The organism is Lentibacillus persicus, from assembly GCF_900112705.1.
Lineage (GTDB): Bacteria > Bacillota > Bacilli > Bacillales > Amphibacillaceae > Lentibacillus > Lentibacillus persicus.
Genome location: NZ_FOMR01000006.1, coordinates 57672 through 115342 on the forward strand (window position 1 = coordinate 57672; position 57671 = coordinate 115342).

A 57671-nucleotide genomic window follows, 5' to 3' on the forward strand; every position below is an offset into this window, starting at 1 on the left:
GAGCAGCTCTGAAATCCTGTATTGCCCCGACGCCTTCCTCTACATGGGAATATGTATCATAAGCGTCAAAAACAACATTATCGCCCACACCAAGTTTCAGGCCATTCATTAACAAGTTACCACGATAGCCCAATCCGTAATTCATGCTGGATTCGTAGCCTAAATCTCTCATATTTTGACTTGTTAACAGATCGCCAACCAGGTTTACCTGCCCCATCATGACATCATTAACGACATACTTGCCAACATCATATTCAAAAGGAAAGGTCGGGAAATCTTCAAGGGAAGCGGGGTCACCTTCCGTTCCATTTCCGTTTGTCCCATTTCCATCAAAACTGGCACCTTCTGTTCCGTTACCATTATAACCCGGCATCAACCAAGGGGTGACTAAACCGCCCGGCCCATAGTCATAACCCGGCTGAATCCATGGGGATCCAGATGTGCCATTTCCTGATGTAACATTACCTGACCATGGATTCCCAGCAACTCCAGGACCATAGTTGAATCCCGGTTGTGTCCATGGCGAACCAGCTGTTCCATTTCCATTAAAACCGTTACCGGACCAAGGACTTCCGTTCGTACCACTTTGAGACCAACCCTCAAGATACCAAGGAACGCCGGTCCAATCTTGATCCGTAGGTGATCCGGAGGAATTTGTTCCATTTCCATTCCATGAATCGCCTGTCCATGAGTCACCTTCCCACGTCTCGCCTTCCCACTTTAAATCCGAACCATCCCACTGGTCGCCTTCCCATGATTCACCTTCCCACGGGTCTCCCGTCCAGGATTGCACTGCATATACTGTCGGGATAAATACCGGCTGAACAGCCATAAATACAATGGCCATCAATACAAATAATTTTTTAATCCACCTATACATGTACACACCCGCTCTCCTAATTAATACCTTCCCGTACTGTGACTTCAAGTGTTTCCAACGCTTCCCGCCATTTAAGAACGAACGAAGTCATGAGCATAATAATAAAAGGATAAATAATTATATTTAGAGTCATCTGGGTGATCATCTGGGCTGCGAAAGAAGACGTAATATTAAATAACTGATATGTCACGAAAATACCCACTAAAAGCTCGGCTAACCCTGCCATTATTACAATTAGCATAATTTTAAAAAAATTCTTTTTGCCAATACGAAAACCTTCTTTAAGTGATTTCCAAACTGATTTTTCATCAAAAATACTGATATACGGAATCGGGAATACTAACGCAAGAAAGATTAAACCCGGCAGTACAAGAAACATAAACCCAATGGTCGTAATCACAGAAACGATGCATGCATAGACGAAAACAGTAAAACCGTTAACTAAAAAATGGTAAAATGAATTTCGTAAATTGTGTTCGACGCCTTTATATTCGTTATAAACAAAACGGATATAAGGAATCTGCGCATAAAGGTATAATAATAGCGTTATAAGTCCGTAATAAATATCTGCAACTGAATATAAAGCTGAATCACTAGGCGTAATCGCATATATGTAATTGGTCACAAATGCATGCACCATCAATAACGGTAAAGTCGTCGTCAGCATAAGAACCAATATTTTTTCAAATTTGCCTGTGTACACTTCCCACGTATATTGAAGCGGTTTTTCCATGGTATTCTCCTTGCCACTTATTAAAATGAGTTATGTATGTCCGCTGTTGATAATAGTCAACTTTACGAACTGCATTGCCATTGGAGGGTGAGTTTACTGCAAAAGAAAGCCTTTAAAGAAAACTTCCTTCCATTACCCACCCGTTGTTAACCAGCAAGCAAGATTCGGGTAACACACGAAATACTAGAATTCAGACCGGCGCCTGGTAGCAAACTTACTTTTAACCCTTTTATTCCTTTCACTTTTACATCAAGAATTAATTTTCAGTTTGTTTGTTGAATTTATCTTCAACGGACTTTTTTGCTTCTTCTATTTTTTGTTTACTTAATTCTTCAAGGTCTTTTTCCAATTGGTCACCCGCCTGTTCAATTCCTTCCATTGTTTGTTCAATCTTTTCTTTTAGAACCTGTTTTTGATCCAAAGTATAAAACCCTAGATTCTCCGCAATATCTGATAATCTGTTCATATTATTTTTCACGGAAAGTGTTGTAGAAGACCAATCATTATGAAGCGCCATAATATCAAAGCTGTTATCAACTTCCATAGCATCGAGATCCCTTATGGCACCATCTTTCCAATCTTTCCATGCCTTCAGCACTTCTTCGGCACGATCAAACTCTTCTTGCAATTCTTCCTCGTTATTAGCGGAAGCAAAAATTCCCCCCGATACTTTGGCCATTTCTTCCAGTTGCTTTTGTGCTTCGGCATCGGTTTGGAAACCAATAATATTAATTATCGGGCTTGCATTCGACTCGGAAAGTGATTTGGCAACTTCAACAGGATCTCCATCACACGTTTCTATACCGTCACTTACGACGTAAATTAGATTGGTGTTTTTTTCCGGATTAAACTCTTTTAAAGCATCTTGTGCTTGTGTTAAAGCATCAGCAAGTGGTGTCCAACCCTTAGGCTGGAATTGGTTCAGCGCCTCCTGGAATTTCCCTTCCTCGTAGGCTTCAAATCCATAAACTTGTTCAATCGAATCACACGACATTTCCTTGTCATTATCGGCACCTGTTCCCTTATGACCATATACCCTCAAGGAAACGTTTGCTTCATTAGGGACTTCTGACAAAAAATTATTAATTGATTTTTTAGCAACATCCATCCTTGTTCCATTGCTGGCCGGGTTTGCCATACTACCGCTTGAATCCAAAACAATCTCAATATTGTAATTATCTTTAAAATGAAATTTCGTATCTGGCAAATCAGGGCTTCCAAAAGATGCGAATTCCCATTTTTTGATCATGTCTTCGGGACTAGGATAGTCTTGGGCTACTAAACTATATATATAGCGCAAATATTTCTTATACTCTTCATCAGTTGGGTTTTCACTCATTTTACCTAGTTTCTGCATTTTCTCTTCAACTTCCTGTTCCATATCCCAAAGATTTTCAGCATTTGCAAAAGGCCCGGGAGTTTGGTTCGCTAAACCATCTACATCTGTCGGTATTTGGGGCAATTCATCCAGTGAAGGGCCTTCTGTTGCTGCTTCCTCTGTATTGCCATTTTTATCGTCTGATTCATTACTATCAGCCTGTTCTTCTTTTACATTCTCATTGGTGCCACTGGAACTTGCTTCTTTTTCCGGATTATTGTCACAAGCAGCTGTTATGAATGTTAGAGTTATTGCTATTATCATCATGTAAAATTTTTTGGACATAAATTAAATCTCCTTTTGAAATTTGAACTAGCCTCCTATTTGACTAATTAGGTCTCTGATTTTGTTCACGACATCCTCACCGATACCTGAGGCACCACTCATAGCCGTGGAGACAACCCCCACAAGAATAACAATCACCGCCGCAATCCCAATCCACTCCAACGTCTGTGAACCACTCTCATCATTTTTAAATTCTTCAACCTTATTCATTATTTTTGTGTAGATTCCATTTACAAATTTCATGTCAATTCCTCCCTAAAATAAATTAAAGATACTATTTTCTCCCATCAGCATATTCATGATCATTAAACCGGCAATCATTAATATGGAAACAGGGGCAATCAAAAACGTCGTGACCAATGTAACCTTTGGCGAGGCTTTTGCCGCTAATTCTTTTACCTGCTCCTGACGGATTTCACGCAACTCTTCAGCTTGGATCTGGAACGTTTTCGCTATCGGTATTCCGAGATCCATCCCTTGTATTAACGCTTTAATCAGTGACTGGAATTCCTCGTTATCATTTCGTTTCAGCAATCCACGATATGCTTTTTCACGCGGAACTCCAAGATCAATTTCCTGATTAAAACGCGAAAACTCTTCCCGGATTGGACCATCGAAATATCGAATCACCTCCCTTAGTGCGTTATCAAGGCTTACACCAGCCTGTAAACTGGTACTGACAGTATCCATGAAATCAGGCAACTCAGCTCTAATTTGCTGCTGTCTTTTTTTGACCTCCATTCTGATTAATACGATTGGCAGGAAATAACCCATCACCGGATTTAAAACAAGCATATATTGAGAAAATGGGAGCCCGATAATTACGAATAGAAATCCACTGAAAAATCCGATAACCAGTAAAAATATCTTTAAACCTTGGAATCTGGCGACCGTTAATTTTAAAGGGTTTCCTGATTTTCTGAGCCATTCTTCAACCATATGATTTTCACTAAAGAAATTGATACGCTGCCCCAAATCCGCAAAATCATCTGCATACTTGGTTGCACGGCTGAAAATTTCAGCGCGCCGGTTTTTCTTTTTTTCTTTTTTTTCGAATGGATCAACATTTGTGACATCCGATACATGTTCAATGACAAACCGTTTTTCACGTAAAAAAGTCCATAGATGTTTTAAGCAAAGCAATACACAGAACCAAAAAGCAATGATAGATAAAATAATTAATGCATCCATAGGCTACACCTTTATATTTGTAATTTTTCGAATCAGAAAAAATGATAGGATAATGGCTGCCAGAAAAATCACCAAAATAACCAATCCAAAGCCGGACCATAGTGGAGTGATGAACCCGTCAATCACATTGTTCATAACAAGAAGTAAGAATATCGGCAAAGCAGGTACAATAAATGAAATGTACTTTTGTTCAGATGTCATCGTTTTGATAATCTGGTTGAGAACCTTTCTGTCTTCAAACGTATTGGCCATCGTATCCAATGTCAGCGCCAGATTCCCGCCGGTTTTTTTCTGAATCAGCAATGTCGCAATAAATAAGTTGAAATCACGGGATTTATTTCGTTGTTGAACGGCCCGGAAAGCTGTTTCCAAATTAACGCCCAGTTTTAATTCGTTAGAAATTCGTTTAAACTCTTTTCCAGCAGGAGCAGAAACCTCACGGGCAACAATATCGATACCCTGGTTAATCGTTAAACCGGACCTTGCCGCATTCCCAAGAATTCTGCACACATCACTCAATTGGTCATTAAAACGTAGTTCATAACTGTTTTTACGAAAATAGAATAATAGATAATTGGATACAACCAACAATAGCAAAGGCAGAGCCACACTTAGCCCAAAAGGCATTCCAAACATGGAATAAAATAAAACGAACAACATCAAAAAGCCAACGATTAATATTCCCAGAAATTCTGAAGGCAACAATTTTAAATTTGCATTATGTAATTTATTCCGTAATTTCTCTGAGGACTCGTTTTCATCGAACCGGTCGCCCCATTTACTGATAAAACTTTTTCGCTCTTCTTCAGGAAACCACTGCTTTACTTTTTGTTTCCATTCTCTTTTCTGAGACCTGTAACCAAGGAAAAAATAGATACATAGGAGAAAAGACAACACACCGAAACTATAAAGAATAGACGCTGCCAGTTCCATAGCTGCTCTCCTCCTTTGGTGTAAACACTTCTTTATCAATATCGATGCCGAACACCTCTAAATGCGGAAGACATTTTGGAATGAGACCTGTGGGCGTATAATACCCTCGCACATTCCCTTCACCGTCAACACCGGTACGCTGGAACCGGAAAATGTCTCTCACTTCTATATGATTGCCATCGATTTTTTCAACTTCTGATATGTTAGTAATTTTACGCGTTCCATCGGTTAGGCGCTGTATTTGCACAATATAGTCCAGTGCCCCGGCAATATAGTCGCGTATGACATGTGTCGGTAAATCCATTCCGGCCATCACGACCATCCCTTCGACACGGTTGATAGCGTCAAACGGTGTATTAGCATGGACAGTGGTTAAGGAACCCTCATGACCGGTATTCATCGCCTGCAGCATATCAAAAGCTTCAGCTCCGCGGACTTCCCCGACTATAATACGATCGGGCCGCATACGCAGTGAGTTTTTTACTAAATTTCTGATCGTTACTTCACCGCTCCCTTCCACGTTAGGAGGGCGCGCTTCCATCCCAACGACATTCGGCCTGTCAAATTTCAGTTCAGCTGAATCCTCAATTGTAATAACCCGCTCCCCATTCGGAATCGACTTGCCCAACGCATTCAATAAGGTCGTTTTACCACTGCCGGTACCGCCGGAAATAAGCAAGCTTAATTTCGTTTGAACCAGGGCCTGCATAAACCTGGACATTTCATTTGTGAATGTGTCGAGGTTCTGTAAATCATCCATTACGTATGGTGTTTTTCGAAACTTACGGATTGACAGGAGTGTTCCTCCAAGACTTATTGGCTCAATAACAGCATTCACACGGCTTCCGTCGGGCAATCTCGCATCCACCATTGGTGAGCTTTCGTCAATTCTCCTCCCCAGCGGAGCAACGACTCTATCAACAATATGCCTGACATGTGCTTCATCTTTAAACGACACATTAACGCGTTCAAGCCGGCCATGTTTTTCTACATAAACCTCTCTTGGATTATTAACAAGTATCTCTGTGATTGATTCATCTTTCAGCAAAGGTTCCAGCGGGCCAAAACCAACACTTTCATCAATCAGCATCGATAACATGCGTTCCTTATCTTGTCTCGGGATAACCACTTTTTCTTCCGACATGAACTGGTTAATGACCCTTTCAATTTTCAAACGTTTATCAGCGTCACCAAGACTGGTTATTTGATCCAAATTAACTTCAGTCAACAATCTGGATTTATAATGTTCCACCAGTTCATCCAAATAGCTAGAATTGGACACAACACCGGCATCTATAGAATCGTTATCAGACGCCGTTTTAGTATTTCTTTGAAAAAGAGACACGATACCACCACCATTATGATTATTTCAGCATTGAATGAACCCATTTATGGATGTCTTTTGATATCGGGGGCAGTTTCTTTTCCTGAGTTCTTTTTCTTAAAGGTTCCCCTTGATTTATGTATGCTTGAACATTCTTGACATCTTTCCTTATTTCTGATGCTACAGGGTACGTTGAAAAACGCTCCAAATCTTTTTTGGTCAGCTCGTTATCTTTTGCTTTAAAGTTAATAACAAATTCAAATCTATCTTGCGTGATAATACCTAAACGCTGAAACAGATTTTCGACATTCTTCAAAACGCGGATTGCAACTGTATCGAGGTTCATTAAATAATAAATGCGGTTCGCTTCCTCCAAAACAGTCAATGTTCGTTCATCCATCCATACCGGTAAATCAACGATAATAAAATCATAATGTCGTTTACTTGCTCTTAAAAGCTTTGCCACGAATTCTTCAGTGACTTTCTCAGATAACTCAGCATCTCTTGGGCTTACAAGCACATTTAGATCGGAGTGCTCTTCTTTTTCTGAGACATTTCGGATATGATGTTCACCGAGTTCATCTATAACTGGCAGCAAATCAATTATGGAACGATTACTGTCAAGCCCCAAAAATGTTTCAGCGCCTCCATAATGTAAGTTCAAATCGATAAACAAAACTTTTGCCGTTGATTCCAGTTTCAACGTCTGAGCAAAGGTTATACTGATGAGCGATTTACCTGTGCCACCACTTCCACTGTAAAAAGCGAAAATCTGACCGCCGCCCCGTTTAAAGCTTGATTCGGGTTTTTCTTCATTTTTCAAACCAATTTCAGCGACCATGAGCTCCAAACGTTCCATAAAAATAAGTTCTTCACCCGGAAGCACATAAAAATCGGTTATGCCAAGCTGATTTAAGTTTCTGAGGAGGCTAAAGTTTTCTTCGTCACTCACACAAATAATGGTGGCATTCGGATGCTCAGTCAAAGCTGTTTGAGCATCCTCGATAGCTGTGTCCTCATTATTCATAATCAAGACCAATTGTGCATCAGCTTTCTTTAATTCATTCACGGTTAGAAAGTGGAGTTGATACGGGTCATTTATTTGTTCCTGCAGCATTGCCGCCAATTCTTCATTTTTCCCTAGTACGTAAATATCGTTTATTTTGCTCATACGGCTCCTCCAACAACGTTCCCCATTTTAATTGTTATTTTCTCCGTTATCTTTCCCATCTTGCCTGCCAGACTGACCTTTTTCCGAACCTTGATCTGCTTGTTCGTCAGTTGAGTCATCACCGGCTTGCGCTTCTTCTGCTACATTTGCTTTTACCAGCCGAAGACTGTCAGCGTAATTCTGCATATGTATTAATTCTGAAACTTTTTCATAAGGGACTTCCAATTGTACACCTGAAAAAGCTTCATCATTGTTTTTGGCTACCCTTGCTACTTTCACATCCTCCATAAACACCTCTGTCACCGGTTCTTTGTCAAAGGAATGTGAGACAATAATGTCGATTCGATCCAAGGCTGTGAGTTTTTGGTCAAAAACCACTTTTTCAGATTTCAGCACAGTCACCAGGCGATTATTTGCTTCTGTAACTGCAGACGCTTGTTTCAACATATTAGCGGTAATAATGTCGCCGCCCGCCAACGGTACTATCGAAACTTTATTCATCAAATCTTCAACATCGGTTATGTGCGCATCACGAAGATACTGTTTCGGAATTTCCTCCGTACTGATATCATCTGGCGTTATAATTTTCCTTGATGGAATTTCTCCGGCGGCTTTATAAACCGTAACCATCGTACCTAAATCGCTGTTCAGCGCCTGAACCTTTTGCAGTATGAGTAGACCTGAAACTGCAGCCAGCAAAACAGCCAGTAAAAAAAATATAATCGCTCTCCGCTTCGATTCCAGCATGAAGGTTAACCCTCTTTCTATAACAATTAATACGAGTGACGACAATCACTTAGAATTATCATCGCAAAAAACATAAATATGTCAATCGTATGACAAAATAACAGCTTTTAATACTGGGTCTTTGGTATTGATTTATAAGGTTTTAATAGTTGATATAACTACCATGATTCAATGAAACCAAGACATTTATTACTACTTAATTGCTAATTTATGGAACAAATTTCGCTAAATTAGTTCTTAAGTTTTATTTTTTGTAAAAATTACCAACCATTTTGAATTCAGAATAACTTTTGGGAGGAATTGACAACATAATGTCAGGAATTTGAGAGAAATTAACGATAAGAAAGGATGATAAGTGGATGGCTAAAAAGCGAAAAAAACAATACAGTGATTTTTCGAACGTACGGAACCAGCAGAACCTGATCCCGGAAGAATTTCCGGAGGGACCTTTCGGATCTGATATAAACGATGGTGAACTGGAGGGCAGTAAGTCAACCCCTTGGAGAGAAGGTCAGAAGCGGGAGAGTGCCTTCGTGTTCCCAAATAAGGATCTGCATGATGATTTACCCAGACAAACACCGGGTGCTCACCCGATACATGATGAGCCAGGCGAAGAGCGCTGGGAAGAAAAAGAGCAGTAGTTCTCGAATGAACTGCTGCTCGCTTACTTATCGATTTTTTTCATGATGAAATAGGCACAGCCAAAGTTGCAATACTCATACAGATAATCATCAAGTGTGCTTATTTTAGTGTCGAAACCGGCCTTTGGGTTTTGATCATCATAAAAGCCTTTCAAGCGCAACTGGTCATATCCCCAATCACCGACGACAAAATCGTATTTAGACAAAATATCAGAATAACGCTCCTTCAAGCGTTCTTCATCAAAGCCATCTTTTTCATTTTCAATGACTTCATATGTTTTCCCTTGTATTTCTATCACAAACATCACCTCATCTGTGTGCTCTCATTTTATCATATTCAAGCTGTTATCAACCAATATTTCAAGTAAAATCGGACGTATGAATTTTGGGGGATATAACAAACTAAGACCGAAAGAATTTTGTCGTTAGGAGGAAACTCATGAGCAAACAATTAATTTTGACATTGCCATTGCTTATAATTATCGGACTTTCAGGCTGTGGCGGTACAGATAACGCAGCAGATGATGAACGCCGGCAGTCTGAAGAACGCAATCAGATAGTAGATGAGCTCAATCCTGAACAGGAAACAACACCATCCAATCCATCAGGTAATAATAAGCTTGGCTACGTGCGTTACACAAAAGAACAAGTTGAGAACGATAATGAAGCCGAGCACAATGTCACGATTGACCGAACGAAACTGGCTAATATGATTACAAGGATTATTTTACGCAATGACGGTTTTAATGAAGCAGCTACACTTGTAACTGATGACAAAGCGCTCATTGCATATGATATGGAAGAGTTAGATGCCGCAAAAGCTGCTGACATGGCTAAAAAAACCGCTGTTTCCATTCTTCCGGGATACTTTGAAATTTATGTTTCAGATAATGAGACGCTAATACATGATATTCAAAGCTTGCATAACTCGAACGTTCAGGATAATGATTATGACAACACAATCAATCAAATTATTCAAGAAATGAAAAAGTCGCCACAGGGAATGGAAGATAAACCATGATAAATCGAGTATTTGTTTTAGCATAGGAGGTGTATGCATTGCTTAAGAAATTAACCTCCCTGTCAGCCTCGGTGCTACTTACATTTCTTTTAATTAATCCTGTTCAGGCAGAAAATGATGAACAAGAGTTACACAAGAAACGTATGGCGTTATACAAAAAAACTGAAACCGTAACACAAATACCCTGGTATTATATAGCAGCGATTGATCAATACGAACGTAACAGCTCTGAGGAGGACAAAGACGATCAACTCGTCTCCATATCAATTCAGGATGAAATTTGGTATGGAATTGGAAATAGCTCAATGATTAAAGACGAGAGCATTATTGAATTTTTTCAGGGAAAAGGAAAAGACGGGAATGGCGATAATAAAGCCGATCCTGAAAATCCTGAAGATGTCCTTTATACAATGGCAAATATATTGTTGGAATATGGTCCCGCCCGTGATCAAATAAAAATCGCGCTCTGGAACTTCTATAAGCGTGACTTATCCGTTCAAACGATTATGAACACAGCAAAGGTATTTAAAAAGTTTGACAAAATAGAGCTCACAGATCGTGCATTCCCCCTGGACACTGCTTACAACTATACCATCAACAGTAATTGGGGGGACCGGCGAGGATTCGGAGGGCTTCGAATACATGAGGGATCGGACATCTTTGCTGATTACGGCACACCCGTTAAGTCAGCAACATATGGTGTTATCGAAATGAAAGGCTGGAATTTATATGGTGGATGGCGTCTGGGGATCCGTGATATTAATAATGTTTATCATTACTACGCCCATATGAGCGGCTATAACGATGACATTAAAGTTGGCCAGGTGGTAAAGCCGGGTGATTCACTTGGAAAGGTTGGTTCCACTGGGTATGGGCCACCCGGGACGTCAGGAAAATTCCCACCACACCTTCACTACGGGTTGTATCAGGATGACGGATACAGTGAATGGTCATTTGATCCATATCCACATCTGAGAAGATGGGAAAAAATGTCAGATTGAATCATGTATAGACACTTGTCAAACAATCAAAAGCCCCTGCCGCTCCAGGCAGAGGCTATTTGACTCAAGGTTTATTTCCGTGCAGCACCTTTTTTCACTGCATTTGTTATACTTGCTGCCAATCCACCCCAAATAATCAGCATGGAGATAATCATAAATGCAATTGCTCCACCAGTCATTTATCTCGCCTCCCCGGTATTTTGTGACTCATTCTCATTTACAGCCCTTGCCGATTTCCATTTGAACAGAGCCATTACAATAGCGACGACTAATGCACCACCGGCTATGAACCACCCGCTGAATAAGATGAAAGAATCAGGATAGCCTGCATAGTTTCCGGTTTCAGTGTCAAATAATTGCATCAGATTTGTTCGGAACAAATCGACCATTGTATAGCCGAGAACAATTGGTGTAATGACACCCAGACTTACTGTCCACCATCCACCGAGTTTGATATCGGATATCTCATTTGCATGGTCTTTGAATGTGCCAAGCTTGCGCAGAACCCAAGCAATCAATACAACCTCAACCAATCCGACGAACGCAACACCGAACTGGTTAATAAAATAGTCTGCTGCATCGAGGAAGTTTAAACCGCCCCGGGTTGCGAAAACCAGTGAGACTAATGCTGCAAATCCGCCCCCGAATATAACTGCCTTTTGACGGGAAATATTGAATTTATCCGACAGACCAGCTACATATGTTTCAATAATTGAAATCAGAGATGACAGCCCGGCCAGAACAAGCGAGGCGAAAAAGAGAAAACCGAACAGTTCACTCAACGCCGGGAACTGATTAATAATCTGCGGGAAGACAACAAATGCAAGTCCAACACCGCCTGCTACAACATCATCTACCGCTACACTCTGGCTTACTGCCATAAAACCTAATACTGAAAATACACCGATACCACAAAGCAGTTCAAAACTGGAGTTTCCAAACCCAACCATGAACGCGTTATTTGTAATATCAGATTTCTTCGGCAAATAACTCGAATAGGTAATCATAATTGCAAAAGCAATTGACATACTAAAGAATATCTGACCATATGCCGCTACCCATACTTGTGCGTCCATTATGGCACCGAAATCAGGTGTAAAAAATGCATTAAGACCCTCAACAGCACCTGGCAATGTAATCGCACGGATAACGATGATCAAAAATACAACAACCAAGGTCGGGATAAAAATGCGGTTTGCCATTTCGATCCCTTTTTTGACCCCACGATACAACACACCCAGAACAATCAGCCAAACAATAATTAATGGAATAAGGACGCTGGGTACAAAGCCGCCGAATTCACCGGGTGCTGCTGTTTCCAAATAACTTCCAAACAAAAACCCTTCCGTATCTTCTCCCCAATTCAAATTGAATGAGAATATTGAATACGAAATTGCCCAGGCAATGATAACTGAATAGTAGGTGGATATAACAAAGGCAACTAACACGCCCCACCAGCCAATCCATTCCGTATTCTTATTCATCTTCTTGTACGTCAGCGGAGCAGAGCCGCGATACCTGTGCCCCATTGTAAATTCCATAACCAAAATTGGTATACCAGCTGTGAGAAGTGCAACCAAATATGGAATCATAAAAGCTCCTCCGCCGTTTTCAAAAGCAGTTGCCGGGAAACGCCATATATTTCCCAGACCGACTGCAGATCCTACTGCAGCCAAAATAAAGCCTGCTCGTGTCCCCCATTGAGAACGATTTTCCATGTGAAAATTCCCCCTTTGGACTTTGCCCTGCTTGTATATATTTCATGAATAAAGCAAGGCAATTTTTATTTTTCAGATAACTATATGTATTATAACGGTACTTTTATACTATGTCAAAGTATATTTTTATTTTTCAGTATTTATTTTATATTTTTATTTATATTAGTAAGCGCTTGGATTATTAATAGCTGTATTACTCTTCATCGTCATCAATGATTGAGTCCTGAGGAACAGCGATCGACGGTCCGCCGTCTCCTTCACCATAAAAGTCAGGCACATCTCCCATAAGGGCTCCGCCGTCAATATAAATCTCGGTGGCAACCGTTGTGACATCCGTCATAAACGGAATAACAATTTGGACATCCGCTTCAACCTGTACATATAACGACACCCACGCTCCATTTAATCCCAGCGGTTCGTCCTCTCTGACGATATTCGTGCGGACATTGCCGACGATTTCAAAGTTAACCGGTATTCTTGGACCCAGATTGGCCAATATTGAATTTCCGGTTGCCTGCCCGATTGGTATTTCAACGACGGTGGGATCTTTTTGCGGCAGGTTTTCCGTCGTATCCTCAAATTCTTCAGGTTCAAATAGCGAATTTTCATAATCAGGCGGTTCTCCGGTGTTCATATATCTAAAATATTCTTCCACACGGTCGGTTGCAACCCTGTTTATTTCACTGACAACAGCCGAATTCCAGTTATACGTTGCCACCTTTCCTTCATTATCGTAGGTGATATTCAACAAATCATCATAATTATAGTTTTCTGCAAAGCGCACCGCGGTATTAATACCCCGTGTCGCAAATTCATCCGTCCGTCTTTCAGCAATATCCATTAAAGTCGGTGTGATACCCCTGTCTATAATTTGAATGCTCGCAAAAACAAACACGACAAATACGATTAATGTTGCGGCAGCCACAGTACTGAAAGGAGGCGGCGCTTTTGAAAATTTTCGTTTTCGGAATGCGTAACGTTTCTTAAGCATAAAAATCCCCCTGAACAAAGCGTATGTTTGTTTCAAGGGGGATAGACTAACTTTATGCAATTTTAAGGAGAGCATCTTTCCCAATCATACCTGCTTGCCATCCATATGCTTTTGAGGCATCGGTAACCTTTTCCAATGGTGCATGGAGGAGCTGATCGATTGTTTTAACGCCTCTCGCCCGTCCGGCAATGATTTTTCTGTCTGCCAAAGCTGCATTCAAGAGATCAACATCCAGTGCGCCGCACATGATATAGCCGACTTCATTGGTAATGACCAACAGGTTCGTTTTAGGCAGCTCGACGGTTACAGCAGTGAAATGCATTCCTTCGACTTCCAGTGGATTTACTGTCAACATTCAAACACTCACTCCTTCGTCATGTACACGATATACTATGCAGATGAAGGAGTGAACGTCACCTAGTCAGCACTTGTTATCTTGTAACGCAGTGTATATGCAAGTAAATCACGCAAAAATTCAGGAACGAAATAGTCTTTCACTTCTGATTTGGCGATTTCCGGCAAAAGACGGCCAAATGTAAATGTATCTGCTGTAGCTACTCTGAACAACTGTTCGGTATCCAATGGGCTACCATTATAATAGATCGCTTTTACATACTCTGTTCCATCGTCATGCCACGACGTCTTAACGTCAATCCCGGCAAAAATCATTTTGCCAATAATTTCACCTCTAAAACCGAATCCTTTCAATTTTAACTCGGTTAAATCCTTTGTCAGGGATGCACGTACGATTTCTGTCAGTTCATCACCATCCAGTTCAACCACACACGGGTTAATCGGATGGGGACAAATTCGATGAATATCCTTTAGGGTAACTTCACCAGCGGGGATTTGATCCAGCAACAAGCCGGAATTCAATAAAGCTGCATCAGCTTCTGTCCATTCCTTAAGTGTTTCAGTCAATTTTGCCATAATTTCTGTATGTTGAAACCATTTAACATGAATTGGCGTTTTTAGCTCTATAATTGGTTCTCCAAGCATGTCATCAGCTTTTTTCATCAGTTCATTCAAAGTTTGTTCCGTATTTAAATCTTTTGCCAGTGTCGCCATTTCATAAACGTCAGCTTTCTTATCAATTACTTGTTTACGGTTATGGTCCCAGGTCACCACGACTTCGCCGGCGTGAGCACAATGCTTTCCGGCAGCTGTTATAATCGTATTGTTAATTGTTTCACCCGAGCGCAGCAAGTGGTGCGTATGGCCGCCAATAATCACATCAATATCTTTAAACCGGCGTGCAATCTCCTGATCTTCGGTAAGACCCAGATGTGACATAAGTATAATGATGTCTGTTGTTTCTTTCAATTCGGCGACGTGCCTTTCCAGTTCCTGCATGGGAGCAGAGATGTGCCAGTCAAGCAGTTCATAAAACGCGTTAAATGGAGCAGTTAACCCAATAATGCCAACTTTGATACCACTCTCTGTCTGAGTTTGTACGGCCGAATGGAGCCAACCCGGCGCATCGTCTGTGAGACTATGCAGGTTCGTGCAGACCACTTGAAAATCAGCATCATCATATAAATGGTGCAGGTCCTCATGTGCCATCGTGATTCCCTCATTATTGCCGATTGTTGCGAAATCATAACCAACATCATTCATCAGCTGAACATTCGCTTTTCCCATAAAAGCTTCAGCAATTGGATGCACCCGATCCACATGATCGCCGATATCCAGCAGCCAGCACGCCTGATTTTCTGCTTCTCTCGCTTCTCTGGCGTTTTTTAGAAAGCCCGTAACTTGTGGCCAGTTATCAAAATTACTATGTAAATCATTTGTGTAATAAATATATACTTTCTCCTGCATTGACATGCTCCTTACATCAATCCTTCAATAATCAATCTGATTCCAACAACAATCAGCATTAACCGAAGTATCCACTCCAAAATATTGCTGTCAATCAGCTGGTTGGCCTTAGCGCCAAGCGTCCCGCCAATCCAAGCACCAATAATAAACACGATAACATATTCCCAGACTACATGACCCAAAGCAATGTGCGTGCCTGCACTCATAATACTGATAAATAAAATGACAAACATCGATGTTGCTGTTGCTGTATGAATTGATAACCCAAAGAGAAATAACATAGCCGGAACAATCATTGCGCCTCCGCCTATCCCAAATAACCCTGAGATAGCACCGATGAGCAGTGAAATTAAAAACACAGAAATAACCGGTGTTTTTTGCGGTGAATCATCTGTTCTTATTTCTCTTTTAATCAAAAAAAGAAAAGATAATACAATCATTAATATACCAAAGTATAACGAAAAATAATCAGCATTTATGAATTGATTTAACCAGGCACCTATTATGCCGCCGGGTATGCTGCCTGTTAAAAATAACAGGCCTATCTTTAAATTTATGCGTTTGTTTCGTACATAAGAAATAGTTGAAGCAAAAGCAGTAAATACCATCGTGATCAGTGAAATACCTACAATAACCTGTGGCACAGCCCAGGCGAATGCGTCTGAATATTGATACAAGAAAAGCAGACTTGGAATTAATATAACACCGCCGCCCATCCCGACAAGGCTTCCTGCAAATGCAGCCGCCACCCCGATGATTAGGCATATAACATAAATCAATAAAATCCCTTCCATCATCTCAGCTATGTCTATGGTAGCACGAATTGCATCAAAATTATATTTATTAATCTTGTGTTTGTTTACTGTTATTTTTATTACAAGATTTGATCATCTATTATGAAAGAAATAGAAAAGAGCCCGCCTGAGCGAGCTCTTTCAGTTAGATTGGGAAATTAACCGATGGAACCTTCCATTTCCATTTTGATTAAACGGTTCATTTCAACGGCGTATTCCATTGGAAGTTCTTTCGTGAACGGTTCAATGAAGCCCATAACAATCATTTCTGTTGCTTCCTCTTCTCCCAGACCTCTGCTCATCAAGTAGAAGAGCTGTTCCTCGGATACTTTGGAAACTTTTGCTTCATGTTCCAATGAAATATTGTCATTATTGATTTCATTATATGGAATGGTATCGGATGTCGATTCATTATCCATAATTAACGTGTCACATTCAATATTTGAACGAGCACCAGTTGCCTTCCGTCCGAAATCAACAATTCCACGATAGGTTACTTTACCGCCCTGTTTTGAAATTGATTTGGAGACGATACTGGATGACGTGTTTGGTGCAAGGTGATGCATCTTCGCACCAGCGTCCTGATGCTGCCCGCGACCTGCAATTGCGATAGACAATGTGTGACCGCGCGCACCTTCGCCTCGCAACCAGATGGATGGATATTTCATTGTCAGCTTGGAGCCAATGTTGCCGTCAATCCATTCCATTGTAGCATTGGCATCTGCTGAAGCACGTTTCGTAACCAAGTTATAAACGTTGTTCGCCCAGTTTTGAATCGTTGTATAACGGCAGTAAGCATCTTTGTGAACATAGATTTCAACAACCGCACTGTGAAGGGAATTCGTTGTATAAACCGGCGCTGTACAGCCTTCCACATAATGCACCGATGAACCTTCATCAGCGATGATTAGTGTCCGTTCGAACTGCCCCATATTTTCCGAGTTTATACGGAAATAGGCTTGAAGTGGTGTTTTAGCTTCAACACCCTTTGGTACATAAATGAATGAGCCGCCGGACCATACAGCTGAATTCAGTGCTGCAAATTTGTTATCGGATGGCGGAATAACCTTACCGAAATATTTTTTGAACAGTTCCTCATTTTCTTTAAGGGCTGTATCAGTATCTTTGAAAATAATACCCAGCTCTTCAAGATCCTCTTTCAAGTTGTGGTAAACCACTTCTGATTCATACTGGGCGGATACACCGGCCAAGTACTTTTGCTCGGCTTCCGGGATACCCAATTTATCAAATGTTTGCTTGATTTCATCCGGTACCTCATCCCAGGTTCTCTCAGTTTTTTCAGATGGTTTAACATAATAGACAATTTCATCAAAGTCCAGTTCTGACAAATCACCGCCCCATTGCGGCATCGGTTTCTGATAAAACTTTTCCAAAGCTTTCAGACGATAGTCAAGCATCCACTGAGGTTCTTCTTTCATTCTTGAAATTTCTTCAACAATTTCACGTGTCAACCCTCTTCCGGAACGAAAAACCGAAACGTCTTTATCATGAAAGCCATATTTATACTCATCTAATTCTGGCATTTCTTTTGCCATGAATATACCTCCTTTAAAGTGTTCCTTCTACCATTGTTTCAAACGACTGCCTGTTATTCCTGAACACCTTTTTCCATTGCCTTCCAAGCCAGGGTTGCACATTTAATTCGCGCCGGGAATTGTGAAACGCCCTGCAGCGCTTCAACATCTCCCATATCCAGGTTTTCCGTGTCCACATCCTCGCCAAGCATCATTTCCGAAAATGCTTTCGACATGTTTAATGCGTCATCAAGCTTTTTCCCTTTGACTGCCTGGGTCATCATGGACGCCGATGACATGCTGATGGAGCACCCTTCGCCGGTAAACTTGGCATCCTGAACCACACCATCTTCTACCTGCAACTGAAGCTGGATTCTATCACCGCATGTCGGATTGTTCATGTCAACCGTCAGCGCGTCTCCTTCAACCGAACCCTTATTTCTCGGATTTTTGTAATGATCCATGATGACCTGTCTGTACAGTGTATCAAGGTTGTTAAAAGACATCGCCAAAATACTCCTTCGTTTTCAAAAGACTATCGACTAATCGATCAATGTCTTCCTCAGTGTTATATAAATAGAAACTTGCACGGGCTGTTGCGGTTACATCCAACCATTTCATTAGAGGTTGTGCACAATGGTGGCCGGCGCGAACGGCAACACCTTCTGCATCGAGAACTGTTGCTGTATCGTGCGGATGCACGTCTTCCAAATTAAATGTCACCAGCGCCGCTCGTTCTTCAGGACCATATATGCTGATGCCATCGATGCCGTTTAGCTTTTTCATGGCATAGTCGGCCAATTTTTGTTCATGGACTGTGATGTTATCCAACCCGACTTCATTTAAGAAGTCAATAGCAGCACCGAGGCCCACTGCGCCGGCTATAATCGGAGTTCCACCTTCAAATTTCCATGGTAAATCTTTCCAAGTAGCGTCATACAGATCAACGAAGTCAATCATTTCACCGCCGAATTCATACGGCTCCATCTTCTCAAGGAGTTCCTGCTTGCCGTAAAGCACACCAATGCCTGTCGGCGCACACATTTTATGGCCGGAAAATGTATAGAAATCACAATTAAGATCTTGAACATCAACCATCATGTGCGGAGCTCCCTGAGCACCGTCCACAACCATAACTGCACCATTCTGATGTGCTATTTCAGTTACTTCTTTAATCGGATTGATTGTACCCAGCACATTTGATACATGCGTCATAGCTACAAGTTTCGTGTTTTGAGTAACTGTTTCACGGACATCGTCCAATGAAATTGTGCCATCATTTTGCAATGGTATATAGTTTAACGTAGCCCCTGTTGCTTTGGCTGCCTGCTGCCAAGGGATCAGATTGCTGTGGTGCTCCATTGGTGTAATGACAATCTCATCGCCTTCTTTCAAGTTGGCACGTGCATAGCTATAAGCAATCGTGTTAATCGATGTCGTTGTGCCACGTGTAAAAATCACTTCTGCAGTACTTTTCGCATTAATGAATTTCCTGACTTTTTCCCGAGCGCCTTCATACTGATCTGTCGCTCTGGAACCCAATGTGTGAACACCGCGATGTACGTTGGAGTTATTCTCCCTGTAATAAGCATCAACGGCTTCAATGACTGAAGCAGGTTTCTGGGAAGTTGCCGATGAATCCAAGTAGACCAAGGGGTGCCCGTTTATTTCCTGATTTAATATCGGAAACTGCTCCCGAATGGCTGCTGCATCCATCAGTATACCTTCCTTTCAATAACCTGCCTCAGCTGATTTTTCACGGATTCAATCGGCAGTTGATTAACAACCGGTGCGAGGAATCCATGGATGACCAGACGCTCTGCCTCATGACGGCTGATGCCTCTGCTCATAAGGTAGTACATTTGCAGCGGATCAACACGTCCGACAGAGGCAGCATGCCCTGCTTCAACATCATCTTCGTCAATAAGCAATATCGGATTCGCATCACCGCGTGCTTTCTCACTTAGCATCAGGACACGTGATTCCTGCACGGCATTTGATTTTGATGCACCATGCTCAATTTTGCCAATGCCATTAAAGATAGCTCTTGCTTTCCCTTTCATGACACCATGCTGCAAAATGTGCCCCTCGGTAAATTTGCCAAAATGGACGATTTTCGATGTGAAGTTCTGGGATTGGCTGCCGCGGCCGACAGAGACCGTTTTAGCATTGGACCAGGAATTTTCTCCCACCAGATGTGTCACGTTTTCCGAAACCGTATTGCCATCGTTCATTTGGCCAAGCGCCCATTCAATGCGGGCATCACGGTACGTCACACCTCGTCGGTTGATATAAGTGGTTGTGCCTTCTGCAAAGTTATCAACACCGCCAAATGAAATTTGAGCATTATTGTTGGCAATCACTTCTGTAACGATATTAGCAACGGTTTCCTGTTCACGGTTTTGTGAGAAATAGTTCTCTACATATGTCAGTGAACTGTTATCATCCGCTACAACCAACACGTGATTGAACATTGAAGCTTCCGGGTCTTCCTGCCAGAAAATCACTTGCAGCGGTTCTTCAATCTGAACGTTTTTTGGAACGTAGACGAACACACCACCGTTCATTAATGCTGCATGCAGTGCAGTAAGACGATGTTCATCGACTGAAACAGCATCTTTCATATAATAGCGTTTAACCAAATCGCTATGCTCGCGCAGAGCTGTATGAATATCTGTGAAAATAACACCTTTATCTTTAAGTTCTTTTGCCAGCGCTTCATACGCAACTGAATGGTTGCGCTGAATCAGCAAATTTTCCTGGTCTTTCTTTTCATCCAGGAAGTCCAGTATTTCTTCAGGTAATTGATCCCGGGATGCAATCTTCTCGCCCTTGGCTGCGTCATGTTTAAAATTACTGAAATTCCATTTTGAAATATTTGTTTTATCAGGCTTAGGCATTTCCAGCGATTCAGCTTGGTCTAAAGCTTGAAGGCGTAATTCCCGCATCCAGTCTGGTTCATTTTTATCCTGTGAAAACTGGGTGATGTAATCTTTATCGTAAGGCAGTTTTGTTTCGACAGTCATGTTACCCCTCCTAGCTTTAAACTTCTTGCTCGACGTTTTCGTCTTCAATGCCTAGTTCTTGCTTAATCCAGTCATAACCTTCAGCTTCAAGACGCTTAGCCAATTCCGGTCCCCCGGACTTCACAACACGGCCTTGCATCATAACGTGGACTTTATCCGGCGTGATGTAATTCAGCAAACGCTGATAGTGTGTAATAATTAAGCAGCCGAATTGTTCATCACGTAATTTATTAATCCCTTTGGACACAACTTTCAATGCATCAATATCAAGTCCTGAGTCGATTTCATCAAGAATTGCTATCTCCGGTTTCAGCAGCATAAGCTGAAGAATTTCATTACGTTTTTTCTCACCGCCTGAAAAACCTTCGTTCAGGTAACGCTGCGCCATGTTTTTGTCAATTTCAAGGAAATCAAGCGCTTTATCCATTTCTTTGATGAATTTCATGAGTGGGATCTCATCGCCCTCTTCACGGCGAGCATTAATGGATGAACGCAGAAAATCGGACGTTGTAACACCGCTTATTTCACTCGGATATTGCATGCCGAGGAAGAGACCCGCTTTAGCACGTTCATCGACTTCCATTTCAAGAACCTCTTCACCATCGAGAAGAACGCTGCCCTCGGTTATTTCAAAGCTTGGATGGCCCATAATAGCTGAGGCAAGTGTTGATTTGCCTGTCCCGTTCGGTCCCATGACTGCATGGAATTCGCCACCGTTTATCGTAAGGTTGACACCATTTAATATTTTGTTACCTTCAATCTCGACGTGAAGGTTTTTAATCTCTAATGTTGAGCCTGCCATCTTGATACCTCCAATTACTGTTATTATGCTATTGTTGGAAATGGAAAATCTAAATCCCATTCTCAATCTATTCTCATTATAATCTTAAATCATTTCGAAAGTATTATCAACTCTCAACGGTTAATCGATAGTGTTTATTAAAGACTATATTATCTATGGGAGATTTATACTCACAGCTTATCGATAACTGTTTTTAAAAAGTTATCCTATTAAAAATATATAGTCACAAGGCTCTTTTCGTAAACGTTATTGCTTTGTAACTTCACAGTTTACATAAACTGCGAACTAGTTAGTGCCTCGTCCGCCGCTTCGGAAATACACTTGAATGCTTAAAGCCGCTCCGGCAATATACTTCGCTTTCCATGGGCACGGCCTCGGGCCAACACGATGTTGGTCACAAAGGCGTTGCCACAGGACGTGGCGTACTTAGCCTTTGAACCACACCGCTTTCTTGCGGGGTCTTCGGACACGTGCTGTTCCCATAGGAGTCTGCGTATATTGCCTGCGCTGGGAAGTGTTTACTGTTTCCATAGTAGTATAGGAGCAAACAAGCCTAGCGTAGGAAATACACGGAGACTCCAGCGGGAGCATAGGCATAGGTGAGACAACGAAGTGCCTTGGCACGAGTTGGCTCACCAGCCGCCCGCGGAAAGCGGAGTGTATTTCCGAAGCGGTGTCATAGAACTAACTGGAATCAGAAGGAAGAATTTTCACTGGTTCGCAGTTTACATCGAGTGCGGATCGGATAGCAACAATCTATGCGAAAAAGTCACTCACAAAAAGAACCCGGGCATTTACCCGGGCACTATACAGTTCATTATATCGATTGGGATTTTGTCATGTGCCATTCTTCATTTGCTTTTATTATTTTTAAGGCTTTCTCCATCTGCTGTTTCACGCTTTGTCTTCCCGTGCCGCCGTATGCTTTGCGCGCATCAACGACCGCTTCCGGGCTGAGGGCTTCAAAAATATCATTTTCGATTAAAGCTGAAAATGACTGAAGTTCATCAAGATTCAAATCCAAAATATATTTGCCTTCATTAATGCAATGCAGCACAATACTGCCTACTGCTTCGTGAGACTCCCTGAATGTCATCCCTTTTTCGGTCAGATAGTCAGCCAGATCAGTAGCGTTGGAATAGTCCTTTCTAACCGCCTGGTACATTGAATCATCCTTGACGTGCATTGTTTCAATCATTGGTGCAAATAACCTTAGTGCACCGCTTAATGTTTCAGCCGTATCAAACATGCCTTCTTTGTCTTCCTGCATATCTTTATTATAAGCGAGCGGCAAGCCTTTTAACATCGTAAGCATGCCGGTCAGATGACCAAACACACGACCTGTTTTTCCTCTGACAAGCTCAGGGACATCCGGATTTTTTTTCTGAGGCATCATGCTGCTGCCTGTCGAAAATGCATCATCCAGTTCAATAAAATTAAATTCTGCACTCGACCATTGTACCATTTCTTCACAGAGCCGCGATAAATGCATTGCAATCATAGAACCATTGGACAGAAACTCCACAACGAAGTCCCGGTCACTGACGGCATCAAGACTATTATCACAAACACCGTCAAAGTGCAGCTCCTCAGCTACAAAATTCCGGTCAATCGGAAAAGTCGTTCCAGCCAGCGCGCCCGCTCCAAGCGGCATTTGGTTAACCCGTTTCCAGCTGTCAGTCAGTCGTTCCACATCACGTTCGAACATAAACACATACGCGAGCATATGGTGGGCGAATAACACCGGCTGGGCCCGCTGAAGATGGGTGTATCCCGGCAGCACCGTGTTTTGATGAGTCTCTGCTTGCTTATAAAGCGCAAGCTGGACATTTTTGAGCAACTGCGTTAATTCCAAAATAACATCACGCAAATACAACCGCATATCCAATGCCACTTGATCATTTCGGCTTCGTCCGGTGTGCAGTTTCCCGCCGACTTGACCGATTTCATCCGTGAGCAACTTTTCAACATTCATATGAATATCTTCATGTTCCTCATGCAGCACAGCTTCCCCGTTCTCGATTTTATCCGCTACGGTATGCAACCCATCTATAATCATATCTGCATCGTTTGCTGGGATAACACTGCATTTTTTCAGCATCTTAACGTGTGCCAGACTGCCCTTGATATCATAGGAAGCCAGTTTCTTGTCAAATGTTATTGATGCGGTATACTCATCGACAAGTTGATTGGTTGATTTTGTAAAGCGACCGCCCCACAATTTCATTGGCTTAAAGCTTCCTTAACAGAAATATCTATTTGTGTATCTGTTTCAGTTTTACTGTTATTCTGATTAATGGACGAATGCATCTTCGTCGGCAGTCCCCACAATTTAATGAAGCCTAATGCCGCATCATGATCAAACGCATCATCGGCATTGTATGTTGCCAGATTGAAATCATACAGTGACTGGGCAGATTCGCGTCCAAGTGTATGAACGTGTCCCTTGTACAGCTTCATTTTGACAGTACCTGAGACGTATTGTTGTGTTTCTTTCACAAATGCTTTCAAAGCATCCGTTAATGGAGAATACCAGAGACCGTCATATACAGCTGTTGCAAACTGCTGCTCAACAGTCGGCTTAAAACGGGACGTTTCACGTGTCAATGTCAGTGATTCGAGTTCTTTATGAGCCGTTATTAATACAGATGCAGCCGGAGCTTCATAGATTTCTCTTGATTTTATGCCTACAAGACGATTTTCCACATGATCGATACGCCCAACACCATGTTTTCCGGCTATCTCATTTAAGGACAGAATCAGTTGATCCAGTTCCATTTCTTCTCCGTTCAGTGAAACCGGCTTGCCGTTTTTAAATGAAACGTCGACAACCTCTGGTTCGTCCAGTGCTTCAGTCGGGTCTTGTGTTAAATCATACGCGTCTTTCGGCGGCTCTGCCCAAGGATCTTCCAAAATGCCGCACTCATTGCTGCGTCCCCATAAATTTTCATCAATGCTGTATGGACTGTCGACACCAACCGGAACAGGGATATTGTGTTCTTTAGCAAACGCGAGTTCCTCTTCCCGGGACATCGACCATTCACGTACCGGTGCGACAACATCAAGTTCTGGATTCAAACCGGCAAACGCCACGTCAAACCGCACCTGGTCATTTCCTTTTCCTGTACAGCCATGAGCTACTGCCGTTGCCCCTTCTTTCTCAGCTACATCAACAAGCAATTTGGCGATAAGTGGTCTGGAAAGTGCTGAAATAAGCGGATATTTTCCTTCATATAATAAGTTAGCCTGTAGAGCGGGCAACACATATTCGTTGGCAAATAACGTTTTAGCATCCACCACATATGATTTTACCGCACCTACATCAAGCGCCTTCTGTTTAACAAAGTCGAGATCTTTACCTTCACCTACATCAATTGCCACTGCAATCACATCATAATTATATTTATCCTGGAGCCACTTAACCGCAACGGACGTGTCCAGACCTCCGGAATATGCCAATACAACTTTCTCTTTACTCATAGTAACCTCTCCTTATGTTGTCATTTTAAAAAGCAATTTCTTAATCAGTTAGCTCATCAGCGCTGCCATTAACGCTTTTTGAGCGTGTAGTCTATTTTCGGCCTGCTGAAAAACGACAGACTGTTCACCGTCAATGACATCTGCACTGACTTCCTCGCCGCGATGTGCGGGCAAACAATGCATGAATATAGCATCGTCTTTTGCTACTCCGAAAAGTGAGGTATTTACTTGAAAGCCAGCAAAATTCTTTTCACGATTGGCCGCCTCACTTTCCTGGCCCATACTTGCCCATACATCAGTATATATCACATCCGCATTGTCGGCAGCAGCTTTAGGATCTGATAATACTTCCAGCTGACTTCCGGTATTATCAGCAATGTCGAGTGCTTTCTGAACAATGGACGATTCCGGCGCATAATCATCTGGTACAGCAATACTCATATCCATCCCTGTAATCGCCGCCCCAATCATAAGCGAATGCGCCATATTATTGCCATCACCGATATATGCCATTTTTATATTATTCAGCTGGCCTTTTAGTTCAAGAATCGTTTGCAGGTCAGCAAGCACCTGACATGGGTGATACAAATCTGTAAGCCCATTTATAACGGGAATAGATGCATTCCCGGCGAACGTTTCAAGCGTATCATGGGAGAACGTTCTGATCATGATTCCATCGACATAGCCAGATAGTATTTTGGCGGTATCAGCCATTGACTCGCCTCTGCCAAGCTGCAACTCATCTGAACTTAAGAAAATGCCGGTGCCGCCCAATTGAAAAATGCCGGTCTCAAAAGATACACGCGTTCTCGTGGACGGTTTTTCAAATATCATCCCGAGCGTTTTTCCTTTTAATGGCTCAACGTGCGCCCCGGCTTTATGTTTTTGTTTTAATTCATCAGCCTTCTGAAGCAAATGCATTAATTCGTGCTGGCTGTAATCAGCAAGCTTTAAAAAATCCCGGCCTGTCAGTTTCTCATTTACAGCAAGGTCAGCTTCGGTTTTCATTTACATCACATGCTCCTTTCGCCCATCTAATGATTTGCTTGCGCTCAAGTAATCACTTATCGAAACAGGTGCCTCTTGGTTTTGCACTGCCCCGTGCAAGTAAGCCTGGAGTGTTTCAGCAGATGTCAAGCACGGTGTGTTAACCGCTAATGCAGTTATTCGCAGGTGCGTATGCACATCTTTTTTAAATGATTTCTGTGTGTCGCAAATTAATGAAAAATTAGTTTCTGCACAAAGAGCCGTTGCATCTTTAATATCTAATATATTGTCAGCAGGCACGCCTCTTTTACTGAGAAAAACGGCCGTATCGCTATCAGCAGCTATTTTCACTGATAGATGCGAAAGTATCGAAACAAGCTGATCTGATATTTCTTCCTCTCCACTTAATGACAAATAAATCTGCTTGTCAGAAGCTTGGTCCAAGCGACTGCCCTCAGCCCAGCCACAAGCTTTTGCCAACGCCTGACCTACTGTTTTCCCTAGACCTATAGCTTCACCGGTCGACTGCATTTCAGGTCCTGCATAAGGGTCGACACCAGATAACTTGGCGGTGGAAAAAACCGGCATCTTGACAGCGAAATAAGAAACATCGTCGTGTAAACCCAGTTTCGTTGATTGCTGCTGAAGCGGGTTACCCAACTGGACTTGAACAGCCAGGTCAATTAACGGAATGCCCGTTACTTTGCTTGCAATTGGGGCTGTCCGTGAAGCTCGCGGGTTAATTTCAAGGACGTACAATTCTTTTTCATCCTGGCTGAGCACGAATTGAATATTAACCATGCCGTGCAAATTTAATTCCTTTGATATGGCTTTTGTATATGACTCGACCAGCGCTTTATGCGACGCTGATAAATCGGGTGCCGGAAAAACAGCAATACTGTCTCCGGAGTGAACACCTGCCCGTTCAACATGCTGAAAAACACCTGGAATTAAAACGTCTTTCCCATCGCAGACTGCGTCTATCTCAAATTCCCGGCCAGGGATAAACGAATCAATTAACAGTGGAAAGACAGCTGTATCATTAGCCGCCTCATCCCGGCCTTTCAGATATGTCATCAACTCTGTTTCGTTATTTAAGATTTCCATCCCGCTTCCGCCAATGACATAAGATGGACGGACGAGCACCGGATAACCTATATCCCTTGCCGCAGCAACTGCTTCTTCAAGATTTGCTGCTGATTTTCCGGGTATATGCGGGATATCCAGTTTTTGCAGCATATGATAGAACATGTCGCGGTCTTCAACAGCATTAATACCAGTCAGTGATGTCCCATAAATTGGAACTCCCGCTTCGTGCAACGCCTCAACAAGGTTAATTGCTGTCTGACCGCCGAATTGCACCATAACCCCATCAGCCTGCTCATTTTGGACAACGGCTAAAACATCTTCCACAGTTAATGGTTCAAAGTATAGATGATCAGCAATATTATAGTCTGTACTGACCGTCTCCGGGTTATTGTTTATGACAACTGCACTGATGCCCTGCTCCTGCAAAGACATGGCCGCATGAACGGAACAATAATCAAATTCGATGCCCTGACCAACTCTGATAGGGCCTGCACCTAAGACAACAACCTTTTTCCCTTCTAGAGGCTTCGCTTCGTTAATACCGTTGTGGGTGCGATAATAGTACCCCAAATCTTTACCGTTCTTTGTTCGACTTGTATCAACCGATTTAAAAGATGGGGCAACATCCCTAGAAAAATCGTGGGTTGAAGTTGATTCTTTTTCAAAACTTGCTGTCAAAAGCCGATCTGATATTCCCATCGATTTGGCTTTATGCCATTCTTCCCGGTTGATGCTTTCCAAGTCTTTATGTTTGAGCGATTCTTCCATCGCTATAATCTTGTATATGCCGTTCAAAAAATAATGGGTAATCCCCGTTAATTCATGAATTTTTTCAATCGTATAACCTCTTCTGATTGCTTCCGCTGTAGCAAAAAGCCGCTCATCAGTCGGGTTGCTCAGCACTTCTACCATTTCGTCGGATGACCAATTTGGAAGTGTTGGAAAGTATTCAACACCCATATCAAGCGACCGGACCGCTTTATTTAAAGCTGCAGGAAAATTCTCCGCCAAAGCCATTACTTCACCGGTTGCCTTCATCTGTGTCCCTAGTTTCCTGTCAGCTGTTTTAAATTTATCAAATGGCCAGCGGGGGATTTTGACCGCAATATAATCCAGCGCCGGTTCAAATCCTTCGTATGAATTTCCGGTCATCGGATTGTTCAACTCATCCAGGTTCCAGCCCATTGCAATCTTCGCCGCCACACTGGCAATTGGATAACCTGTTGCTTTTGAAGCCAAAGCACTTGAGCGGCTCACCCGCGGATTCACTTCAATGATGACGTACTCATCTGTTTCAGGATGTAATGCAAACTGAATGTTGCACCCGCCAATGACACCAAGCTCTCTTATGACTTTAAACGAGGCACTTCGCAACAGCTCGTGCTGCTTTTCGGTTAATGTCTGCGAAGGCGCCACCACGATACTGTCACCAGTATGAACACCTGCAGGGTCGAAGTTCTCCATGTCACAAACGATAACACAATTGTCGCCCGCGTCCCTTATGACTTCAAATTCAATTTCCTTCCAGCCTTTAATGCTTTGTTCAACAAGCACTTGACCAACCGGGCTGACATTAATCCCATGCTGCACCATTGATGATAACGCATTTTTATTTTCAGCAACGCCGCCCCCAGCTCCGCCCAGTGTATACGCCGGTCTAATAATAATTGGAAAACCTGCTGAATTTGCGAATTGGACTGCATCCTCTGCCGAATGAACGGATAAACTTTCAGGAACCGGCTCGCCTATTTCTTTCATTGTTGACTTAAATATATCCCGGTCTTCACCCTTTTGAATTGTCTCTAAAGAGGTCCCAAGCAATTTAACATTAAATTGTTCCAGCACACCTGCTTCATATAGTGTAAGCGCCAGGTTCAGACCTGTCTGGCCGCCCAGCGTAGGTAATATACCATCAGGCCGTTCCTTTTTAATAATCGCGGCCAGTGATTCCGTCGTCAAAGGCTCCAAATATACCTGGTCAGCCATAGTATGATCAGTCATAATCGTTGCAGGGTTATTATTAACGAGGATAACCTCCACGCCTTCTTCTTTGAGCGCCAGGCATGCTTGCGTACCTGAATAATCAAACTCAGCTGCTTGACCAATAATTATAGGGCCTGATCCAACCACAAGAACTTTCTGGATTTGCTGTAATTTAGGCATAGGGCACCTTCCTTTTTTTAAAACGCGAGTATGAATGTCTTTGTATTATTATGCAATATAATTTATATTAATGCAATAGATGATCGTAACTTCTTTAAATTTTTTGTTTGAATTATCGGCTGCATTTCTCATAAAAAAACAATGCAACCCGTTATAACAGGCTGCACACTTTTGTTTATTAATTTATTTCTCTCACTTCATTTTCTAATCGTCCAATATGATCGATTTCAACGGTTACTTTATCACCATTTCCGACAAACTGCGGCGGGTTCATTCCCATACCGACTCCGTTTGGCGTACCGGTCATAATCAAATCTCCCGGTTTTAATGTCATAAGGGATGTGATGAATTCAATAAGAAACGGAATGTCAAAAATGAGCTGGTCAGTTGTGGCTGATTGTCTCTCTTCACCGTTTACAAACGAACGTATGGATAATTTGCCGGCGTCCGCCATTTCATCACGTGTCAAAACCCATGGACCAATTGGTGTTGATCTGTCCAACGTTTTTCCCTGAAGCCATTGCGGCGTTCGCTTTTGCAGATCACGGGCGGACATATCATTACCGATTGTGTATCCCGCAACATAATCCAGTGCCTGCTCTCTTTTAACACGCGATGCTTCACTTCCAATCACCAATGTCAGTTCTGCTTCGTAATCAAATTTCGTTACAAAATCCGGCTTTTCAATAGCGTCATCAGGCCCAACCAACGCATTGGCAAATTTTGCGAACAATACGGGATAGTCCGGTACGTCACTATCCATTTCTGCAGCATGGGCTGCATAGTTTTTCCCCACACAAATAATCTTTCCCGGTTCGGGGACGGGTGCTGACCTATGAACATCTTTTGCGTCAAAACTTATGTCGTCTAAATTGTTGGTTTCTGCATAGGTTTTGACGTTTTTAGCTTGGTCAATAACCTGCTGACCGGCTGCATAAAACTGCCTTGGATCAGCCGGGAATAATCGCTCTGCATTCAGGACTGCATTGTTCTCTGAGTTCATAAACTGCATTTTTTTCCAGGCCGCCTGAAGATCGATAATTTTATCATTGTGCGTAAAACCCATTCGATACGGTCCAGGGGTGCCCTTTTGTTTATAGCTAAGTAATCTCAAAATATGTACCTCCTATTAATGCGATGATTTATACATCTATTCTTATTCTACTAGAACTACAGGAGTCTTTGTACTTTTTTGAAACTTTCTGCCTCCGGGTTGTTAATTTAGCTGTCACAAAGGCTTTATTAAATTGGAGGATTATTCAATCTACAGCGATGTTTGCATAATCTATAGCGATTCTCAACCGAACTACAGCGATTTTCGCTTAATCTACAGCGATAATAATGCCATCTACAGCGATGCGCTATAGTCCACAGCTATTTTTCAAATACATGCCATACAAAAATCCGGCACCCTTCTAAAGAGTGCCGGATTTGTTATCACATTTAAATTTTATTCTCAATTTCTGCTAACATATGCTTACATTCCTCATATTCACGCTGTCGTCTTTTTTCAACTGCTATGCGGTTGTCCAAATTTCTTTCGTACTCCTCAAAGCCCATTTTGTGTGATTGTTGCATGGCTTTTTCCATTTCAGGAGTGTAATTCATTCTTATTCCACTATTAATAGGGAACCATCCTTTCGTTTGATTACGATATTAAGGATATCATACCGTCAATCAATAGAACAAAGCGCATTTGACAGCGTTAAACCGGAAAATATCATATATGAATTGCTGATAACCATTCAATTACTTTTCAGTTAATTATAGAGCTTATTTCTGCCGATTGCTGAGTTTTCCCTAACATTCGACTTAATTGGTTTTGCCATCCACCGGCACGATAGCGCCATCAAATTCTTCTTTAATAAAGGTTTGAATGTCATCCGAGTGAAGGACATCTACCAACGTATTGATCGCTTCGTTATCTTGATTTTCTGTTTTAACTGCAACGACGTTAACGTATGGTGATTCATCCCCTTCTAAAATCAGTGCGTCTTCTGTCGGTGTCAAATCTGCCCCAATGGCAAAGTTTGTATTAATGGCCACCAGTGTATTTTCTTCTGTCTCATAAAGATTAGGCAATGTGGCAGGATCATAATCATATGAGAACGTCAGATTTTTTGGGTTCTCCACAATATCATCTGTTGTGGCATCAACTGTATTGACGTCTTCTGCCAGTTTAATGAGACCTTCACTTTCAAGCAGTCCAAGAACGCGTCCATGGTCCGCAACAGAACGGCTCATTAATACTTCGGAGCCCTCCGGCACTTCCTCAATACTATTAAAATCCTTGGAGTAAATGCCCATCGGCTCAATGTGAATACCGCCAAGATGCGTGAAATCATAGCCAATATCTTCAATTTGTCCTTCAAGATATGGAATGTGCTGGAAGTAATTTGCATCAATTTCGCCATTTGACAAGTCTTCATTCGGCAAGACGTAATCCTGATACTCTTCAATTGTGAGAGTGATGCCTTCATCTTCAAGAATCGGTTTCGCTTCTTCCAGGATCTGGGCATGCGGTGTACTCGAGGCGCCGACTTTTATCTCGCTGCCGTCACCGCTTGTGGATCCCCCGCAAGCTGAAAGTAATACGACTGTTAATACTGATAAGAATGCTAAGATTTTCTTCATGTTTGTTTGCTCCTTTTCTTTATCTTTTATCTATTTTATTGGAGATGTAATCCCCGATAAATTGGAATAAAAATACGATTAGTACAATCAATACTGTACATACGAATACAACATCAAATTCACGGCGCTGAAACCCGAAGAAATAGGCGTAATTACCAAGTCCCCCTGCACCTATAACACCTGCCATCGCCGTATAACCAATCAAGTTGATCGCTGTGACGGTAATCCCTGATACCAGCGCCGGCATCGATTCCGGCAGCAATACCCGGAATATAATGGTTCTGGTTTTAGCACCCATTGATTTAGCCGCTTCAATAACACCTTTATCCACTTCTTTAAGCGCTATTTCAACGAGCCGGCCATAAAATGGTGCAGACCCAATAATTAACGCTGGCAGAGCTGCATTTGGCCCCCGTATCGTACCAATTAAAAAATCAGTAAACGGGAACAGCAGTAGAATTAAAATAATAAACGGGATGGCCCTGAATATGTTGACGATCGATGCAACAATCATATTTAAGAACTTATTCTGCCAGATGCCGCCTTTCATAGTCAGATACAGCAGCAACCCGAGTAAAATTCCGAAAATAAACGTTCCGATTAAAGAGAAAATCGTCATATAAAACGTTTCATAGGTTGCTACCCATAAATTCTGCATTTCAATGTTCGGGAATAGACTATTCCACATTCCGGAGCACCTCCACTTCAACGGAGGTTTCTTCCGTTATATAAGCTATGGCGCTGTCAATTTCAGCCTTTTCACCGTCTATTTGAACGAATAACGTGCCATAAGCGCCTTGCTGCATTTGTGTAATTTTCCCCTGTAAAATATTGATGTCAATGTCGAACAACTTGGCTACCTGGCTGATAAGCGCCTGATTAGCTGATTCACCAATAAAATGCAGCTTGACTATTTTACCACTGTCATATCGATTAACCAGCTCATCAACATCACCATGCTCTTCGCTCGTTCCCATTACCTGTTCAACGAATTTTTGGGTAACCTGTTGTTTCGGATGACGAAACACATTCAGTACATCGCCCTGTTCCACAATTTTTCCTTCCTCCATTACTGCAACCTGATTACAAATTTTACGAATGACGTGCATTTCGTGGGTAATAAGGATAATTGTTAAGTCCAGCTTTGCATTAATGTCAACAAGCAGATCAAGGATGGAATTAGTCGTTTCAGGATCAAGCGCTGATGTTGCTTCATCACACAGCAGAACTTTTGGTCTGTTTGCAAGTGCTCGGGCGATACCAACCCGCTGTTTCTGACCGCCGCTTAACTGGGATGGGTAAGCATCTTCCCTTCCTGTCAATCCAACAAGATTGATCAGTTCCTGCACACGTTTGTCACGTTCCTGCTTTGCAACGCCCGATATTTCCAAAGGAAAAGCAATGTTGTCTTTAACGGTCCGGGACCAAAGCAGGTTAAAATGCTGAAAAATCATGCCAATTTCCTGGCGTGTGAGGCGCAGCTGGTTTGAGTTTAATGCCGTAATATCCTGATTGTCGATAGTGACTTGTCCGGCGGATGGTTCTTCCAGTCTGTTCAAAAGTCTTACAAATGTGCTTTTGCCGGCCCCGCTGTAACCGATAACACCGAATATCTCACCTTCTTTAATATCAAGGGTTAAATCATCGACAGCCGTTATACGGTTGCTTGGTGTTGCGAACGTTTTTGTCAAACCCTTTATGGATATCAAGATTATCCTCCTTCATTGATGTCTGATAGATATCGAAATAAGTACTTTATCGTATTGTTTCCCTCAACTGTTCTTACTTGCATTTAACCTGAAAAAACAGAGCACCAAAACTAAAAAACGTCTTCCTGTAAGAGAACAGAAAGACGCATGCATATATCATCTTCACGTTCCCTTATCTGCCAAAGCATTTGCTTTGCAGGAATTGGCACCTTTCAAATACGAATCATTTGAGGTTGCCGCGGTTTCATAAGGCCAGACCCTCCACCGCTCTGGATAAGAGTTATTAATTTATTCGTTTTTAATCAATAAAAGAATCTTAGCACGCTTTATTTTACATGTCAATATTAACTCTTGGCAAAAAGCTCAGGCTTATATTCCATTAGATAACTATATATATTGCCAATTGACCTAAATGCATATACCTTATCCTTAATTTCACCATTTTCTTTTATCAGCAGACAAGGGACACTTTCTATCTTATAGTCCTGCATAAACGTCGGATTGATTGATGCATTCATTTCATAGAAAATATCCTGCTGATGAACGGATTCAATTTTATCGAGCATTGAACGGGCTAACGAACACGTACCACAGAATGGCGTATAGATATATAGTAAATAACGGTCCTTTTCATATATTTCATTTGATATTTCCTGCAAAGTATCACCCTAAATCAGAAAAATCGGATTAACCTCAATTCGACTTCCTGCAAGCTCAGCAGCAAGGATGTTCTCTGGTGTCGTCGCAACCTCACGATAATCGCTGCTCACAAAAATATGCCTTGCATGCGGAAGTTCCCGCGAAAGCTGGTGGCGCAGTCTGATGCCGGGGCTGTCTTCATCCACCAAAATGTATACATCCCGATTATCTAAATCATAATTGTAGAGCAGCTCATCAAATTTTTCGACACCAAGTGTACCATTTGTACAAATAATCTCTGCATTTTCAGCGATCACTTTTTTTATCTGCCTTTTATCAGTTAATCCTTCAACAATGATAACTTTTTCATTGTACTCTGTCATCCAAATTGCACTCCTTGGGGAAACAGTTATATTCAGCAATTAAAGCGAACGGTCCTTTAAGCTTAATAATCAGCTACTAAAAAAGCTGACTTTACTCATTTGAGTGAGTCAGCTTTCAAAGACGATTAATCTTTCTTCACAGCTTCTTCATACTGTTCGGCAGATAGTAATTGATCGACATCTGATGGATTGGTCGGTTCTACAACAACAAGCCATGCTTTTTCATAAGGTGATTCATTAACATATTCGGGGCTGTCCTCAAGTTCCTCATTAACCTCAACGACCGTTCCATTGATGGGTGCATACAGCTCGGAAACCGTCTTGACAGACTCAACACTGCCAAATGGTTCGTCAGCTTCAAGTTCGTCACCAACTTCAGGTAATTCGACAAACACAATATCCCCAAGTTCGTCCTGGGCAAAATCTGTAATCCCGATTCTTACTTTTCCATCTTCCTTTTTCACCCATTCGTGTTCTTCGGTATAATATAAATCTTTTGGTAAGCTCATCAGTATCCCTCCATAAATTCATTACACTTCTATAGGTTGTTCAAAAACTTCTACCACAACTATACTAGGCAGTTTATCAATTTTCTAGTATTTTATTCCGGGTTCTTTCAACAGGTGCATGTAACCAATGTGTTTTATTTATTAAGCCACGTTTCATTGAATGTTTCTTCTTTGAACCCTAATGTCACATCCTGGCCGTCAGTGACAATTGGCCGCTTAATCAGCATGCCATCTGAAGCCAGCCATTCTGCCATTTCGTCAGTGCTTGCATCTTTAATTTTTTCTTTCATGTTTTGCTCGCGATACTTCTTTCCGCTTGTGTTGAAAAACTTTTTAGGCGGCATACCACTTTTCGAAATAAAATCGAGCAGCTGATGTTTTGTAGGAGGATTTTCCACTATATGTATGCTTTCATAATCAATATCATGAGCATCGAACCATTTTTTTGCTTTTTGACATGTGCCGCATTTCGGGTACCAGTAAAATGTTACAGCCATAGACATCGCTCCCAACTTTAATTGTTGGATTTATTATAGCAGAGATAGCGGTAATATGCGAGATGATGGGGTATTAAAAAAGCTCCCCTTCATACAGGGAGCTCCTTTGCTTCGGGTCAATCAGACAACATATTTTTCTTCAGCAATTATTTTTTCTGCAATTTCTCGTTTTTTGGTAATCACATTGACCGGTGTGTGGCGCGTCAGTTTACGCAGAGATGACAGCATCATGCGCAAATTATCCCCTTCTTCGACAGCGATAAGTGATTCTTTGGCATCGGCTTCCACCCGGTTAAATGCTTCCTGCACATACACTTGGGTATAGAGAAGCTTCTGCTCGTGTTTATCCTCACCGTCTTTATTTATCGCTTTTTCGGTTCTTAAAATTGCCGCTTCCATGTTATAAACCTCATTGACCATATCAGCGAGATTAACAAGAATTTCCTGTTCGTTCTCAAGTTTCTGCTGATATTTCTGTGCAGCAAGACCGGCTCCAAGTAAAATCATTTTCTTAACATTTTTCAGTAAATATTTTTCCTGTTCTAATGTGGCATCGCCAACTTCTTCCGGCATCATCATCATCAATTCTTCCTGCAAGGTTTGCGCTTGCTGCAGAAGCGGTAGTTCACCTTTCATCGCTTTTTTCATCAGTGTTCCCGGCACAATCAGCCGATTAATTTCATTCGTGCCTTCGAAAATACGATTGATTCGTGAATCGCGATACATGCGTGCAACTTCATATTCTTCCATGAAGCCATAGCCGCCGTGCAGCTGCACCGCTTCGTCAATGACGTAATCCATGCACTCTGTAGCTGAGAATTTATTCAGCGAACACTCAATTTGATACTCGGCAATAGCTTTAGCTACTTCCCTGCCATCTTCCAGCTGTTCATCAGTCAACGAACCCATTCGCTGCTCAAACAACCCAACCGTCCGGTAAACAGCACTTTCGTTGGCGTAAGTGTCCGCAGCCATTGTAGCGAGTTTTTCTTTGGTGAGTGAAAAGCTGGAAATAGCTGTATTAAACTGTTTGCGCTCATTGACATATTTTGTTGCAACTTCAAGAGCCCGTTTGGCCCCGCCGACACCGCCCATTGCAAGTTTATAGCGGCCTACATTCAAAATGTTAAAAGCAATCTTGTGCCCTTTTCCTTTTTCACCGAGCAAATTTTCGACCGGTACTTCAGCATCTTCCAAAATTAATGTACGGGTTGATGACGCTTTGATACCCATTTTATTTTCTTCAGGGCCTGTGGAAACACCAGGGAAATCACGTTCTACAATAAACGCAGTGAATTTGTCGCCATCAACCTGTGCATACACGATAAACACGTCAGCAAATGCCGAGTTCGTAATCCATTGTTTTTCCCCGTTTAAAATATAATGTGTCCCTGCATCATTCAATTTTGCATTTGTTTTTCCGCTCATAGCATCAGATCCGGCGCTGGGCTCGGTCAGTGCATATGCCGCAATTTTCTCACCCGTGGCCAGTTCCGGCAGATACTTCTGTTTTTGTTCTTCATTCCCGAAGAAAACAATAGGAAGTGTGCCGATACCGACATGCCCGCCGTGTGTAATTGAAAAACCTCCGCCCCGGGCAAACTTTTCCGTGATGATAGCCGAACTGATTTTATCCAAATCAACGCCGCCATACTCTTCCGGAATATCGGCCCCCAGCAAACCGAGTTCACCGGCCTTTTTCAATAGATTAACAGAATGTTCAAATTCATGGTTTTCCAAGTTGTCAATTCTCGGTATAACTTCACCTTCAATAAAATCATCGGTTGTTTTGCCGATCATTTTATGTTCTTCAGTAAAATCTTCGGGCGTAATAATATCCTCTGCTTGCAAATCCTCGGTTAAAAAACTGCCGCCTTTAAATAACTTTTCTTTTGTTTCACTCATACCAATCGTCCCTTTCCATTTTGGAATGATTAACAAATGACTTTCCTGATGTCCACCAATGCGGAATGCCTGTTACAATAGTTCAAACACACCGGCTGCTCCCATACCGCCACCTATACACATGGTGACGACGCCATATTGTACGTTGCGGCGTTTCATTTCATGAATCAAACTTAAGGTCAGCTTCGTTCCTGTCATGCCCAGTGGGTGACCAAGCGCGATAGCCCCGCCGTTTACATTGACGATATCCGGATCCAGACCGAGCGCCTGAATCACACGAACGGATTGCGATGCGAACGCTTCGTTCAATTCGAACAGACCAACGTCTTCCAGATCCAGACCCGAAATTTTCAATGCTTTGGGTACAGCTTCAACAGGACCGACACCCATAATCTCCGGTTCAACACCTGCTACAGCAAATGAACGGAATTTGGCCAGCGGCTTTAAACCTTCTGAATCTGCTTTTTCACGATCCATGACCAAGACGGAACCAGCACCATCACTCATTTGTGAAGCGTTACCAGCTGTTACAGATCCGGTGGCGGAAAATGCAGGCTTCAAATTACCGAGAATTTCTTTCGTTGTCCCCGCACGGACCCCTTCGTCCATCTCGAACATGAATGTTTTTTCTTCAACTTTATTCTTTTCACCAATGACGCGTTCCGTCACTTCTACAGGGACAATTTCATCCTTGAACTTGCCTTCTTCAAGCGCTTTTGCAGCACGCTGATGGCTTTGGACTGCAAATTCATCCTGGTCATCCCGTGAGATGCCGAATCGATTCGCAACTTCTTCAGCTGTATGCCCCATTTGCATATAATACCCCGGTGCATCCTGTACAAGTTTTGTATTTGGCTTGATCACGTGACCGCCCATTGGAATCAAACTCATTGACTCCGCTCCACCGGCGATGATCGTGTCACTCGCTCCGACCATAATGCGTTCAGCCGCAAAAGCGATACTTTGCAGGCCTGAAGAACAATAACGATTTATTGTTATACCGGGAACATCATTCCTCAGCCCGGCAAGCCCCGCGATGTTACGCGCCATATTCATACCCTGTTCCGCTTCCGGCATCGCACATCCAATAATGACATCGTCTATATTGCCATCATAATTCTCTGCACGTTTCAAGGTTTCTTTAATGGTTAATGCTGCCAGGTCATCCGGTCTCGTGTTCGCCAGTGACCCTTTATTGGCTTTCCCCACAGGGGTCCTTGCACCTGCAACAATGACTGCTTCCTTCACATTTTCTCCCCCTCTTTTGATTAATTACGCAGTGGTTTGCCTTTCATAAGCATATGCTGCATACGCTGCTGTGTAAGTGGTTCGCTGATCAGGCTTAAAAATGCTTCGCGCTCCAAATCAAGCATTACCTGTTCATCGATAAGCGTTCCTTCTTTGATTCGTCCGCCTGATAGAACATATGCCAATTTTTCTGCGATTTTTATATCATGGTCTGAAGCATAACCGCTGAATTGCAGTGATTTAGCTCCAAGCAGCATCGCGGCATATCCCGGATCTCCCACAACAGGGATTTTTTCGTGTTTTGGCGGCTTATATCCCGTTTTAACAAGCGCCAGAACTTTTTCTTTTGCATCGTATAACAGATGATCCGGATTGACACTGATGGCGTCCCCGCTGTTCAAAAAGCCATTTTCACGTGCTTCTTCTGCAGAGGTCGATACTTTAGCCATAGCTATCTTTTCAAATACATCATTGGCAACTTTGGTCAAATCAAAGTCGACACCTTTAGGTAAATGGCGGAGTTCTTTTAAATAAAGTTCTTTTGTACCTCCACCACCCGGTATCAAGCCGACACCGAATTCAACGAGGCCCATATACGTTTCAGCGGATGCCTGAATTGCCGAAGCAGGCAAGGAAAGCTCCGCGCCGCCGCCTACCGTCATATTAAACGGTGCAGCCACTATCGGTTTTTCCGAGTACTTAATATTCATTGCGGTTTTCTGGAACTGACGGACAACCATATCCAGTTCAAAGAAATCATCGTCCTGTGCTGCCATCAGCATCATGCCCAGATGAGCCCCAACACTGAAATTTTTGCCCTGATTGCCAATAACCAGTCCTTCGTAATTTTTGTTCACTTCATCAATCGCGTCATTAATCATTTTAATTATGTCAAGTCCGATGGCGTTTCCCTGCGAATGGAACTCAAGCGCGGCAACGCCATCGCCAAGGTCGATTAAGCTCGCACCGGCATTCGTTTTAATGACACCTTTTTCTTCTTTTAATCGTGAAAGGCTGATTTCTTTTGGGTTAAAATGCTGTTGTTTATATTCGCCGTTATGATAGTAGTAATCATTACCGTTTTCTTTCTGATAGAACGATTCTTTACCGGATTCCAGCATGCTCAGTATCCAATTAGGAACGTTTAGACCTTCTTTTTGCATCCGTTCGACTGAATCACGAAGGCCAATGGCATCCCACGTTTCAAATGGTCCGATCTCCCAGCCGAAGCCCCACTTCATCGCTTGGTCAATGGAAACGACATCGTCTGCAATTTCACCAGCCAGTTCTGCGGAATAAACGAGCACCGGCCTTAAAACCGACCATACGAAATCACCCGCTTTATCACCTTCAGCGTTTACAAGCGCTTTCAAATTACGCCGGGAATCTTTTTCTTGTTTTGCAGCTTCCGTTGCATTTGTTTTTAATTTTTTACGATCTTCGTACTCAAGTGTTTCCGGGTTCAATTCATAAATTGTACTGCCGTCTTTTCCTTTTTGCTTTAAGAAAAAGCCTTGCCCGCTTTTTTGACCTATCCAGCCTTTTTCCTGCATCTTTTGCATGAAACCAGGCACTTTGAATACTTTCTTTTCATCACCTTCAACCTGATCATGCACATTATTGGCAACATGGATAAACGTGTCGAGTCCTACCACATCCAACGTGCGGAATGTAGCACTTTTAGGCCGCCCAATCATAGGACCTGTAACCGAGTCTACTTCACCGATACTGTAACCGCCTTTCAGCATTTCCTGCACGGTCACAAGCAACCCGTAAGTTCCAATTCGATTAGCAATGAAATTAGGCGTGTCTTTTGCCTCAACGACACCTTTGCCAAGTACATCTTCTCCAAATGTTTTCATAAATTCGAGAACTTCCGGATCAGTAGCTTTTGTCGGGATCACTTCAAGCAATTTTAAATAGCGCGGCGGGTTAAAAAAGTGTGTCCCGAGAAAATGCTTTTGAAAATCTTCAGAACGCCCGTCAGCCATGGATTCAACCGATATCCCTGATGTGTTCGAGCTGACAATAGAGCCTTCTTTTCGGTATTTATCAACGCTTGCAAAAACTTTCTGCTTAACTTCCAAATTTTCAACGACTACTTCGATAATCCAATCAACATCCGCTAATTTTGCAATATCATCTTCCATATTGCCGGCTTCAATCAACTCAAGACTTTTCTTAGACGTAATCGGCGATGGTTTTTGTTTTAATAAAGCTTTTTTACTGTCAGCAGCCATACGGTTTCGAACAGCGCGGTCTTCCAATGTTAAACCCTTTTTTTCTTCGTTTTTAGTCAGTTCACGCGGTACAATATCGAGCATAATTGTCGGAATACCCACATTCGCCAAGTGTGCAGCAATGCCGGATCCCATGACCCCCGAACCAAGTACTGCGGCACGCTTGATTGTTCGCTTCATGTTATATCCCCCTTCTAATTTGAATGAATACTCATTCATTTTAAGCAGAAAATAAAAGATAGTCGGCTATCTATCTATTAAATAGTATAAATTATATTCTGACTGTTAGCAATAAAAACAAGGAATGTTTTTTCAATAATTACCTGAACGACCTTTTACGACTGTCCAAACTGCGTTAGAATATAACAGTTGAATGGAAGTATTCCAACAGCGTTAACATGTCTTCTTCTATAGAAAGGACTTACTTTTATGAAAAAACAAGTCATGACAGAATATGCACAAATTATTGTCGGTGCTACAATCGTCGCCTTATCCTACAACTTGTTTCTTTTGCCATCAAGATTGGCAGCCGGAGGTATGTCAGGCGTCAGCACAATTATTTTTGAACTATATGCAATAAGCCCTGCCCTCACACAGTTTTTAATCAATCTGCCAATTTTTATCATCGGCTGGATTGCACTCGGAAAAGATTTCAGCTGGAAAACATTGCTAGGGACGTTTTGGGTTCCTTTCATGATCTACCTTACCGCTGATTTTCCGTACACTGTCTCCGATCCTGTATTGGGAGCAATTTATGGCGGTGTCATACTTGGTGCCGGACTCGGGACCGTTTACAAAGGCAAAGGTTCGACCGGCGGGACAGCTGCTATCGCGCAAGTTGTAAAGAAATTCACAGGGCTTTCAAGCGGGTACTCACAGCTGATTGTTGACGGGTTTGTGGTCGTTTCGTCATTAATCGTTTTTAACTTGGAACTGACTTTATTCGCACTCATGTGTATTTATATTACTAGTAAAACAATTGATGTCGTCCAGCTTCGTACTGCTTCATCAAAATTAATGCTGATTATTACTGAAAACGAAACTCAAATTCATGATATGATCAGTCACCAGATTGACCGCGGTTTGACCAAAGTCCGGACTGTCGGCGGGTATTCAAACCAGGATAAAACGATGATACTGTGTGTGGCGGACCAGCAGGAAGCGGTGAAACTAAAAAACATGCTAGCTGAAGAAGATCCGACAGCATTTGTCGTATTTATTAACGCTTCAGAAGTTCTCGGCCGCGGTTTTACCCTCGACAAATATTACGGACAAAAATTTTAATCTTAAAAGGCCTAGGAAATCGGCAAACCACCGATTTCTTTTTTTGCATTTTGCTTAAAGTAATTAAAAGAAAATTGTTTGTGACACAACATCCATAAACTGCGACGTAATGTTTGTTGATTTCCGTTCCAGGCAGTCGCTTTCCGCGGGCAACGCTTCAGCCTCCTCGGAAGAAAACCACTTCCTGCGGGGTCTTCAGCCGTTGCTTCGACGAACAGGACGTTCTAGTGTCGGCGGTGGTCACAGGACGTGACCGCTTTTAGCCGACGACCGCAGGAGTCGACTGCCTTCCACTCCAATCAACATTCACAAGTGATTTTTATTAGTACCAAGCAATAGATTATAGAGCGTAACGCCAGCGTAGGAAATACTCGCCGACTCCTGCGGGAGCATAGGCATAGGTGAGACAGCGAAGTGCCTTGGCACGAGTTGGCTCACCAACCGCCCGCGGAAAGCGGCGCGTATTTCCGGAGCGGTGGCATAGCACTTACTGAAGAATTTTCATTACGTCGCACTTTACATCTAATACGACAAGGGCATCAAAAATTATGAAGAAGATTTGCTGGTAATTATTATTTTTATCATCAAATCGTAATCGTTCCTATTTACAAATCGTAATCATTACGATAACATTAGTGAATAAGAATCAAAACGTTAACCAGTTACACGCAAGCCAGGTCGAAAGGACAGACAAAATGAAACTATATTATTATACAATAATTTTAATTCTATTTACCGTGATTGTCGCCGGATGCAGTTCAAACACTCAAGACACTGAGACGAGTGCTGAATTGAAAATTTACACCTCGGTTTACCCCATTCAATTCGCGGTTGAACAAATTGGCGGTGAATCGGTCACGGCGGAATCGGTTTACCCGCCCGGTGTTGACGCGCACACCTATGAACCTTCTTCTAAAGACATAACTTCCATTGCAGAAGGTGACGCATTTATTTTCCTTGGAGCAGGTCTGGAAGGATTTGCAGAAACGGCTGCCGATGCTCTGGCATCTCAGGAAGTTTCGTTGATAGAAATCGGGGCTAATGAGTCATTATTTCATGATTCAGGTAACAGCAGTGAACATAGCCATGATCATAAATCCGAAGATGGCCACCACCACGATCACAATCCGCATGTTTGGCTTGACCCAATACGGATGATTGATATGGCTGAAATTATTAAAAAACAACTTAGTGAATTAAACCCTGAGGATACCGAACAATACAACAGTAATTTTAATTCGTTGAAGAATGATTTGCTCGAACTGGATAAAAAATTCCAGGAAACACTTAAAAGCAAAGTGTCTAAAAAGATTGTTGTATCTCATGCTGCATATGGCTATTGGGAACAACGATACAATATCGAACAAATTGCAATCAACGGGCTATCATCAAATGATGAGCCTTCACAAAAAGAATTGACCGCAATTATTGATCAGACTAAAGAACATGACATCGATTATATTCTTTTTGAACAAAACAGTTCGGACCGTATCACAGAGATTATTCAAGAACAAATCGGTGCCAAAAGTCTTAGAATCCATAATTTAGCCACACGTACCGAATCCGATATAACACGCGGTGATGATTATATCTCATTAATGGAAAAAAATCTCGAAGTGCTTGATCAGGCAACAACCAGGAGGGATGAGTAATGACAGAGCCAGTCGTTTCGATGAAAAATATCAGCTTCGCCTACGAAAACAAAAACATTCTTCATGATATTAACTTTGAAATCCCACATGGCGCTTTTATGGGCGTACTCGGCCCCAACGGCGGGGGCAAAACAACATTAATTAAACTGATTCTCGGTCTCATGAAACCTGATAATGGCTCGATTAACCTTTTTGGAAAACCGATCCAAAAATTCAAAGACTGGAGTAAAATTGGATTTGTATCCCAAAAAGCGAATTCGTTCAATAAAGGGTTCCCGGCAACAGTCTATGAGGTGGTCTCAATGGGACTGACGGGTAAAATCGGTTATTTGAAATCATTTAAAGCATCACACAAACAAAAAGTGATGGAAGCAATTAAGCAAGTCGGCATGGAAGCGTACGCGTATCAAAATATAGGCAGCCTGTCAGGCGGTCAGCAGCAGCGTGTGTTTATTGCACGTTCACTGGTAAGCGAGCCCGAGCTTTTGATTTTGGACGAACCTACTGTCGGCGTTGATCAGGAAAATGTGAAAAAATTTTACGATCTTCTGCATCAATTAAATGAAAAGAAAAATATAACACTTTTGCTTATCTCTCACGATACCGGCACAATGACGGAGCATGCGACTGACCTTGTCTGCCTCAACAGGACTTTGCACTTTCATGGAGATCCCAGTGAATATAAGACGCTGACAAACGATGATTTATCACAGTTTTACGGCCACCCCGTCAATATCGTGACACACAGCCATTAACGATGGAGGAAACATTATGCTGGCAGATTTTTTAGAGTACGACTTTTTGCGTCATACATTTTTAACTGGTTTATTAATTGGGATTATCGCACCATTGCTCGGCACTTTTATTGTAGTTCGGCGTCTATCACTGATAGCTGATGCTTTATCCCATGTGACACTCGCAGGAATTGCTTTCGGACTGTTTATTGACAAGAAGTTTGCTTTGGGGATAGCCCCGCTTTATAGCGGAATGGGTTTTTCTGTTATTGGCTCCATCTTTATTGAAAAATTGCGTGGTGTATACAAAGCTTATCAGGAGCTTGCTATTCCGATTATATTATCGGGTGGCGTGGGTCTGAGTGTTATTTTTATCGCGCTTGCCGATGGATTCAATACTGATTTGTTTAATTATTTATTCGGATCGGTTTCCGCAGTCAGTGAAACGGATTTTTATTCGATACTGGGAATCACGGCAGTTATCATTTTAGGTATAGGGCTATTTTATAAAGAACTGGTCACATTATCTTTCGATGAAGAACATGCTGTTGTCTCAGGAATTCATGCCAAAAGGATTCATTTGCTGTTTATTGTACTGACAGCGCTGGTCATTGCTGCCTCCATCCGAGTGGTTGGTGTATTGCTCGTCTCTGCTCTGATGACGTTACCTGTAGCTGCAAGTATGCGCATAGCCCGGGGTTTCAAGCATATGATCATTTTTTCAATTATATTTGGTGAAACAGCTGTTATTATAGGACTGATATCCGGCTATTATTTCAGTATTCCGCCAGGCGGAACCATTGTGATGGTCTCCATCGCCATACTTCTCCTGACAATTGGTATCAAGCACTATTCAACGAAGTCACTTAAAAATGACTCTGAAGGAAGGTGAAGACTTAATGGAACTCAATGAAGCTATCCGACAGATTAAAGATAAAGGTTACAAGACAACCGCCAAACGAAAGGATATACTCATGTTTTTTGCTGAAGCTAATGGCTACCGCACGGCAAAAGACCTTATTGCCTATTTGGAATCTTTATATGAAGGCATTAGTTTTGATACCGTTTATCGTAACCTTCATTTATTTCATGAAGTTGGAGTACTGGAAACAACTGAATTAAACGGTGAAAAGCATTTTCGTTTCAGTTGTACACCTTACCACCATCACCATTTCATCTGTAACGATTGCGGCAAAACAAAAGAATTGGAAATCTGCCCTATGGAGGAAGTACAGCGTTCACTTGGCAATTATGCAATCCAAGACCATAAATTTGAGATATACGGCTTATGTCCAGCATGCCAGTAACAACCTGCTCATTAAAAAAGGCTTCCATTTAAGAAGCCTTTTTTATAAGTCGATTAACCAAATATTTCCTCAAGTACTTTTGATTCTTCGTGGTCAAGCAGGTTTTTTTGAATCAGTTCAGTAACTGGTTTGTTTATTTCTTCTTTCAATTCAGAGGCATCATCAGGTTCACCGACCACATAAATATTCTCCCATTCCTGCTCTTTGGCGCTTTTATCCAATTTCGGTGCAATGCTTTTATACCAGCGCTGCTTATTCGCCTCGTAACGGTTGTTGAACTTGTCCTGCTGGGTACTTTTGCCGCCGGACCCCATTGAAGCATCCGCTTTATGCGGTCCTGTAAACTGGCGCCATTTTTCTGTATCAAGATCAAACTTGTAATGGTCTGTGTCTAACACTTCATTTAGGTGAGACTCAATAATTTTAATCTCATCTTTTTGTACAAGTATGATTCCTGTCTTCGGATATGTTTCTTCAAGCTCCTTCAATTGCTCAAGTCTTGGAACCTCTTCCCAATAAAATTCTGTTTTAATGGGCATTTGAAATCGATCAGCAAACCAAACGTCTTCATCTGCCGTAGCAAACAATATAATTCCTTTTTTAAATTGCTGCTGATTATTATGGACAAATCTCTCTACTTTTTCTTTAACTTCTCGATAGTTTTTAAGCTCTTCTTTATTATTATCTTCCTCTAAATAGCTTTCAAAATTACGCAAGCCATTCTTCAGGTGTATTTTCCATTCGCCACCCTGCTGTTCTGCATCAGAAGGGTCTGTATTTAAATACATTGTCAAAACTTTATTATCTTGTTCTTTTCTTACATTCTCAAGTTGTTTAATTTGTTGTCGTAAACTCATAGATAGGCACTCCCTTAATCAAGATTGCAACTCTATTTATATTTATCCGCAGACGACAACAGCTAAACATATTAGGTGATCAGTTTCAGACCAACTGCTGCAGCAATAATCATACTGATAAAAACAATGCGGCGCCAATCTGCTGATTCACCATAAAATACCATACCTGAAACGGCGCTGCCAGCTGTTCCAATTCCTGTCCAAACGGCGTACGCTGTACCCATTGGAAGATCTTCCATTGCCAATGTTAAAAATAAGAAGCTGAATAAAAAACCGCCAATCAGCCAAGTGAATGAAAGAACACTTTTTTTCTGATTAACTTTATTAATCCCCATAACACCGAAAACTTCACCTACTCCGGCAATGATTAAATAAACCCAACTCATTTGTCCCGTTCACCTGCCTGTTCATCTGTCACAAGTTTTAGCCCAATCACACCGCATAGCAACAATAAGATGAGTAAAATTTTAACCAAACGAAACGGTTCATTAAATACTGCGATTTCCAATATGACAGTTCCTGTTGCTCCCATGCCGGCAAACACAGTATAGGCTGTACCTACCGGGAGCTTTTGGGAAGCGACAACCAATAAGTGCATGCTAAGATAAATAGCAATGGCTGTCAGAATCCAGGCTGGAATGCTGTCCGCATGTTTCAATCCAACAACCCAACCGATTTCAAACAGTCCGGCCAAGAATAAAATATTCCAGCTTTTATTCATTTTCATCACCCTTATCCTTCCAAATCATCTGACAATAACATCCAGCTCCCGCTCCATCTTATCGGCTGAATAAAAAGACAAAAAAGCCCGGGAGAATATCATTATACAGATATCCTCCCGGGCTTTTGTCCCGCCGTGTACACTTGCCGTGCGTTTTCTCTCGGACCAGACCAGTTTTTAACTGCGGAACCCTAGAAAACCTTTTATTACCCGCAGTATACACTTTTGCGGTCCTTTCGTCAATTTAAGCAACACTCTCATTTCACGCCGTTGCTTATTCGCCTTTCTTGGGAATCTGTTCCTTTTTAACCATACGAATAAACGAAACGACAATTACAAGTAATATAATCGTGAATGGCAAAGCGGATGTAAGCGATGCAGTCTGTAATGCATTCAATCCCCCCGCAAACAAGAGAACGACCGCAATAGCGGTAATAAGAACGCCCCAGATAACTTTTACTGTTAATGCTGGGTTAAGACTGCCTCTGGAGGTCATGCTTCCCAATATATAAGTTGCTGAGTCCGCCGATGTGACGAGAAATGTGAAAATAAGGAAAATAGCCAGGATAGACAGAACATTTGTCATTGGCAAATCGCCAAATGTTTCGAACAAGGCGACAGTCATATCAGCATTCACCGCTTCAGCAATTTGTGTGCCATTAAATAAATCACTGTAAATAGCTGTTCCCCCAAACGCCGCTATCCACAAACAGGCGATAACCGGCGGTACGACCAAAACACCAAAAACAAATTCGCGTATTGTCCGGCCTTTTGATACACGAGCGACAAAAGCGCCCACAAACGGGGACCAAGCTGTTGACCATGCCCAATAAAAAATCGTCCATTCAGTGACCCACGTTTCACCGGAATATGGCGTCAATCGGAAGCTATAGCTGATGAAATTCGAAATATAATCCCCCAAGCCTAAAACAAATGTATCCAAAATGAAAACAGTTGGTCCGGCGACAAATACAAATACAAGCAGCAGCAAGCATAAACCAAGGTTCAAATTACTGAGCCATTTAATACCCCGGTTTAACCCTGTACTCGATGAAAGCAAATAGGTCATCAGCATAACGGCTGCAATTATCATTTGGATTGAAATTGAATTCGGGATGCCAAAAACACTTTTTAAACCGCCATTCATCTGGGAGATTCCCAGACCAAGTGACGTTGCAACCCCCATAACGGTTGCAATAACTGCGAGTGTATCAATCGTACCACCCAACATTCGATTGCTTCCTACAACCGGCTCAATGGCTGTTGAAATAAGTCCTTTCTGTTCTTTTTTAAACTGCAGGAAGGCAATAATTAACCCCACCACAGCAAACACGGACCATTGGCTGACGCCCCAATGGAAAAAGGCATAGCCCATAGCTACTCGAGCACCTTCTTCGGTCTGCGCCTCGATGTCGGCGAAGGGCGTCTCGAAAAAGTGACTCATCGGCTCTGCCACTCCCCAGAACACTAAACCGGCACCAAATCCAGCAGAAAACAGCATGCCAATCCATGTAAAAAATGGGTATTCCGGACGGGAACTTTTTGGACCAAGTCGAATTTTCCCGTATTTCGTCAATGAGAGTGCGACTAAAAAGATGACAAAAATGAAAACTGCAAGCAAATAAAACCAGCCAAAATTGATTGTGGTAAAACTAAACAATGTGTCAGCAACCGCTTTAAAGGTATCAGTAAAAAGCGCTCCTGCTAAGACTAATAATCCTACAGTAATTGCTGATATAAAAAATACCGGATTCTTATACGTATGTTTCTCCATAATAATTCCTTTCTTTGCCTGGCAAGGGAATAGGATAAATTTGTTATCCAGATAAGTTTGCAATCACGAAAATGACAGTAGCTGATGAAACTTATTTGGAAAATCTTGATTTTTATTATACATTTTTTGCCGTTTGTTTTCTAACTATACAAAGGCTTCATTTGTAATTCGGTCTTTTTTACCATCTTAAAAGGGGTGCTTCACTCCAGTTACAATCACAAAAAATATACTGCAATCCAGGAAGTCAAATTTTATTCAGACTTCGGAATGCAGTATACATTTGCTTTATTTATATTTAATTAGTTAACGCGGCGTACATGGCCGGCAAACTTATCTTTCCAATAGCCGCTTGTCATATCAGCAACTGCAACACCAGTGCTATTTTGAGCACCAAGGAATTTGCCATTTCCAAGATAGATGCCCACGTGACCATTCGTTTTGTAAGTGTTAAAGAAAACTAAGTCCCCAGGCTGAGCACTGCTGTAAGAAATCTGTGAACCGACCCCCTGCAAAGCTGAAGTGCTGGACGGTAGCGAGACGCCTGCTTGACCGTATGCCCATGACACAAACCCTGAGCAGTCAAAACCGCCTGTACTTTTACCACCAAATACATAAGGGGTTCCAGTCTGAGTATAACCGGCGCTTATAGCAGAACTATGGTTCCCGCCTCCATTACTGCTCGACTTGCTCAACTGTTTAAGTTCACCATCATTAGAAGAAGATGAATTAGAAGATGAGCTGGAGGCTGCGGCAGCAGAATTGGATGAAGCCGATTCAGCATTTGAACTGTTACGACGCTCTTTAAGCTGGCTTTCCACAGCAGCAAGACTGCTGTCTTTATTTTCAAGTTCTGCTTTCATAGCATTCAAATCCTGCTTTTTTTCCTTAAGCTTTTGTTTATCTTTTTCATTTTGTTCTTTCTGTTCCGTGAATTTATCCTTCATGCCTTCAAGTTCCACTTTCATATCCTTGAGGCCTGCAAGCTTCTCTTCTTTAGCTTGCTTTTTCTCTTCGACTTCAGCTTTATCTGCTTGCTGCTGTTTCATCAACTTTTCATCAGACTCAGCAATTTTTGATACAGCCGATAACCGGCTGATCATCTCACCGAAACTTTTAGAACCGAAGATTACTTCTATATAACTGATATCGCCGCCGGTCTTTTGTAATGAAACGATGCGTTCTTTCAAAATTTCCTTACGTTCTTCAATTTTTTCCTGAAGTGTTTTGACTTCTTCTTCAAGAGCAGTTACTTCTTCTTCCGTATTCGATATATTTTCTTTTGTTTCATTCATTTTTTGTTTGTTTTCATCAAGGGCATTATTAACAGATTCGATTTTTTCATTTAATTCTTCTAATTCTACCATTACATCAGCTATTTTAGATTCTGCATCTGACAGATTCCCCTGAACTTCTGCACGTTCATCCTTTACATCCTGTAATGTTTCGGCATGAACCGAATCTGCCAAAAACAGACTTCCAAACAAAATTGTACTTGCAGCAACTGTAGCTCTGACTGTTTTTCTCACTATGTATTCCCCCGAATTCCCAACCGCATTTTGTACGTTTCAATCAGCACTTTATTTCTGCGGTAGTATAATTTATCTATTATGTATTTAATTTCTTTAGGCACTTAGCATTATAACAACATAAAATGACATGCATATAATAGAAAGATTACAATTTTATTTCAAATGTAGATTAATATTTTTCCTGACTGAAACAATGTCAATGCCTCAACACCACCGTTTAATTAAGTTTTCATAATTTTACCAATTCCCTTTAACCCAACATTTTTCTCCTGTTTTCTACATAAAAACCCCGTCCTCATCACATTTTTCTCTCAAATCTAGTTATGTTTATAAATATTTCATAAATGTTACAAGTGTCATAAAGTGAATTTTAATCCGTATAAACCGACATTTTCTCATGTCATACCACAAAAAAACGAGGCTGGGACAAAAGGGTTAAAGCAATTAAAAAGACGAACGATTATTAGGATAGGGAGCGGGATCCACCGCTCCGGAAATATGCTTCGCTTTCCGCGGGCGGCTGGTGAGCCAACTCGTGCCAAGGCACTTCGTTGTCTCACCTATGCCTCTCTTCCCGCAGGAGTCTACGCATATTTCCTCCGCTAACCTTTATTTATCGTTCGTCCTTTATACTGTGAATATAAGTTTTGTCCCAGCCTCGTTTCACAGACTCTATTTTATCGTTGTTTGGCAAATTGTTCTGTTTCGGTTGATCCCGCTAAGGCTCCGGTCGATGATGTGCCCCCTGAGATAACCTGTGCCACTTCATCAAAATAACCAGTTCCGACTTCCCGTTGGTGCCGTGTGGCAGTGTAGCCATATGTTTCACTTGCAAATTCGTTTTGTTGCAATTCCGAATAAGCTTTCATGCCCTCTTTTTTATATTTTCTTGCTAAATCAAACATACTATGATTCAGTGCATGGAAGCCTGCCAATGTTACAAATTGGAACTTGTAGCCCATTTTACCCAATTCGCGCTGAAAGTCAGCTATTTCGTCATCAGAAAGCTTTTGCTTCCAGTTAAACGAAGGTGAACAATTGTAGGCAAGCAATTTATTTGGGTATTTTTCATGAATAGCATCGGCAAACTTCTGCGCTTCTTCCAAGTTTGGTTCAGACGTTTCACACCAAATCATATCAGCATATGGCGCATAAGCAATTCCACGGGCAATCGCCTGATCAATGCCTGCATTGGTGCGGAAAAATCCTTCTGCTGTCCGCTCATCTGTTATAAATGGCGTATCATATGGGTCAAGATCACTTGTGATCATATCAGCCGCATTGGCGTCTGTTCGAGCAATTATAAGTGTCGGTGTTCCCATTACATCTGCTGCTAACCGTGCTGAAATCAGATTCCTGACAGCGGTCTGGGTCGGCAGCAATACTTTCCCCCCCAAATGGCCGCATTTCTTTTCGGATGACAACTGATCTTCAAAATGGACCGCCGAGGCACCAGACTCGATCATTGCCTTCATTAATTCAAAAACATTCAATTGGCCGCCAAACCCGGCTTCGGCATCGGCCACGATCGGTGCAAACCAGTCAATCGAATCATCACCTTCAGCATGATGAATCTGGTCTGCACGCTGCAGTGACTGGTTAATCCGTTTCACAACATTCGGCACGCTGTTCGCCGGGTACAGGCTTTGGTCCGGATACATTTGACCGGCAAGGTTAGCATCCGCAGCTACCTGCCATCCGCTCAAGTAAATCGCCTGCAGACCTGCTTTAACTTGCTGAACCGCTTGGTTGCCCGTTAATGCTCCCAGCGCATTTACGTAATCTTCATTATTAACGAGATGCCATAATTTTTCAGCGCCCTTTTTGGCAAGTGTATGTTCAATATCGATGGAACCTCTTAACCGGTCAACATCCTCCGCAGAATAGGGGCGTTCAACTCCGACCCACCGCAAATCATTTTCCCATTCATTCTTTATTCCTTCAATCCGTGTTTTTCGATCCATGAAACGTCTCCCCTTTTATTATAATAATTAAATTATTCCCCTTTGTTGTTTGGCAATTAATCTCGCTGCCGACACGTTTAACAGTTTTGTTATAATACAATTAAATTAAATAAACATTGTTATATAACAAGGTAGCTAAAAAAAATTACTCTTCCTTCTTTGACAAACAATAATCACATTCCAGCGTGTAACTGTGATGATCCACCCGCTTTCCACATTCCGGACAAGTTGGCATTTTCATATTGAAAACCTCCTTTCTTTTATACAACAGAACCAATAATTTATTTAATTGTTATAATACAGTCTATTGAATAATTTTTAAAAATGCAACCCCTTTTTTAATTTTTTATAAAAAAATTTGCAAATACACCTTTTTATTGGAAAAATGGATACGTGAAGGAAGCAAAGTGGAGATGAAATTAATGAAGCACTTTAAACTGGCCGGAAGCCGTGTTGTAAAGACTGGGGTCGCCATTTTTATCACTGCCTGGATTTGCGAGCTACTTGACTGGCCGCCGGTTTTTGCTGTGATTACAGCTATCGTTACAATTGAGCCCACTGTATCTGATTCAATTAAAAAAGGAATCATACGGTTTCCAGCTTCGGCAATCGGCTCAGCATATGCTGTGCTTTTCATAACGCTATTCGGTCATTCACCGCTGACATACGCATTAGCAGCTGTGTTCACGATTGCCACATGTGTCCGTTTAAAGCTGCATGCCGGTCTGCTTGTTGCCACATTAACCTCTGTTGCAATGGTCGAAGTGATTCACACCAATGTCCTAATGTCTTTTTTTATCCGGCTGGGGACCACAACTATAGGTCTAAGCGTATCAACAGTAATCAATTTATTTATGCTCCCGCCTGAATATACGAAAGAGATTGCAGATAGGCTGGAGACAATAGCCTATCGTTCCGGGATTGCTGTCGAACGAGTTTTTCATGATATCCTCGATGAACAGCACCAAATAGTGGTCGTTGAACAGGAACTTACAGACCAATTGGATAAAATGATTCGCCAGACTGAACAATTGATTCGTTTTCAAAAAGAAGAGTCTAAGTATCATCCGCTTGTTGGAAGTGACCTTACACAATTTGAGCAAAGTCAGAAACACCTTATCCAGCTGCGATTTATCAACTATCATATAGAAAATCTTGTTTATTCATCATTCGACATCACCGATTGGCCAGCGGAAAAACGATCGGATATCGCTAATGCTGTAACCGCTATGGCACAATCACTTAAACATCCGAATGCATTTGAATTACAAGAACACAGAAAACAGTTCAACCGATTGACTGAAATTTTTTGGGATGATACAGAGGCCATTACGACCGCCAAAAAAAGATATCCCGATGAATTACCGCCAGAACTCAAAATCCTTTATGAACTTTTATCTATTTATAACCTTGTCGAAAATTATTACAAAAAGCCACAATAATTACTTGTGGCTTTTTGTATGAACGACTAAACCAGATTATGTTTAAATGCATATATAACAGCTTGTGTGCGGTCCTGGACTTCCAGTTTGCCCAGTATGTTACTAATATGAACTTTAACCGTTTTTAAAGCGATGAATAACTCCTCTGCTATCTCCTGGTTCGTCTTTCCCTGTGCAACGAGCATGAGGACTTCCATTTCACGATTGGTTAACTGATCATGCAGATTGTCGGTACGCTTTTTTCGCATACGATTCATGATTTTACCGGTTACTTCAGGCTCCAGTATCGATTCGCCATCATACGTTTTCCTGATTGCTTTGGCAATCTCGCTTGCTTTTGATGTCTTAAGCATATAACTGATTGCGCCTGCTTCAAGCGCCGGGTAAACCTTTTCATCATCAAGAAAACTGGTGACTACAATAATTTTTGCCTCAGGCCATTGTTCAATGATCTGTTTTGTCGCTTCAATCCCGTCCATTTCCTTCATGACCAGGTCCATCAAAATGATATCCGGCCGCAATTCCAAAGCTAACCGGACAGCTTCTCCGCCATCATCAGCCTCAGCTGTTACATTGATATCGGACTGGGCGGATAAATAGGCCGTTACACCAATCCTGACCATCTCATGATCGTCAGCAAACAAGACATTAATCAACATTTTCACCCTCTTTCCTTAAAGCAGGCACTTTTACTTCCGTTCGTGTGCCTTCCATCGGGAGGCTGACCACTTTAAACGTACCGCCAATTTCAGAGGCCCGCTCATGCATATTTTGCAGCCCATAAGAGCTGGTTCTTGTGTTTTCTGTATCGAAACCAACACCGTCATCAGCGATGCGCAATATAATCATTTCATCACGCCTGATAAGCATCACATTCAGCGACGTTGCCTTGGCATGTCTGAATGTATTGGAAACCGATTCCTGTACGATTCTAAACAATTGATCTTCCACACCCTTATCAATCGGGAATTCTTCAAGCTTGGAATCAATTTTCATCGGTACCTTTTGCGTCAGTTCTGATAGCAGTTCCCTGGTACCATCCTGCAGTGACCTCCCTTTTAAAGCGATAGGTCTTAAATGAAGCAGCAATGCCCGCATCTCAAGCTGGGACTGATGGATCATTTTCTCCACCATTTGAAGCTGTTTATTGATGGATGGATCTTCAGGAGGGTTGGATTCATTGATAGCCGACATCATCATCGACGCTGCAAATAGCTGCTGGCTGACTGAATCATGCAATTCCCTTGCCAGACGGTTTCTTTCCTGGACAACAATTTCCTGCAGACTTTTTTCTCTATCCTCTGCTCTTTCGCTCGCTAATCGCTGGGCATTCTCAGTCTGTAAGCGTATCTTTTCCTGTATTTGTTCCATCTGCCGCCGAACTTTATCCAATTCTTTGTAAGGTTCATCATCGGCAGATAGTTTCTCACCTTTTTCAATTTCATCCAAATGCCTTGAAACACTCTGCAGCCGCTGTCTCCAATACCACCCAGTGGTGATGCCAATAATTGCTCCGGCGACAATCGGAACGCTTGGAACCAATACGAAAAACGGAACATCATATAGGGTGCTTTCCATGATAAGTGCCCAGTCATTAAGCGGAAAGACCGCAAACGTTATACCAAGCATCACCAAAGTTATCAATAAGCTGAATAATATCGCAGCGAAAACATGCCGTAAAATAGGGCTCATATCCGTCTCACCTCGATATCACCGGAAAACAATGATGTAACAATTTTCACCCTTGGGAATGTTGTATCATAATTTTCTGTTTGATATAAAAGCGACTGATTCATCAGTTTCCAATGATGCTTGCCCAAAATATGAGCCCGGCCAAAAATAGAACTGTGATGGACGCTTAATTCCACCTCGTAAGGAACATAAATAATGATGTTTCCAACCATATGACGAATTGAAATAATCGCTGTATCATTCGGTAGAACGGTGTTGCTTAGATCAATTATACGATCCCCGAATATTCCATGAATATTGACATCCCGCCACTGATAGGATGCTTCCGAAGTATGCTGGTCACCAAAAACGTTAGCATCAAACAACGGTTCCAGCTGAATGACCTCATCCACATCAACAAAGTCATGGGGGAGTTCAGGTTGTATATGTTCTGCTTCCTGCTTTGATTTTGAATAATTAATAAGAAATATAACAATTGCTGCTAAAATCAGAAAGCGGACCGCCAGCATATTCAAAATAGCGAACACAAGCCCGACAACACCGAGCCAGAATAAAATCTTAGCCCACAATTGCGTGAATTTTTTCCAACCAATATAGACAAGAAATCCTGAGAATATCGCTGAAACAATCATTCCGCCATGGAAAAACGCAACTTCTATGACAAAAAGGATCACTCCAACGATCAATATCCAGTTAAATGTATCGGTCGACAAACGTCTGCTCATGAAGTGATCCCCTTTCTTTATATGTAGAATAGACGCAGAACACTGCGCCTGTTCAGTATATCATGTTTCAAAGACTTACTGAATGAAACAATTAATTCGCCTGTTCCTTCATCTCTTTTTCGAGCTTGGCAATTTTGCTGTCGAATGTGCTGCGATAATAGGAACTATTTACTTTGTACTCAATCCCTTCAATATACTGTTCCAACTCCTCAAAGCGGGAGAAAAGTTTATCTGATGTATCTTCAATGACTTGACTGATTTGGTGATTGGCGTGTGCCACATTTTCGCGTCCCATTAATTCCATCCGGCGCAGTTGCATATCTTTCAGTTTATGTTTCATTTCTTCATATTTCTGTTCCAATGTTTCCAGCTGGCTGAGTGCTTCTTCTCGGGAAGTCTTCATACGATCTGCACGTGCTTGATATTCTTCATGTTCTTTTACAGCGAATGCACGCATCTCTTCTTCACCGGCTTTTTCAGCGATTCCGGACTGTTCCAGACGCTTATCGGCCATG

Annotated in this window: 56 protein-coding genes and 2 riboswitches (2 of these 58 cut by a window edge); of the genes, 9 read left to right on the forward strand and 47 right to left on the reverse strand. The window is 42.0% G+C overall.

The window, feature by feature from the left end:
* The 9 genes from BMZ22_RS09230 to cpaB form a co-directional block, all read right to left on the reverse strand.
* On the reverse strand, positions 1 to 886 hold the 5' portion of the coding sequence (locus BMZ22_RS09230) for a hypothetical protein (protein WP_218144041.1). It extends 479 nt beyond the left edge of the window; only the first 886 of its 1365 coding nucleotides appear in the window; its start codon is at positions 884 to 886; its stop codon lies off the left edge, out of view.
* A gap of 10 nt (positions 887 to 896) precedes the next feature.
* A complete protein-coding gene (locus BMZ22_RS09235) occupies positions 897 to 1613 on the reverse strand; it encodes a hypothetical protein (protein WP_090084722.1) in 717 nt (238 codons plus the stop codon).
* A gap of 256 nt (positions 1614 to 1869) precedes the next feature.
* The gene (locus tag BMZ22_RS09240; RefSeq protein WP_090084724.1) at positions 1870 to 3276 is read right to left on the reverse strand and encodes a VWA domain-containing protein; all 1407 of its coding nucleotides are present in this window, start codon (positions 3274 to 3276) and stop codon (positions 1870 to 1872) included.
* Positions 3277 to 3303: 27 nt separating this feature from the next.
* Entirely contained in the window at positions 3304 to 3519 is a 216-nt protein-coding gene (locus BMZ22_RS09245; protein WP_090084726.1) for a hypothetical protein, read from the reverse strand.
* 12 nt (positions 3520 to 3531) lie between these two features.
* Positions 3532 to 4467, reverse strand: coding sequence for a type II secretion system F family protein (locus BMZ22_RS09250; protein WP_090084728.1), 936 nt, complete (start codon positions 4465 to 4467; stop codon positions 3532 to 3534).
* Positions 4468 to 4470: 3 nt separating this feature from the next.
* Complete coding sequence (locus BMZ22_RS09255) at positions 4471 to 5400, reverse strand: type II secretion system F family protein (RefSeq protein WP_090084731.1); 930 nt, start codon at positions 5398 to 5400, stop codon at positions 4471 to 4473.
* Positions 5372 to 6745: a TadA family conjugal transfer-associated ATPase gene (locus BMZ22_RS09260; protein WP_090084733.1), complete on the reverse strand. Its 1374-nt coding sequence runs from the start codon at positions 6743 to 6745 to the stop codon at positions 5372 to 5374. The genes BMZ22_RS09255 and BMZ22_RS09260 overlap by 29 nt, the downstream gene beginning before the upstream one ends.
* Positions 6746 to 6764: 19 nt before the next feature.
* Positions 6765 to 7895: a CpaE/TadZ family protein gene (locus BMZ22_RS09265; protein WP_090084735.1), complete on the reverse strand. Its 1131-nt coding sequence runs from the start codon at positions 7893 to 7895 to the stop codon at positions 6765 to 6767.
* 27 nt (positions 7896 to 7922) lie between these two features.
* Complete coding sequence (gene cpaB / locus BMZ22_RS09270) at positions 7923 to 8642, reverse strand: Flp pilus assembly protein CpaB (RefSeq protein ID WP_090084738.1); 720 nt, start codon at positions 8640 to 8642, stop codon at positions 7923 to 7925.
* A gap of 359 nt (positions 8643 to 9001) precedes the next feature.
* Between cpaB and BMZ22_RS09275 the strand changes: the two genes are divergently transcribed.
* Entirely contained in the window at positions 9002 to 9283 is a 282-nt protein-coding gene (locus BMZ22_RS09275) for a hypothetical protein (protein ID WP_090084740.1), read from the forward strand.
* A gap of 23 nt (positions 9284 to 9306) precedes the next feature.
* Here BMZ22_RS09275 and BMZ22_RS09280 read toward each other — a convergent pair whose 3' ends face one another.
* Complete coding sequence (locus BMZ22_RS09280; RefSeq protein WP_090084743.1) at positions 9307 to 9582, reverse strand: YutD family protein; 276 nt, start codon at positions 9580 to 9582, stop codon at positions 9307 to 9309.
* A gap of 140 nt (positions 9583 to 9722) precedes the next feature.
* On the opposite strand from BMZ22_RS09280, the gene BMZ22_RS09285 reads away from it, so the two are divergent.
* A complete protein-coding gene (locus BMZ22_RS09285; protein ID WP_090084746.1) occupies positions 9723 to 10304 on the forward strand; it encodes a YhcN/YlaJ family sporulation lipoprotein in 582 nt (193 codons plus the stop codon).
* A gap of 38 nt (positions 10305 to 10342) precedes the next feature.
* Positions 10343 to 11305 (forward strand): M23 family metallopeptidase, encoded by a 963-nt coding sequence (locus BMZ22_RS09290; protein WP_090084749.1) that lies wholly within the window; start codon positions 10343 to 10345, stop codon positions 11303 to 11305.
* Positions 11306 to 11376: 71 nt separating this feature from the next.
* On the opposite strand, the gene BMZ22_RS16770 is transcribed toward BMZ22_RS09290, so the two are convergent.
* From BMZ22_RS16770 to BMZ22_RS09415, 27 genes are all read right to left on the reverse strand, one after another.
* Positions 11377 to 11484, reverse strand: coding sequence for a MetS family NSS transporter small subunit (locus BMZ22_RS16770; RefSeq protein ID WP_143069975.1), 108 nt, complete (start codon positions 11482 to 11484; stop codon positions 11377 to 11379).
* The gene (locus BMZ22_RS09295) at positions 11485 to 13023 is read right to left on the reverse strand and encodes a sodium-dependent transporter (RefSeq protein ID WP_090084752.1); all 1539 of its coding nucleotides are present in this window, start codon (positions 13021 to 13023) and stop codon (positions 11485 to 11487) included.
* Between the two features lie 193 nt (positions 13024 to 13216).
* Positions 13217 to 14014 carry a sporulation protein YunB gene (gene yunB, locus BMZ22_RS09300; protein ID WP_090084755.1) on the reverse strand — a complete coding sequence of 266 codons (798 nt, stop codon included), beginning with the start codon at positions 14012 to 14014 and terminating at the stop codon, positions 13217 to 13219.
* 52 nt (positions 14015 to 14066) lie between these two features.
* Positions 14067 to 14369: a YunC family protein gene (locus tag BMZ22_RS09305; RefSeq protein ID WP_090084757.1), complete on the reverse strand. Its 303-nt coding sequence runs from the start codon at positions 14367 to 14369 to the stop codon at positions 14067 to 14069.
* 62 nt (positions 14370 to 14431) lie between these two features.
* The gene (locus BMZ22_RS09310) at positions 14432 to 15835 is read right to left on the reverse strand and encodes a bifunctional metallophosphatase/5'-nucleotidase (protein WP_090084759.1); all 1404 of its coding nucleotides are present in this window, start codon (positions 15833 to 15835) and stop codon (positions 14432 to 14434) included.
* A gap of 11 nt (positions 15836 to 15846) precedes the next feature.
* Complete coding sequence (locus BMZ22_RS09315) at positions 15847 to 16614, reverse strand: sulfite exporter TauE/SafE family protein (protein ID WP_245745309.1); 768 nt, start codon at positions 16612 to 16614, stop codon at positions 15847 to 15849.
* 173 nt (positions 16615 to 16787) lie between these two features.
* Positions 16788 to 18185, reverse strand: a complete 1398-nt coding sequence (sufB, locus tag BMZ22_RS09320; protein ID WP_090084766.1) for a Fe-S cluster assembly protein SufB — start codon at positions 18183 to 18185, stop codon at positions 16788 to 16790.
* Positions 18186 to 18238: 53 nt separating this feature from the next.
* Positions 18239 to 18670, reverse strand: a complete 432-nt coding sequence (sufU, locus tag BMZ22_RS09325) for a Fe-S cluster assembly sulfur transfer protein SufU (RefSeq protein ID WP_090084769.1) — start codon at positions 18668 to 18670, stop codon at positions 18239 to 18241.
* Positions 18660 to 19880 carry a cysteine desulfurase gene (locus BMZ22_RS09330; protein ID WP_090084771.1) on the reverse strand — a complete coding sequence of 407 codons (1221 nt, stop codon included), beginning with the start codon at positions 19878 to 19880 and terminating at the stop codon, positions 18660 to 18662. Before BMZ22_RS09330 ends, sufU begins: the two co-directional genes overlap by 11 nt.
* Complete coding sequence (sufD, locus tag BMZ22_RS09335; protein WP_090084773.1) at positions 19880 to 21190, reverse strand: Fe-S cluster assembly protein SufD; 1311 nt, start codon at positions 21188 to 21190, stop codon at positions 19880 to 19882. Before sufD ends, BMZ22_RS09330 begins: the two co-directional genes overlap by 1 nt.
* A gap of 16 nt (positions 21191 to 21206) precedes the next feature.
* On the reverse strand, positions 21207 to 21992 hold the full coding sequence (gene sufC / locus BMZ22_RS09340) for a Fe-S cluster assembly ATPase SufC (RefSeq protein WP_090084775.1): 786 nt from the start codon (positions 21990 to 21992) through the stop codon (positions 21207 to 21209).
* An 817-nt stretch (positions 21993 to 22809) separates the two neighbouring features.
* Entirely contained in the window at positions 22810 to 24219 is a 1410-nt protein-coding gene (gene argH, locus BMZ22_RS09345) for an argininosuccinate lyase (protein ID WP_090084778.1), read from the reverse strand.
* A complete protein-coding gene (locus tag BMZ22_RS09350; RefSeq protein WP_090084780.1) occupies positions 24216 to 25472 on the reverse strand; it encodes an argininosuccinate synthase in 1257 nt (418 codons plus the stop codon). Before BMZ22_RS09350 ends, argH begins: the two co-directional genes overlap by 4 nt.
* A gap of 48 nt (positions 25473 to 25520) precedes the next feature.
* Positions 25521 to 26480, reverse strand: coding sequence for an ornithine carbamoyltransferase (argF, locus tag BMZ22_RS09355; protein ID WP_090084782.1), 960 nt, complete (start codon positions 26478 to 26480; stop codon positions 25521 to 25523).
* Positions 26481 to 29711 (reverse strand): carbamoyl-phosphate synthase (glutamine-hydrolyzing) large subunit, encoded by a 3231-nt coding sequence (gene carB, locus BMZ22_RS09360; RefSeq protein ID WP_090084784.1) that lies wholly within the window; start codon positions 29709 to 29711, stop codon positions 26481 to 26483.
* Between the two features lie 178 nt (positions 29712 to 29889).
* Positions 29890 to 30825 carry a fumarylacetoacetate hydrolase family protein gene (locus BMZ22_RS09365; protein ID WP_090084787.1) on the reverse strand — a complete coding sequence of 312 codons (936 nt, stop codon included), beginning with the start codon at positions 30823 to 30825 and terminating at the stop codon, positions 29890 to 29892.
* 329 nt (positions 30826 to 31154) lie between these two features.
* A complete protein-coding gene (locus tag BMZ22_RS16925; protein ID WP_218144043.1) occupies positions 31155 to 31301 on the reverse strand; it encodes a YuzK family famiily protein in 147 nt (48 codons plus the stop codon).
* Positions 31302 to 31523: 222 nt separating this feature from the next.
* A complete protein-coding gene (locus BMZ22_RS09370; protein WP_090084789.1) occupies positions 31524 to 32345 on the reverse strand; it encodes a MetQ/NlpA family ABC transporter substrate-binding protein in 822 nt (273 codons plus the stop codon).
* Between the two features lie 19 nt (positions 32346 to 32364).
* Entirely contained in the window at positions 32365 to 33033 is a 669-nt protein-coding gene (locus BMZ22_RS09375) for a methionine ABC transporter permease (protein WP_090084791.1), read from the reverse strand.
* Positions 33023 to 34054 (reverse strand): methionine ABC transporter ATP-binding protein, encoded by a 1032-nt coding sequence (locus tag BMZ22_RS09380; protein ID WP_090084793.1) that lies wholly within the window; start codon positions 34052 to 34054, stop codon positions 33023 to 33025. Before BMZ22_RS09380 ends, BMZ22_RS09375 begins: the two co-directional genes overlap by 11 nt.
* A gap of 169 nt (positions 34055 to 34223) precedes the next feature.
* A riboswitch (SAM riboswitch) is annotated at positions 34224 to 34334 on the reverse strand.
* A 64-nt stretch (positions 34335 to 34398) separates the two neighbouring features.
* The gene (locus tag BMZ22_RS09385) at positions 34399 to 34713 is read right to left on the reverse strand and encodes a thioredoxin family protein (protein WP_090084795.1); all 315 of its coding nucleotides are present in this window, start codon (positions 34711 to 34713) and stop codon (positions 34399 to 34401) included.
* A 9-nt stretch (positions 34714 to 34722) separates the two neighbouring features.
* Positions 34723 to 35076: a toprim domain-containing protein gene (locus BMZ22_RS09390; protein WP_090084797.1), complete on the reverse strand. Its 354-nt coding sequence runs from the start codon at positions 35074 to 35076 to the stop codon at positions 34723 to 34725.
* Positions 35077 to 35201: 125 nt separating this feature from the next.
* Positions 35202 to 35585, reverse strand: coding sequence for a glycine cleavage system protein GcvH (gcvH, locus tag BMZ22_RS09395; RefSeq protein WP_090084799.1), 384 nt, complete (start codon positions 35583 to 35585; stop codon positions 35202 to 35204).
* Positions 35586 to 35719: 134 nt separating this feature from the next.
* The gene (locus BMZ22_RS09400) at positions 35720 to 36082 is read right to left on the reverse strand and encodes an arsenate reductase family protein (RefSeq protein WP_090084801.1); all 363 of its coding nucleotides are present in this window, start codon (positions 36080 to 36082) and stop codon (positions 35720 to 35722) included.
* A gap of 120 nt (positions 36083 to 36202) precedes the next feature.
* On the reverse strand, positions 36203 to 37987 hold the full coding sequence (locus tag BMZ22_RS09405; RefSeq protein WP_090085056.1) for an acyl-CoA dehydrogenase family protein: 1785 nt from the start codon (positions 37985 to 37987) through the stop codon (positions 36203 to 36205).
* A gap of 72 nt (positions 37988 to 38059) precedes the next feature.
* Positions 38060 to 39235: an acetyl-CoA C-acetyltransferase gene (locus tag BMZ22_RS09410; protein WP_090084804.1), complete on the reverse strand. Its 1176-nt coding sequence runs from the start codon at positions 39233 to 39235 to the stop codon at positions 38060 to 38062.
* A 20-nt stretch (positions 39236 to 39255) separates the two neighbouring features.
* A complete protein-coding gene (locus BMZ22_RS09415; protein WP_090084806.1) occupies positions 39256 to 41655 on the reverse strand; it encodes a 3-hydroxyacyl-CoA dehydrogenase/enoyl-CoA hydratase family protein in 2400 nt (799 codons plus the stop codon).
* A 249-nt stretch (positions 41656 to 41904) separates the two neighbouring features.
* On the opposite strand from BMZ22_RS09415, the gene BMZ22_RS09420 reads away from it, so the two are divergent.
* The 5 genes from BMZ22_RS09420 to BMZ22_RS09440 all read left to right on the forward strand — a co-directional run bounded on the left by BMZ22_RS09420 (position 41905) and on the right by BMZ22_RS09440 (position 46452).
* The gene (locus BMZ22_RS09420; protein WP_090084809.1) at positions 41905 to 42759 is read left to right on the forward strand and encodes a YitT family protein; all 855 of its coding nucleotides are present in this window, start codon (positions 41905 to 41907) and stop codon (positions 42757 to 42759) included.
* A 695-nt stretch (positions 42760 to 43454) separates the two neighbouring features.
* The gene (locus BMZ22_RS09425) at positions 43455 to 44411 is read left to right on the forward strand and encodes a metal ABC transporter solute-binding protein, Zn/Mn family (RefSeq protein WP_090084812.1); all 957 of its coding nucleotides are present in this window, start codon (positions 43455 to 43457) and stop codon (positions 44409 to 44411) included.
* A complete protein-coding gene (locus BMZ22_RS09430; RefSeq protein WP_090084813.1) occupies positions 44411 to 45166 on the forward strand; it encodes a metal ABC transporter ATP-binding protein in 756 nt (251 codons plus the stop codon). The genes BMZ22_RS09425 and BMZ22_RS09430 overlap by 1 nt, the downstream gene beginning before the upstream one ends.
* A 16-nt stretch (positions 45167 to 45182) precedes the next feature.
* Positions 45183 to 46037, forward strand: coding sequence for a metal ABC transporter permease (locus BMZ22_RS09435; RefSeq protein ID WP_090084816.1), 855 nt, complete (start codon positions 45183 to 45185; stop codon positions 46035 to 46037).
* A gap of 7 nt (positions 46038 to 46044) precedes the next feature.
* Positions 46045 to 46452, forward strand: a complete 408-nt coding sequence (locus tag BMZ22_RS09440) for a Fur family transcriptional regulator (RefSeq protein WP_090084818.1) — start codon at positions 46045 to 46047, stop codon at positions 46450 to 46452.
* A gap of 53 nt (positions 46453 to 46505) precedes the next feature.
* On the opposite strand, the gene BMZ22_RS09445 is transcribed toward BMZ22_RS09440, so the two are convergent.
* The 6 genes from BMZ22_RS09445 to aceA all read right to left on the reverse strand — a co-directional run bounded on the left by BMZ22_RS09445 (position 46506) and on the right by aceA (position 53297).
* Entirely contained in the window at positions 46506 to 47309 is an 804-nt protein-coding gene (locus BMZ22_RS09445; protein WP_090084821.1) for a VLRF1 family aeRF1-type release factor, read from the reverse strand.
* A 71-nt stretch (positions 47310 to 47380) separates the two neighbouring features.
* Positions 47381 to 47695 carry a DMT family transporter gene (locus BMZ22_RS09450; protein ID WP_090084823.1) on the reverse strand — a complete coding sequence of 105 codons (315 nt, stop codon included), beginning with the start codon at positions 47693 to 47695 and terminating at the stop codon, positions 47381 to 47383.
* Positions 47692 to 48030, reverse strand: a complete 339-nt coding sequence (locus BMZ22_RS09455) for a DMT family transporter (protein ID WP_090085058.1) — start codon at positions 48028 to 48030, stop codon at positions 47692 to 47694. Before BMZ22_RS09455 ends, BMZ22_RS09450 begins: the two co-directional genes overlap by 4 nt.
* A 112-nt stretch (positions 48031 to 48142) precedes the next feature.
* A riboswitch (guanidine-I (ykkC/yxkD leader) is annotated at positions 48143 to 48236 on the reverse strand.
* 68 nt (positions 48237 to 48304) lie between these two features.
* A complete protein-coding gene (locus BMZ22_RS09460; RefSeq protein ID WP_090084825.1) occupies positions 48305 to 49804 on the reverse strand; it encodes a BCCT family transporter in 1500 nt (499 codons plus the stop codon).
* A gap of 299 nt (positions 49805 to 50103) precedes the next feature.
* A complete protein-coding gene (locus BMZ22_RS09465; RefSeq protein WP_090084828.1) occupies positions 50104 to 51330 on the reverse strand; it encodes a C40 family peptidase in 1227 nt (408 codons plus the stop codon).
* A 680-nt stretch (positions 51331 to 52010) separates the two neighbouring features.
* Positions 52011 to 53297, reverse strand: coding sequence for an isocitrate lyase (gene aceA, locus BMZ22_RS09470; protein WP_090084830.1), 1287 nt, complete (start codon positions 53295 to 53297; stop codon positions 52011 to 52013).
* 422 nt (positions 53298 to 53719) lie between these two features.
* Between aceA and BMZ22_RS09475 the strand changes: the two genes are divergently transcribed.
* Complete coding sequence (locus tag BMZ22_RS09475; protein ID WP_090085060.1) at positions 53720 to 54739, forward strand: aromatic acid exporter family protein; 1020 nt, start codon at positions 53720 to 53722, stop codon at positions 54737 to 54739.
* A gap of 26 nt (positions 54740 to 54765) precedes the next feature.
* Here the strand turns inward: BMZ22_RS09475 and BMZ22_RS09480 are convergent, their stop codons facing one another.
* The 4 genes from BMZ22_RS09480 to BMZ22_RS09495 form a co-directional block, all read right to left on the reverse strand.
* Positions 54766 to 55395 carry a response regulator transcription factor gene (locus BMZ22_RS09480; protein WP_090085062.1) on the reverse strand — a complete coding sequence of 210 codons (630 nt, stop codon included), beginning with the start codon at positions 55393 to 55395 and terminating at the stop codon, positions 54766 to 54768.
* A complete protein-coding gene (locus tag BMZ22_RS09485; RefSeq protein ID WP_090084832.1) occupies positions 55388 to 56431 on the reverse strand; it encodes a sensor histidine kinase in 1044 nt (347 codons plus the stop codon). Before BMZ22_RS09485 ends, BMZ22_RS09480 begins: the two co-directional genes overlap by 8 nt.
* On the reverse strand, positions 56428 to 57156 hold the full coding sequence (gene liaF / locus BMZ22_RS09490) for a cell wall-active antibiotics response protein LiaF (protein ID WP_090084834.1): 729 nt from the start codon (positions 57154 to 57156) through the stop codon (positions 56428 to 56430). Before liaF ends, BMZ22_RS09485 begins: the two co-directional genes overlap by 4 nt.
* Before the next feature lie 91 nt (positions 57157 to 57247).
* Positions 57248 to 57671, reverse strand: partial view of a PspA/IM30 family protein gene (locus BMZ22_RS09495; protein WP_090084836.1) — the 3' portion only. Its footprint extends 206 nt past the window's final position; 424 of the gene's 630 nt are visible here — the last part of the coding sequence; its start codon lies off the right edge, out of view — the gene reads right to left on this strand; it ends in the stop codon at positions 57248 to 57250.

Excerpts from the sequence above, each read along its gene's own strand:
- sufB (WP_090084766.1), bottom strand. The coding sequence starts at position 18,185 with ATGGCAAAAGAAATGCCAGAATTAGATGAGTATAAATATGGCTTTCAT.
- BMZ22_RS09240 (WP_090084724.1), bottom strand. The coding sequence starts at position 3,276 with ATGTCCAAAAAATTTTACATGATGATAATAGCAATAACTCTAACATTC.
- BMZ22_RS16925 (WP_218144043.1), bottom strand. The coding sequence starts at position 31,301 with ATGGAAAAAGCCATGCAACAATCACACAAAATGGGCTTTGAGGAGTAC.
- BMZ22_RS09275 (WP_090084740.1), top strand. The coding sequence starts at position 9,002 with ATGGCTAAAAAGCGAAAAAAACAATACAGTGATTTTTCGAACGTACGG.
- sufD (WP_090084773.1), bottom strand. The coding sequence starts at position 21,190 with ATGACTGTCGAAACAAAACTGCCTTACGATAAAGATTACATCACCCAG.
- BMZ22_RS09375 (WP_090084791.1), bottom strand. The coding sequence starts at position 33,033 with ATGTGGAATAGTCTATTCCCGAACATTGAAATGCAGAATTTATGGGTA.
- BMZ22_RS09475 (WP_090085060.1), top strand. The coding sequence starts at position 53,720 with ATGAAGCACTTTAAACTGGCCGGAAGCCGTGTTGTAAAGACTGGGGTC.
- BMZ22_RS09415 (WP_090084806.1), bottom strand. The coding sequence starts at position 41,655 with ATGAAGCGAACAATCAAGCGTGCCGCAGTACTTGGTTCGGGGGTCATG.
- sufU (WP_090084769.1), bottom strand. The coding sequence starts at position 18,670 with ATGTCTTTTAACAACCTTGATACACTGTACAGACAGGTCATCATGGAT.
- BMZ22_RS09435 (WP_090084816.1), top strand. The coding sequence starts at position 45,183 with ATGCTGGCAGATTTTTTAGAGTACGACTTTTTGCGTCATACATTTTTA.
- BMZ22_RS09445 (WP_090084821.1), bottom strand. The coding sequence starts at position 47,309 with ATGAGTTTACGACAACAAATTAAACAACTTGAGAATGTAAGAAAAGAA.
- BMZ22_RS09390 (WP_090084797.1), bottom strand. The coding sequence starts at position 35,076 with ATGACAGAGTACAATGAAAAAGTTATCATTGTTGAAGGATTAACTGAT.
- BMZ22_RS09350 (WP_090084780.1), bottom strand. The coding sequence starts at position 25,472 with ATGAGTAAAGAGAAAGTTGTATTGGCATATTCCGGAGGTCTGGACACG.
- BMZ22_RS09255 (WP_090084731.1), bottom strand. The coding sequence starts at position 5,400 with ATGGAACTGGCAGCGTCTATTCTTTATAGTTTCGGTGTGTTGTCTTTT.
- BMZ22_RS09370 (WP_090084789.1), bottom strand. The coding sequence starts at position 32,345 with ATGAAGAAAATCTTAGCATTCTTATCAGTATTAACAGTCGTATTACTT.
- BMZ22_RS09485 (WP_090084832.1), bottom strand. The coding sequence starts at position 56,431 with ATGAGCCCTATTTTACGGCATGTTTTCGCTGCGATATTATTCAGCTTA.
- BMZ22_RS09430 (WP_090084813.1), top strand. The coding sequence starts at position 44,411 with ATGACAGAGCCAGTCGTTTCGATGAAAAATATCAGCTTCGCCTACGAA.
- BMZ22_RS09420 (WP_090084809.1), top strand. The coding sequence starts at position 41,905 with ATGAAAAAACAAGTCATGACAGAATATGCACAAATTATTGTCGGTGCT.
- aceA (WP_090084830.1), bottom strand. The coding sequence starts at position 53,297 with ATGGATCGAAAAACACGGATTGAAGGAATAAAGAATGAATGGGAAAAT.
- BMZ22_RS09450 (WP_090084823.1), bottom strand. The coding sequence starts at position 47,695 with ATGAGTTGGGTTTATTTAATCATTGCCGGAGTAGGTGAAGTTTTCGGT.
- yunB (WP_090084755.1), bottom strand. The coding sequence starts at position 14,014 with ATGCTTAAGAAACGTTACGCATTCCGAAAACGAAAATTTTCAAAAGCG.
- BMZ22_RS09455 (WP_090085058.1), bottom strand. The coding sequence starts at position 48,030 with ATGAATAAAAGCTGGAATATTTTATTCTTGGCCGGACTGTTTGAAATC.
- gcvH (WP_090084799.1), bottom strand. The coding sequence starts at position 35,585 with ATGAGCTTACCAAAAGATTTATATTATACCGAAGAACACGAATGGGTG.
- BMZ22_RS09330 (WP_090084771.1), bottom strand. The coding sequence starts at position 19,880 with ATGGATGCAGCAGCCATTCGGGAGCAGTTTCCGATATTAAATCAGGAA.
- BMZ22_RS09235 (WP_090084722.1), bottom strand. The coding sequence starts at position 1,613 with ATGGAAAAACCGCTTCAATATACGTGGGAAGTGTACACAGGCAAATTT.
- sufC (WP_090084775.1), bottom strand. The coding sequence starts at position 21,992 with ATGGCAGGCTCAACATTAGAGATTAAAAACCTTCACGTCGAGATTGAA.
- argH (WP_090084778.1), bottom strand. The coding sequence starts at position 24,219 with ATGAAATTGTGGGGCGGTCGCTTTACAAAATCAACCAATCAACTTGTC.
- BMZ22_RS09305 (WP_090084757.1), bottom strand. The coding sequence starts at position 14,369 with ATGTTGACAGTAAATCCACTGGAAGTCGAAGGAATGCATTTCACTGCT.
- cpaB (WP_090084738.1), bottom strand. The coding sequence starts at position 8,642 with ATGCTGGAATCGAAGCGGAGAGCGATTATATTTTTTTTACTGGCTGTT.
- BMZ22_RS09425 (WP_090084812.1), top strand. The coding sequence starts at position 43,455 with ATGAAACTATATTATTATACAATAATTTTAATTCTATTTACCGTGATT.
- BMZ22_RS09250 (WP_090084728.1), bottom strand. The coding sequence starts at position 4,467 with ATGGATGCATTAATTATTTTATCTATCATTGCTTTTTGGTTCTGTGTA.
- BMZ22_RS09265 (WP_090084735.1), bottom strand. The coding sequence starts at position 7,895 with ATGAGCAAAATAAACGATATTTACGTACTAGGGAAAAATGAAGAATTG.
- BMZ22_RS09400 (WP_090084801.1), bottom strand. The coding sequence starts at position 36,082 with ATGGCTGTAACATTTTACTGGTACCCGAAATGCGGCACATGTCAAAAA.
- BMZ22_RS09310 (WP_090084759.1), bottom strand. The coding sequence starts at position 15,835 with ATGCAGGAGAAAGTATATATTTATTACACAAATGATTTACATAGTAAT.
- BMZ22_RS16770 (WP_143069975.1), bottom strand. The coding sequence starts at position 11,484 with ATGACTGGTGGAGCAATTGCATTTATGATTATCTCCATGCTGATTATT.
- BMZ22_RS09245 (WP_090084726.1), bottom strand. The coding sequence starts at position 3,519 with ATGAAATTTGTAAATGGAATCTACACAAAAATAATGAATAAGGTTGAA.
- BMZ22_RS09295 (WP_090084752.1), bottom strand. The coding sequence starts at position 13,023 with ATGGAAAATCGTTCTCAATGGGGGACACGAGCAGGCTTTATTTTGGCT.
- BMZ22_RS09460 (WP_090084825.1), bottom strand. The coding sequence starts at position 49,804 with ATGGAGAAACATACGTATAAGAATCCGGTATTTTTTATATCAGCAATT.
- argF (WP_090084782.1), bottom strand. The coding sequence starts at position 26,480 with ATGAAAACCGAAGCTGACCTTGCTGTAAATGAGAAACTGACAGGCCGG.
- BMZ22_RS09440 (WP_090084818.1), top strand. The coding sequence starts at position 46,045 with ATGGAACTCAATGAAGCTATCCGACAGATTAAAGATAAAGGTTACAAG.
- BMZ22_RS09405 (WP_090085056.1), bottom strand. The coding sequence starts at position 37,987 with ATGAGTGAAACAAAAGAAAAGTTATTTAAAGGCGGCAGTTTTTTAACC.
- liaF (WP_090084834.1), bottom strand. The coding sequence starts at position 57,156 with ATGAGCAGACGTTTGTCGACCGATACATTTAACTGGATATTGATCGTT.
- BMZ22_RS09285 (WP_090084746.1), top strand. The coding sequence starts at position 9,723 with ATGAGCAAACAATTAATTTTGACATTGCCATTGCTTATAATTATCGGA.
- carB (WP_090084784.1), bottom strand. The coding sequence starts at position 29,711 with ATGCCTAAATTACAGCAAATCCAGAAAGTTCTTGTGGTTGGATCAGGC.